We start from the raw sequence: 57671 nt of genomic DNA, 5'->3' as shown, positions 1-57671 counted from the left end.
GGTGCTGTCGATCCACATGTACGCCGTGTACGCCAACGCCGCCACGATCGTCGCCTACTTCGACGCGTTCAAGAACAAGGGCTGGCCGCTCGTCGTCGGCGAGTTCGGCTGGAAGTTCAACTCCGGCGAGGTCGACCACGAGACGATCCTGTCCGAGGCGCAGGCCCGCGGGCTGGGCTGGATCGCCTGGTCGTGGAGCGGCAACAGCGACCCGATCCTCGACATGACGGTCAACTTCAACCCGGCGCAGCTGACCACGTTCGGCGACCGGATCGTCAACGGCGCCAACGGCCTGAAGGCGACCTCCCGCGAGGCGTCGATCTACAGTGGACAGACCACGTCACCGTCCGCGTCGGTCTCCCCGTCGGGGTCGCGAAGCCCGTCCGCGTCGCCGTCGGCGTCGCGCAGCCCGTCCTCCTCGCCCCCACCGCCCGGCGGCAAGACCTGCACCGCCACCTACGCGATCGTCGGCCAGTGGCCCGGCGGGTTCCAGGCCGAGGTGAAGGTCACCGCCGGCGGCTCGGCGATCTCCGGATGGACGGTCGGCTGGTCGTACGCCAACGGCCAGACCGTCACGAACGGCTGGAGCGCGACGATCACGAGCTCCGGCGCGGCCGTGACCGCCCGCAACGTCAGCTACAACGGCTCCGTCGGCGCCGGCGCGAGCACGTCGTTCGGCTTCCTCGGCACCTGGAACGGCACGAACGCCGTCCCGTCCCCGCTCACCTGCACGGCCAGCTGACCTGTTTCGTTCACCCGCCGGCCGGACCTTCCTGGTCCGGCCGGCGTTCTCATGCGCTGAGCATCTTCTGGACGGCCTGGCGGGTGACACCCATCTCGCGGGCGATGTCGTCCTGGGAGTGTCCGTTTCTGATCAGCCGCTGGAGGATCTCGCGACGCTCTGCGTCCTGCTGCCACCACGGCCGGCCCCGGACAGCACGGCCGGCCAGGCGCGTGACCGGGTGACCACCCGCGGCGCTTGACGGGCAGAGGCGCCGTCCGTGCCCAATACTGACGGAATGGCGAATCCGGATCTTGACCCCGAGGAGTACCCGCCGATCGACCCTCGGGAACCCGTGCCCGACGACCCAGGTGAGCTGCTGCCTGGGAGGCCCGGCGGGCTGCCGGAGGCCCCGGCGGAGCCGATGCCCGGCGACGACGAGGGCGGCGCCGACCCCGGTGGCGTGCGCGAACCCGCGTAAGGGCCGGCGTGACCGGGAACACGGCTGAGCGGATCACCCGCCAGTGGGACGTACTCTCGACCGGTGAGCATCGCAACGGCCGTCACCCTCGGCAACCGCTTCGCCCGTGAGCTGCCCGAGATGGCGGTGCCGTGGCAGGCCGAGCAGTTCCCCGAGCCGCGGCTGCTCGTGCTCGACGAGGCCCTGGCCGCCGACCTGGGCCTCGACCCGGCGTGGCTGCGCTCACCCGACGGCGTCCGGCTGCTGGTCGGCGCGACCGTGCCCGACGGCGCCACGCCCGTCGCGCAGGCCTACGCCGGGCACCAGTTCGGCGGGTTCAACCCGCGGCTCGGCGACGGCCGGGCGCTGCTGCTGGGCGAGATCGACGCCGGCGGGCGGCTCCGCGACCTGCACCTGAAGGGCTCTGGCAGGACCCCGTTCGCCCGCGGCGGCGACGGGCTCGCCGTGGTCGGGCCGATGCTGCGCGAGCACGTGGTCAGCGGGGCCATGCACGCGCTCGGCATCCCCACGACCCGCTCGCTCGCCGTCACCGCGACCGGCCGCCCCGTCCGCCGGGAGGCGATGCTGCCCGGTGCCGTCCTCGCCCGGGTGGCGGCCAGTCACCTGCGGGTGGGCAGCTTCCAGTACGCCACCGTCACCGGCGACACCGGCCTGCTGCGGCGCCTCGCCGACCACGCGATCGCCCGCCATCACCCGGCCGCGGCCGGCGCCGAGCAGCCCTACCTCGCGCTGTTCGAGGCGGTCGTCGCGGCACAGGCCGACCTCGTCGCACGGTGGATGCTCGTCGGGTTCGTGCACGGCGTCATGAACACCGACAACATGACGATCTCCGGCGAGACCATCGACTACGGGCCGTGCGCGTTCATGGACGCCTACGACCCGGCGACGGTCTACAGCTCGATCGACCACGGCGGCCGGTACGCCTACGGCAACCAGCCGGTCGTCGCGGAGTGGAACCTCGCCCGGCTCGCCGAGGCGATGCTGCCGCTGTTCGACGAGGTGCAGGACCGCGCCGTCGAGCTGGCCGTGGCCGCCCTCGGGGAATTCCGCCGCCGGCACGACGCCGCCTGGTCCGCCGGCATGCGCGCCAAGCTCGGCCTGCCGGCGGGACTCGCCGACGACGTGGCCGCGCCGCTGGTCGAGGACCTGCTCACGCTGCTGCAGACCAAGGGCGTCGACTACACGTCGGCCTTCCGCGCCCTCGCCGTGGCCGCCCGCGGCGACGCCGGCCGGTTCCGCGGCCTCCTGCCCGACCCCCTCGCCGGCGCGTGGCTGGCGCGGTGGCAGGCGCTCGCCCCCGACGCCGACGCCATGGACCGCGTCAACCCGGTCTACATCCCCCGCAACCACCTCGTCGAGGCGGCGCTGGCCGCCGCGACCGGCGGGGACCTGGCGCCGCTCACCGAGCTCGTCGACGTCCTCGCCGACCCGTACACCGAGCGGCCCGGCCTGGAGCGCTACGCCGCTCCCGCGCCCGAGGGCTTCGGCGCCTCGTTCCAGACCTTCTGCGGTACCTGAGCCCTACCGGGCGTGCCAGTCGGCCCGGTGCTCGGCGAGGACGTCGGCGCCGAAGTCCGAGTCGGGGCGGCGCAGCACGGTGTGGGCGTGGTTGAGGTCGTCGGCGGTGTTGTCGTATTCGATGAGCAGGTCGGGGCCCTGCACGCGGTAGTAGTGCCGGCCGGTGCGCCCGGTCGCGCCCTCCCATGCGAACGACAGCCGGTCCCGGTCCATGGCCGGCGCGACGTCCTCCGGCAGCCGGTCCAGGTACACGGCGACGAGCTCGTCCAGCAGCAGCCGCGCCGGATCGGGCAGCTCGACCGCCGGGACGCCTTCCGGCACCGGCGGGACCGCCGCCCGCGGTCCACTGTGGATGTCCGACGGCGCCGCCGGCCGCAGCACGACGCGCGGCAGGAGATCCCGCGGGACCGCGTCCAGCACCGCCCAGCCGAGCTCCTCCTCCGGCGCGAGCGGCCGCACCACGGGCCGGCCGCGATACCAGGTGCCGAGCGGGTTCGCACCGAGGAACACCGGCGCCGGCGAGACCGTGTCGCCGTCGAGCGTCATCGTCACCGACAGGTGATGCCCCTCGAACCGCCAGCCCCAGCGCCCGGCGACGTCCGGCGTGCCGAACACGACGATCGTGTAGTCGTTGCTGTGCCGGCCACGCCGGTAGCCTTCCTCGCGGTCGAGCACCTCCTCGAGCGCGAGGATCACGGTCGCCTGCGCGAACGCGTGCGGGCGCAGCCCCGTGGCGAGCAGCCGGTGCGCCGCCTTGCGCCCCTCCGGGTCCAGCGCGCCAAGGCTCACGCCTGGCCGTGGCCGCGGCCGGTACTCGATCCAGCGCCGGTGCGCGTCGTCCTCGAACGGCAGCCCCGCCGTCGGTGCGAGTGCCAGGAGCGCGGCCGCCTCGGCCCTCATCGCCGCAGCTGTCGTCATGCTCCCGTTGTACCAGCCGCCATCCGCCACGACCTGCGGTGGTGGACACTCAGCCCGTGCGCCGCGACCCCGTCGACGTGCTCGGCCGCGCCCCCGTACCCCGCGTTGCGCTCCCACCCGTACTGCGGGAACTCGGCCGAGAGCGCCGCCATGTACAGGTCCCGGTGCGACTTCGCCAGGATCGACGCCGCCGCGACGACCGCGCACCGCGCGTCGCCCTTCACCTCGGTGCGCACCGGCGGGATGCTGCGCTCCGGGCAGAACAGCGTCTCCTCCATCGGGTCGCTGAGGTAGTCGTGCGCCCCGTCGAGAATGATCACGTCGGGGTGCTCCGGCAGCGCCGCGAGGGCCCGCCACCCCGCCTTCCGCAGTGCCGCCGTCACCCCGAGCTCGTCGACCTCCTCGGCGCTGGCCTCCCCCACCGCCCAGTGCCGCACCCACTCCCGCACGACGGGCACCATCCGCTCCCGCTGCGCCTCCGACAGGAACTTCGAGTCGGCCAGCCCCTCCGGCACGGGCGGGCAGTCCCCGGCGACCACCGCGATCCCGACGGCGATCGGCCCGGCCCACGCCCCACGCCCGACCTCGTCCATCCCGGCGACCGCCAGGTGCCCGCGCCCCCACAGCTCGCCCTCCACGTCGAGGGTCGGGGTCACCCTGCGGGTCACTCGTGCGGCCACGGCGCGGCTCCTCGTACGACGGCGATCGGGTGCCCCAGTCAACCAGACGCCACCGAGCCCGCCCCGCTCAGGACGAGACGCCGGACGGGCCGGAGCCGCGGCTCGGTGGTGCCACACGCAGCCCTTCGAGCTCGCCGGGCCGCCACACCACCGGCTCGACGACCACGCCGGTCAGCGCCGCCCACGCCCCGACGTCCGTGGCGACCCGCGCACTGCCGGCGGGACGTGCCTCGTCCTCGTACCACTCCTGCATCGCCCTCCCGGTCGCCTCCCGCCAGCCGATCCACAGGTACGGGTCCCGGCCGCGCCGCTCCTCGATCATCTTCTGCACCTGCCGGGCCGTCAGGTCACGGACGACCGCACCGCGCTCGTCGCCGTCGCCGCGCTCGACGGCGGGCAGCCAGATCAGCACCCGGCGGTGGCCGCCGTGGTCCCCGATCCGGTAGGTCCAGACGGCGCCGTCGGCGCCTGCCCGCACCGCCGCGACCCGCTCCGCCCGCGACTGCTCCTCCCGTTCCCGCTCCTCCCGCGCCCAGCGCTCCCGCCACGCCGCGATGTGGTCGGTGAGGTCGCCGGCCTCGTCCCGGAAGGCGCGGTAGGCCGCCCGCACCTCGACCTCCAGTGCCGCCTTCCGCACCTCGTAGTCCCGGTGCAACCGGTCGCGGCGGAGTTCCCACCACACTCCCTGCCAGGCCTGGTCCGGCCGGTGCAGCTGCCGCCGCGCCGCGCGGTCCCGCTCCTCCACCGACCTCAGGGCCGCGAGCGCCGCCTCCGTCGCCGCCCGCCACCGCGCCGCGTCCCCCGCCGGCGCCGGGACCCGCCCGTCGTCGGAGCCGGACGGCCGGTTCCCGGGGCTGACGCAGTAGAGCTGCCCGGCCGCCTCGATCTCGGCGTCGTGCAGGTGCAGCACGTACGTCCCGACCGCCATCCTCAGTGTCCGATACCAGACGTCGACGTCCATCGACCCATTCTCGCGGAAGGGCATCGATCGGGGCGAGCGGGTGCCGGTCCCCGCCCGGCTACCTGAGCAGCCCCTCGCCGATCCAGCCGCCGGGAGCGCAGCCGGGCGGGACGGCGAAGACCGCGGACCCGATCGGGGTGATCCACTCGTTCATCAGGTCGGCCTCGGCGAGCCTGCGCTGGATGGGGACGAACTGCTCGCCGACGTCGCGCTGGAACGAGGCGAAGACGAGCCCGCTGTCGGCGGTGCCGTCCGGGGCGGGCGGCTCGTCGTAGTTGTACGCGCGGCGGAAGATCCGCAGCCGGTCCGAGCCCACCTGGGCGCGGGCGATGTGCGAGAGCTCCGGGATGACCGGGCGCCCGTGCGCGTCCTTCGCGGTGAGGTCCGGCTCGTCCAGCTCGTGCCGCCCGGTGAGCGGCGCACCGTCGGACAGCCGCCGGCCGACGGCGGACTCCTTGCCGGCGGTGCCGGTGGCGTCCCACGCCTCCAGCTCCGCGCGGATCCGGCGCACCACCACCGTCGTCCCGCCGTGCAGCCAGGCCGGTCCGGCGTCGGTCCAGACCGCGCCCGCGAAGGCCGGGGTGCCCGGAGCCGGGTTGCCGGTGCCGTCGAGCTGGCCGAGGACGTTGCGCTGGGTCACCCCGTCGCCCTGCATGCCGCGACCGCGGCGGAACCCGCGCTGCACCCATCGTACGGTGGCAAACGACCGCGCGTCCTTCACCAGCATGCGCTGCGCGTGGGCGACGGTCAGCGGGTCGTCGGCGCAGAGCTGCAGCAGCACGTCGCCGCCGCTCCACCGCTCCTGCAGCCGGTCGATGCCGAACGCGGGCAGCTGCTCCAGCGACGCCGGCCGCCGCCCGGCGAGGCCGGCGACGTCGAACAGCCGCGGCCCGAACCCGAACGTGACGGTCAGCCGGGACGGCAGGTGCGCCAGCTCCGGCTGGCCGTCCGCGAGCGGCGCGCGGCCCTGGGTCAGCCGCGCCGCGGCGTCGGTGAGCACCAGCATCATCCGGCGCAGCGCCGCCCGGTCCACGCCCTCGGCGAGATCGAGCGCGACGAACGCGGCGTGCGCCTGCGCCGGCGTCTCCACACCCGCCTGGTGCGCGCCGTAGAACGGCACCATCAGCCCGCCCAGCTCCGCGGCCGGCGCGGGCGCCGGGCCGGGCCCGTCGCCGGTGCTGCCGCGCACGGCCGCCACGCCGGCGGCGACCACCCCTCCCGCGGCCAGCGCGCCACCGGCCAGCAGGGCACGCCTGCTGAGCGGCCCTCCGGCCGGCTCCGCCGGACGGTCGCCCGGTGTGGGCCGCTCCATCACCGGGCGGTGCAGGTGACGCCGTTGCCGGCGACGGTGCGGGAGCCGCTGGGGCCGGGCTGCGGCTGGGTGACGCCGTTGGTGACGTTGTCCTTGACGATGCGGGACAGGTCGATGCTGCGGGCGACCTTGAACGCGGTGGCGTCGTCGGGCTCGCACAGGAACCGCTGGTACTGGCCGACCTGCCCCCAGTCGACGTCGGCGACGGCGAGGGCGCCGGGCCGGCCGGGCGGCGCGTCCGACAGCTGCACGGTCGGCCCGGCACCGGACGCCGGCTTCCAGTCCTCGATGGTGACCTTCCGGCCCAGCTGCGGCGACTGGTACCCGCCGGTCATCGTGCGCTGGTAGCCGAGCTTGCCGAGCTCGGCGACGACTGGGTCGGCCGAGCCTGCGCCACCGGTGCCGGTGCCGGTGCCGGTGCCGGTGCCGGTGCCGGTGCCGGTGGGCGCCGCCGTGTTCCCCGCGGGCGACCGGCCGGCGGCAGCGTCGGGGAAGTGCACCTCAGTGCCGTAGACGGACCGCATCGCCGCCGCGGCGAGGCGCAGGAACGCCGGGCGACGCTCCGCCGGGACGTCGAGCCCGGCCTGGTGGCCGCCGGTGTCGGAGAGCCAGACGACGAGGTACGTGCTGCCCCGCTCGACGATGAGCGTCCCGGTCTCGGCCTGGCCGGTGCTGGTCTTGTCGACGCAGCGCACGCCCCCGCCCGCGGTGCACCGCTGGGGTTCGGGCGCCGCCGCGTACAGCTGCTCGAACGTGGCCGCGTGCGCGCCGCCCGCGACGCCGACGGAGACCCGCCTGCCGTCGGCGGCGGTCCACACCGCGACGCCGAGCATGCCCGCCGTGGAGTCCGCCGCGCAGGGCTGGTGCCCGGCGGGCGCCCCGCCGAGCACCTCGTCGGGCTGGAGCCGCTCGATCGGGCCGCACACGTCCTGCGGCGCGCCCGCCTCGGACCGTCCGCCCGTCGGGTCGTCGGCGCATCCGGCCGACACGGCGAGCAGCACGGCGGTGGCGATCGTCGCGAGTCGCTTCAGGGCGGGCTCCTTCGTGGTCACAGTTGATCTGTAACCAGCCGGCCCGATCCTGGTCAATACCCGTGGCGGCGATTCCACCGGCCCGCCGACACCCACCTGCCCGATCGTCGCGCGCCACCGGCCCGTTCGAGCGCGGACCGCCCGCGTCCGGCCCGGGCAGCCAAGTCCCGCCGGACGGACCTCCGTCGAGCCCGCACGGCGGCCCGGTGTCAGCCGGTGCGGCGGGAACGGGTGCGGCGCAGGGCCAGCCCGCCGAGGCCAGCGGCGGTCAGGCCGAGGACGATGGCGACGACGCCGCCGGCCAGGCCGTTGCCGGTGCCCACGCCGCCGTCGGCGGTCGCGACGACGACGGTGCCGAGGACCACCGCGAACGCGCCCAGGACGGGCGCGGCGAAGGTCCAGCGCAGCAGGTTGCCGGGGTCATCGGCGCGCGAGGTGCGGTTCAGGGTCGCGGCGCCGATGGCGATGCCGAGCAGGGCGATCACGCCGGCCAGGATCGCCGTGCCACGGCCGGCGCTCATCATGGCCACGGTGGCCGCCGTTGGGTCGACGGAAGCGAGCATTGGAGGGCTCCTCTCGAGCGCATGTGGGAGGTACATGCGTCACCGTAGGAACCACGGCGGGCCGCGGTCGTCGTGCGCAGGGCGCGACCGGCTACGACCGGCGGCGTAGTCCGCGGCGGGCGGGCTACGGCGGGCGTTGCGCTCAGTGGGCGGCGACGGTCGGCGTGCCGGCGGCCAGCAGCGCGTCGATGGCCTCCGCAGGCTGTGGCTTCGCGAAGTGGTAGCCCTGGCCGTGGGGGTAGCCGAGCTCGCGCAGCCGCTGGGCCTGCGCCGGTGTCTCGATGCCCTCGGCGACGGCGTCGAGACGCAGCGCGCGGGCCATCTGGATGACGGCGGCGGCGACCGTACGACCGTCGGGGGCCGTGCAGGTGCCGGTGAAGGCCCGGTCGAGCTTGATCTCGTCGACGGGGCAGGTCTGCAGGGTACTGAGGCTGGAGTGGCCGGTGCCGAAATCGTCGAGCGAGATGCGCACCCCGAGCGCGCGCAGGGCGTGCACGGACTGGACGCAGGAGGGGTGCAGGGTGGCGGTCTCCGTGATCTCGACGGTGAGCCGGTGCGGGGCGAGGCCGGACGCCGCCAGCAGCCGCGCCACCTCGGCGGCAAAGTCGGCCTCCTGCAGCTGGCGGGCCGAGACGTTGACGCTCATCCGTGGGGCGGCGTCGCCGTACAGCTGATGCCAGCGCACCGCCTGACGGCAGGTCTGCGCGAGAATCCACCGGCCGAGGGGCACGATGAGACCGGACGCCTCGGCCACGGGGATGAAGTCGCCCGGGGAGACCGTGCCGAGGTCCGGGTGCTCCCAGCGGACCAGCGCCTCGACCATGACCGGGACCACGGCCGGGGCCGCGCCCGGGTCAGTGCCCGGGTCCAATGCGGCGGCGACCCCGGCGAGCGCCACGATCGGCTGGTACACGACGGAGAACCGCTCCTCGTCGATACCGGTGCGCAGGTCGCGTTCGAGCGTGGCGCGGGCCTGGACCTGGACGTCCAGCGGCGCGGCGTAGTCGACGTGGCGGATGCGGGGGCCGTCGCGGTCGGCCTTCGCCGCGTACATCGCGACGTCGGCGCGGCGCAGCAGCTCCTGGGGCGTGGCGGCGACGGTGCCGAGCGCCACGCCGATGCTGGCGGCCAGCCGCAGCCGGTGGCCGTCGACGTGGACGGGCTCCTCGAACGCGGCGGCGATGCGGGCGATGACCGCGAGGGCGGCCTCGTCGTCGGCGTGCTCCAGCAGCACCGCGAACTCGTCGCCGCCCAGCCTGGCGACGGTGTCGGCGCGCCGGACCGCGCCGCGGAGGCGGTTGGCGGCGGCGATCAGCAGCGCGTCGCCGACGGCGTGGCCCAGGGTGTCGTTGACGGTCTTGAACTCGTTGAGGTCGATGAGCAGCACGCGGAGCCGCTCGGGCGGGCCGGCGGCGAGCGCCTCGGAGACCCGTTCGCCGAAGAGGCTGCGGTTGGCGAGGTCGGTGAGCGCGTCGTGGCTGGCCTGGTGGCTCAGCCGCTGCTGGAAGTCCCGGGCGTCGGTGATGTCGCGGGAGTTGCAGACGATGCCGGCGACGCCGGGGTCGTGCAGGAGGTTCGCCATCGTGATCTCGGCCCAGCGCCAGCTGCCGTCGGCGTGCGCGAGCCGGGCCTGGAAGACGGCCGGGGCCCCCGGGTCGTCGATGACGCGTTGGTACGCCGTGAGCACGAGGTCCACGTCGTCGACGTAGAGCATGTCGGCGGCGGGCCGGCCCGGCCACTGCTCGGCCGGGAGCCCGAGCAGGCGGGTCGCGCCGGGGCTGACGTAGGTCAGGACACCGTCGGCGTCGGTGACGGTGATGAGGTCGGAGGCGTTCTGCACGAGGGAGCGGAAGCGGCGCTCCCGGTCGCCGAGCTCGACCATGCCCGCGTCGAGCCGGGCGACGAGCCGGGTGTTGTCCTGGAACGTGAGCATCTGCCGGGCGATGACCAGCACGGCGAGGATCACCACGCCGACGGCGGCACCGAGCCGCTCGCCGGGGTCGTCGGAGGACATGACGAACAGCAGCAGCACGTTGCTGGCGGCGACGGCCACGTACGGCATGACGCTGAACGGCCGGCGGCGCCCTCCCGTGACCGCCGGGTCCGGCGCGGTCCGGCCGCGGCGCTCCAGGCGGGCGGCGAACACGGCGAACAGGCAGCTCAGCGGCACCGCGAGCTGGCTCGGGCTGGGTGCGCCGGGCGGCAGCAGCGCCTCCGGCGCCGACGCGAGCGCCCCGACGACGATCGCGAGGCCGAACCACTGCAGCGCGGCCTTGTCGACGGTCGACGTGCCGGTCAGCGCCACCTTCACGATCGCGAACAGTGCCAGCATCGACACGACCAGCGTGACCAGCCCCGTGACGAACGCGGCCTGGTTGCCGCTGTCGCGCTCCAGCGACGGGCGCAGCCAGAACTGCCACAGGAACAGCCCGCCGGCGACGACGACCGTGCACGCGTCGAGCAGGAACGTGACCCGCCGCCGGCCGCGCTCCAGCCCGAGCGGCAGCCGTAGCAGCGCCCACCCTTCCAGCAGCACCGCGACCAGGTAGATCGCGCCGTCCACCGGGCCGATGCTGCCCCGCGGCTCGTTGATCGCCTGGATCCCGCGGACCACGGAGCCGACACCCACGAGGAGGGTGCCGGCGCCCATGTACCGCCAGAACCGGGCCGCGGCCGGGTTCACCCGCGGGCCGGTGCCGACGGTCCAGAGCGCGGCGCCGGCCAGCGCGGCGGAGCACAGGTTCGGCACCCAGCCGAGCACCGGGGAGCCGACCGGGCCCTGGACGTTGACCGCGAACCATACCCACGCGATCAGGACAATCCCGGTCTGAAGGGCGATATCGGCGCGAGAAGCCCCGAACACCGCGTCACGGAGCCGCGCCACCGGGCTCGGCTGTCCCGATCCCGTCATCTGCCGCCCGTCCTTCTACCCGCCCCGTCCCAGATGCTCATCGACCGCGACCCGCGGGACCTGAGCGACCACCGCCTGCCGAGGCACCGTACCCGCTCCGGCGCGTGTCCGCGACTATCCGGACGTCCCCGGGAACACCGGGCCGATCAGCATGCCGTTGACGCCGTCGGTCGAGCACACCTTCACCCGCCATGGCACGAACACGGACGCCGTCTCGTCGGGCACGTACACCCGGTACCCGGCCGCCTCGACAGGATGGCACGTGTCAGGGTATGCGCCTGATTGCCCGGTTCGTACCTGGGCGTGGGCGCCCTGCCCCGGAGCGAGGTCGACCCGCACCGCAGTGGTGCCTTCCCGCACCGCCGGCTCGTTGATCTGGGTGCCGGACGCCCCCGTCACGTACGACACGCCCGGGAACCCGTACAACGAGCACGTCCGGCCGGACGTGTTGGTGAAGACGAGCCACGTGTACACGCCGCCCATCGCGCCGCCGCCGGGCGCGCCAATGGCGGTCACCCGCAGCTCGTCCGTCCGGCACCGCCCGGTCACCTGCTGCGTCGTCGCGCTGCCGGCGGGTGCGGAAGCACCGGTGCTGCCTGCCGCCGTCGGCCTGTCTGTCGGCGCTGTCGTCGGCGCCTCCGTCGGCGCCTCCGTCGGCCCTGCGGTCGGCGTCGACGCGGGCAGGTCCGGCGGCGGGGTCGCGTTCATGAACTGGTGCACGGCGCCCACGGCTACCGCGACGGCGAGGGTCGCGGCGGCCACCCCGGCGACCGCCCGGCCGGCCCGCCGGCGCCGCGCGGACCGGGCGATGCTCGGATACGCGCCCGGAGGCGGAGCGAGGAGCTCGACCTGCTGCTCGTCCAACCAGGTCTCGAAACGGTCAGTCATCATTGTCACCCAACTCCACTCGAATGCGCGCCCGCGCCTGAAACAGATCCGACTTGACCGTCCCTTCCGCCCGGCCGACGATCGCCGACACCTCCCGGATCGAGAACCCGGCGAGGTAGTGCAGCAGCACCGCGGTGCGCTGGTGCTCGGGCAGCGGCTCGAGCAGCCCCCGCAGGTCGCTGGCCCGGTCGGGCCGGCCGTCCGGGCCGTGGTCCTGCTCGGCCGCCACGAGGCTCAGCGCGCGCCGCTCCTTGCGGGTCCGCCGCCAGTGGTCCTTCAGCAGATTGACCGCCGTCTTGTACAGGTAGGCGTGCGGCTCCTGCGCCGCAGACCACCGTGACATCAGGCGGGTGAACGCCTCGGCCGCGACGTCGTGCGCCGTGTCGTCGTCGCCGACCTGCCTGCGCACCCATCCCGCGAGCCGCGGATACTCGGCCGCGAAGAACTCCTGCCGGGCGTCCGTCTCGGCCACCGCCGGGCCCGCCTCCCACATCGTCATTGACATCTGTCTCCCCACCATCCGGTCATGCACCCTAAGACGCCGCGATCGCCGTCCGGTTGGAGCGGACCGAGGCGGGAACCCGACAGCGGTGGTCCGGCCGGCACCGCAAACGCCTTTGACCGTGGTGCCGCGGGTGCGGGACCCTCACGGGCGTGCAACGAGTCCTGATCGCCCGCGACCTCATCGCCATGCCCGCACCGGCGCCGCGGACCGCCCCGGCGGCGGCGCTCGCGACCGTGACCGCGAACATCGCCCACTACGGCTTCGCGCTGTCCGCCCGCGCGTACACCATGCTGAGCGCGTCAGGCGAGGACGAGCTGCGGCGGTGGTGGGCCGGCGTCGAGCCGGTGCTCGCCGCGCTGACCGGTGACGACAAGCGCATGGCGGACTTCGTCGTCTACAAGAACTTCCCGGCCGAGGTCCTCGCCATGGACGAGGCGGAGTACTGGCTGCGGCAGATCCTCATGTACTGGGGGCTACCCAACGAGCTGGTGACGCAGGAGGAGGCGACCCGGGCGCCGCTGCGGGACCTGCCCGCGCCGCGGGTGCTGCACCCGGCCGACGACGCCACGCTGCCACGGATCCTCGCCGGGCTGCACGCGCTGCCGGCGCGCTGGACCGACGACCAGTGGCGCGACGTCACCGACCTCACCGAGGGGCCGGTCGACCTCGCCGGGGTGTCCTTCGTGGAGAATCGGGTCCGGCTCGCCGTGCGGCTGCTGGAGACCGGCGTCGAGGCGCGCGTCTCGACCGCGACCGACGTGCTGCGCCTCGCGGCCGCGCTCTCCGGCGGCGACCCCGGCCTGCGCGCCGCCCAGCGGCTGCGCCGCTTCACGCGGGCGGAGCGGCGGCACCTGCTCGGCATGATGGAGAGCGCACCTCACCTGCTCGACGACGTCGCCCGGCGCCGGGAGCCCTTCAAGCGCCTGCTCTTCGCGCTGCACCCCGGCGACTACCGGGCCGCGTTCCCGCGGGTCGTGGCGGCGTACGACGCGCTGTACACCGGCCGCCCGGTGCGCGGGTTCGCCTCCGACGTGGAGCGGCTGCTCGCCGCCCGCGACCCGGCCGTGGCGGGCCTGCTCGCCACCCGGCCGGGCGAGTACGCGCGCCGGCTGCGGCAGCTCCTCGTCACGTTCGGCGAGGCGCCCGGCGTCGGGACCGTCGTCCGGGACCTCACGACCCTGCGGCTGCTCCAGCTGCGGCGGCACCTGGAGACCGTCGACGCGCGGCAGTGGCGCATGTTCCCGCCGCGCGGCAACTGGTCGCGGGCGCAGGTCGTCGCGGCCGGCGGGGACCGGCTGCCGGCCGGCCCGCGCGACGCCGTGCTGGCCGCGATCGACGCCGAGCTGACCCGCCGCCTCGCCGGCACCGGGCCCGTGGCGCTGGACCCGGCGACGGAGAAGGTGAAGCTGCCGACGAACGACGCCGAGCTCGCACCGTACGGGCGCGGCACCGTCTTCGGCATCCCCGACGAGGTCCGGTTCGTGCGTAGCGCGTCCTACTGGGCGACGGGTCCCACGGTGGGCAACATCTGGTACGACAACAGCTGGAACTTCTTCGACGACGCCTGGCAGCCGGTCGGCGCCTGCTGCTGGGACCACAACCGGTTCGGCGACGCGGCGGTGTTCTCCGGCGACCCGACGAACTCCAAGGACCTCGACGGCCGCGCCTGCCAGCTCATCGACCTCTACCTCGACGAGCTCGCCGCCGCCGGCGTCCGCTACGCGGTGTGGAGCCTGCTGTGCTACTCCCGCCGCTCGTTCGAGTCCGCCAGCGACGTGCACGCCGCGCTGCAGTGGGGTTCGCAGCCGCAGGAGGGCAGGCTGTTCGAGCCGGGCCGCGTCCAGCTGTCGTTCCCGGTCCGCGGTGGCGGGCTGACGAAGTTCGTCGCCCACCTCGACCTGTCCCGCCGCGAGCTGGTGTACCTCGACGCGAACCTGCCCTCCCGCGTCCATTCGGCGTCACTCAACGGGGCGCTGCTGGCCGGGACGCTGCCGCCGTACGTCGAGTACCTGGCGAGCCTGCCGAGCGTGCACGACCTGTTCCGGCACGCCCCGGCCGCCGGGGACGGCATGCCGGTCCGCTACGACGACACGGACGCCGCCCTCACCGGCGGCCCCGCCTACGTCTTCCGACCGTCCAACCAGGACAGTCAATTCGATCCCGTGGATCTGGGGCAGGTGCTAGCATCGAAGGGCGAGGCCATGGTGGTCCTTCCTTCTCCTTAAGAATCGCCACGGCGATTTTTGTCAACCAGGGTCACCGCTTTCCTCGCCTAAACCAATTGCGCGCCGCCACGGTGCGTTCCTACGCTCCTGCGGATGGGACGCACCGTCGTCGTCGGCGACATCCACGGCTGTTTCACCGAGCTGCTCGAGCTCTGCGACGCCGTCGCGCTGCGCCCCGACGACCTGCTCGTCAGCGTCGGGGACCTGGTCGACCGCGGCCCGTCACCCGCCGAGGTCGTCGGCTTCTTCCGCTCCCGGCCCAACTCCGTCGTCGTCATGGGCAACCACGAGCGCAAGCACGTCCGCGGCGTCCTCTCCTACGCGCAGGAGATCACCCGCCTGCAGCTCGGCGCCGGCTACGCCGACGCGGTCGCGTGGATGCGGACCCTGCCGTACTTCTTCGAGAACGAGCACGTCCGGGTCGTGCACGCGGCGCTGGTCCCGGGCGTGCCGCTGGACGAGCAGCGGGAAGAGATCCTGTGCGGCTCGACCAGCGGCGAGAAGGCCCTCGCCGGGATCGTCCCGACCGGCCACTGGCACGAGCACTACACCGACCCGGAGCCGGTCGCCTTCGGCCACCACGTCACCGGCCGCGAGCCGCTGCTGCGCGACGGCCGCGTCTTCGGCCTGGACACCGGCGCCTGCCACGGCTGGAACCTGACCGCCCTGGTCCTGCCGGGCCGCACCGTCCACGCGGTCCCCGCCCACGCCGACCACTGGTCGGTCACCCGCCGCGAGTGGCAGCTCCCCGTCCTGCGCACCCGCCCCTGGCGCGACTACACCTGGCCCGACCTGACCGCCGCCCTGTCCCGCACTCAGGACCCGTGGCTGGACGAGGTCGCGGCGTGGGCCGAGCTGCTGCGCTCGTCGCTGCCCGCCCTCGTCGCCGCCGCCCAGGCGCTCGCCCGTGAGCTCCCCGACGCGGCCCTGCGGGCGCACCCGGCCGCCCCGGTGCTCTTCCAGGCCCGCACCGGCCGCCTCGACGAGGCCGCACTGACCCGGCGCTGCGTCACGCCGCGCCGGACCCTCGACCTGGCCACCGCCCTCGGCGTGCCCCTGCCCGACCTGCCCGGGGCTCAGTCCTCGACGCCGTAGCCGGTGAAGGCGTAGACCCCGGGAGCGTGGCGGTCGACCTCTGCCGCGACGCGGGTGGTCTCCGCGGTCCAGGCGTCGTCCTGGTCCTGCTGGATCTCCTCCGGCATCTGGCCGTACGCGTAGCCGGAGTACAGCAGCACGCCGAGGGCGAGCGGCTCGTACTCGTCGTAGTCGTAGACGCGGGGGTCGGCGGGCGCGCCCTGCTCGTCCTTCAGGCGGACGGTGGCGGCGGCGGCGCGGACCAGGTGCAGGATCGTCTCCTGTTCCTCCGGCGGGACCGCCGCGCCGTCGTTCCTGGACACGAACAGCGCTGGGCCATAGGCGGACATGCGGGGCAGCCTACCGTTCTGCTCATGCCCGCACACCGAAGGACGATCTCTCCGGGGTGGTGATCCTGCATCGAGCCTATGCGCTGGCCGTCGTCGTGACGGTGACGGCGCTGCTGGCGTTCGACGGGCCCGCCGAGGCGTTCGTCATGCTGCTCAGCGGGCTGGCCCCGGCCGCCGCGATCGGCTGGCACCTGCGCCGCCGCCGGCCGGGCGGTCCGCTGCCCTGGCACCTGGCGCTCGTCGGGCTGGGGCTGCTGACCGGCACCAACCTGCTCGGGCTCGGCGCCGACCTCGGCGTCAAGGTGCCGGGCGGCGGGCTCGTCGCGCCGGTCCTGATGGCCGCCGGGTTCCTCGGGCTGCTGTCGGCCAGCGCGGTCGTCGTGACCCGGCACACGCCCGGCGACGGCGGCGGGGTCATCGACGCGGCGCTGATCGGCGTCGGCGCCGCGGGCCCGCTGTGGGAGTTCGTGCTGCGGCCGCGGCTGGCCGCCGGGCACGCGCCCGCGGCGGTGCAGCTGCTGGCGCTGGCCAACCTCCTGGCGCTGCTGGCCACGCTCGGCTCGATGCGGCGCATCGCCCGGACGATGGGCACGGGGTCGCTGCGCTACCTCTATGTGTCGATCGCGCTGGGACTCGCCGGGGTCGTCGCGTCGGTACTGGCCGCGGACCTGCCCCACCCGGTGGCCACGCAGGTCGTGCCGGCGTTGTGGGCGGTGGCGTACCTGAGCTTCGGCGCCGCGGCGCTGCACCCGGCGGCGGTCACGCTCACCGAGCCGGTCGGGCGGCAGCCGGAGCGCCCCACGCTGCGCCTGGCGCACCTCGGCGCGGTCCTCTCGATCAACCCGGTCGTCGGCGCGCTGCCCGTCCTGTGGGGCGGCAAGGCCGACGCGCCGCTGCTCAGCGTCGGGACGCTCGTCGTCATCGGGCTCGTCCTCGCCCGGATCGGCCAGCTGCTGCGCCAGCGCGCCGAGGCCGAGTCGGCGCTGGCGCACCGCGCCAGCCACGACGAGCTCACCGGCCTGCTCAACCGGCACGGCGTCCTGGCCAGGCTGGAGGAGTCCTTCGGCGCCGGCGTCGGGGTGCTGTACTGCGACCTCGACCGCTTCAAGCCGATCAACGACACGCTCGGCCACCTCGCCGGCGACGAGGTCCTGCGGCAGGTCGCGGCCCGGCTGCGCGCCGCGGTGCGCCCCGGCGACCTGGTCGGCCGGATCGGCGGCGACGAGTTCCTGATCGTCTGCCACGGCGTCGACGCCACGCGGGCCGACGCGCTGCGGCGCCGGCTGACCGCCGCCGTCGGCGCGCCGATGACGGTCGCCGGCCACCAGGTCGACGTCGGCGTGACGATCGGCACCGCCCTCACCGGGTCGGGCCCCGCCCTCGACAAGTCGGGCCCGACCCCCGACAGGCGGGGCGCCGCGTCCGGCAGGGCGGCCACCGCCCCCGTCCAGGCAGGCACCGCGACCGGCAAGGCAGGCGGTGCACTCGACACGGCAGGCACCGCGACCGGCAAGGCAGGCGGCGCACTCGACACGGCAGGCAGTGCGTCCGACGAGGCAGGCACCGCGCTTGCCGGGCCGGGCACGGCGGAGCAGCTCGTCGCCGAGGCGGACCGGAAGATGTACGACCGCAAGCGCCGCCCGGTCACCGTCTGAGCGGGCGTCAGGCGACTTCCGGCTCGACGAAGTCGCCGAGCTCGACGCCTTCCTCGCGCAGCACGTCGGCGAGCTTGTCCACGCTCGGCACCGCCCGCGACACGCCCGGGCCGATCACCCTGTACCACGCGACGGAGCCCACCCCGCCGACCTCGACGCGCCACCGCCCGTCGGGTGTCTGCATCACGGCCGCGCTCACCACCCGACGCTACGACAGCCCCGTCACCAGCGGGAAGCAATGATCGATAAGTACACCCATGTAGTTCGGCGCCCCCTGCGGTGGCGGGTGCTGTGGCAAGATCCGGCGGTGCGCCTGTCCTTGCTCGTGTCCATGTTCGCGGTGACCGGGGTGCTGGCGGTGTCGGCGGCGGCGCTGTCGGCGACGCAGGTGTCGCTGCGGTGCACGGCGGCGGCGCTGGTCGTGCTGGCGGTGCTCGCCGTCCGGTGGAGCCGGTCGCGGTGGGCGCCGGCGGCAGGTTGCCTGCTGTTCGCGGTCGCCGCGTTGGTACGGGACGCCGCGGTCGACGACACGGGACAGGACGCCGGCTGGTTCGGGTACGGGCCGTCGCAGACGGTCGCGCTGCAGGCCATGCTGGACGCCGCGGGCCGGGCGTACCGGTCGGAGTCCATCGCGACACTGGTCCAGCTGGGCGCGGTGGTCCTGCTGGTGGCCGCCGTGCTCGGGCTGCCCCGCGCCCACCGGCGGGTGCGGGTCGTGGCCACCACGGTCGCGGCCGTCGTGGTGGGCGTGGGCGTCCTGGCCGGCCTCTGGTTCGACGTCGACCTGGACGAGATGGCCGGGGTGGCCCGCTGCGCGTGGCCCGGGCCGCTCGCCGTCGCGGCCGCTCTCGGGCTGCTGCTCCTGGCCGGCCGGCGCGAGGACCGCCGGTGGCTGGTGGCGGCGGGTGCGGGGCTCGTCGCGGTGCAGGCGGCCGTGACGCAGTCCGACCTGACCGGCGCGTGGCTCACCGTGGCCGCGCTCACCGACGCCCTGTGCGGGGACGCCTACACGGCGATCGCCTGGGGCACCGCGGTGGACGAGGGCGTTGAGTACGGGCCGGCGCTGACCGCCGCGCTCACGATCGCCGGCCCGGCGCTGATCGTGCTCGGCACCCCACGCGCCGGCACCCGCACCGCGGGCGGCGACGACACACCACCACCACCGGCCACGGGCGGCGACGACGCCGCACCGCCGCCGGCCACGGGCGGCGACGAGGGACAGCCGCCCGCGCCGGACGGGAAGGACTGAGCGGCGGCACACGCCCGGCCTGCCCGCGAGGGTGCTTCAGTTCGCGTTCCGGCGGCCGATAGAACGATGTGTCCCGACTGCGTGCGGTGGCAGACGTCTGCGTCCGCATGTTGGACGCACCGCCCGACGACGGCCACCTTCTGGAGCGTCTGGTCTCCGCCGTCGGCGCGGAGCTGCCGGACTGCTGCGTCGTGGGAGCGCTCACCACGGGCGCCGCACCCGTGGTCCGGACCGCCGGTGAGGCCGGGCCCGCCCTGGCCGGAGCGCTGCTCGACGCGGTCGCCGGCCCACCCCGTACAGACGCGGAAAACGCCATCAGTGTGGCGCACATTCTCGCCCGGGGAACGGTCATCGGCGCGCTCGGCGTGCTGGGGAGCGACGGCGACGCCGTCCAGGCCGCGGACATGGCGTTCGTCGAGGCGGCCGCGACCGTCGCCGGCGGGGTGATCGAGCACAGCCACGCGTTCGCCGCGACGCTGGAGCTGCTCGAGGACGCCCGCCGCCAGGGCGACCTGCTGGACGCGATCTCCGACGCCATCGTCTCCTGCGACGCCGACGGCGTGATCGTCAGCTGGAACTCCGGGGCCGAGCGCCTGTACGGGTACTCCTCCGGCGACGCGGTCGGCTGCGACCTGCTCGCGCTGCTCGCCACCGCGTGCGTCACCGACGACACCGAGGTCCCCGCGGCGCAGATGCTGCAGGATGTGGCCGCGTCCGGGCGGTGGGAGGGCGAGCTGCGCGAGCGGCGCTCCGACGCGGCGCCGCTCACCGTGCTGTCGTCCGTGTCGGCGCTGCACGCGTCCGACGACGGCACGCCCGCCGGGTACGTCTTCGTCAACCGGGACGTCACCGAGCAGCGGCGGCAGGAGCACGAGGCGGCGCACGACGTCCTCACCGGCCTGCCCAACCGGCGCCGGCTCGTCGGGCGGATCCGCGACGCCACCGAACGGGTCCACCGCGGCGGCGGGCCGATCGCCGTGCTGTTCCTCGACCTCAACGGCTTCAAACCCGTCAACGACAAGTACGGCCACGCCGTCGGCGACGAACTGCTCATCCGCATCGCGGGCCGGCTCGCCGGCACCGTCCGCAGCACCGACTTCGTGGCCCGCCTCGGCGGCGACGAGTTCGTGGTGGTGCTGGAGCAGTTCGGGCCGGTCGACCGGGTCACGCCCGTGCTCCAGCGCATCCTGGCCGCGGTCGAGGAGCCGCTGGTGCTGTCCCTGGCGACGATCACGGTCGCCACCAGCATCGGCGTGGCGGTCGCCGACGACCCGGAGGCCGCCGTCGACCCCGAGGAGCTGGTGCGCGCCGCGGACGAGGCGATGTACCGGGCGAAGCGCCGGCCGCGCCGGGTCGCGTTCGCCGACCCGGGGCTGGACCACTGCTGGCTGGCGCTCCCCTCGGATCCGGACGTCGCCTGACCCGGACCGCCCCACGGATCCCCACCATCGTTGACGCAACCTCCAAGTTGCGATACGTTGCTGCAACCGGACGGTTGCGACAAGGGAGCGGGCAATGCATCCGTGGCAGTACGTGGTGCTGGCCGGGCTCGGCGCATTCCATGGGCTGAACCCGGGCATGGGGTGGCTCTTCGCCCTCGCCGGCGGGGTGCGGGAGCGGCGGCGCGCGGCGATCGCGGCGACGCTCGGGCCGATCGCGCTCGGCCACGCCGCGTCGGTGTTCGTGATCGCGACGCTGGTCGCGGCGCTCATGTCGGTGACCGGCGCGCGGCTCGTCGCGACCGCGGGCGGGGTCGCGCTGACCGCGTTCGGCGTCTGGCGGCTGCTGTCCCCGAGCCACCACCGGACCGGCCCGCGCCCGGCCGACCTGCTCACGTGGTCGTTCCTGATGTCCTCCGCGCACGGCGCCGGGCTCGTCCTGCTGCCGTTGCTCGCCGCGGTGCCGGCGGCCGCCCACCACGGCCACGCCGTCGGCGCCGCCGGCCGTACCTCGGCGATGACCGGCATCCTCGCCACGACGGTCCACACGGCGGCGATGGTCGCGGCGGCGGGCCTGGTCGCGCTGGTGGCCTACGAGGTGCTGCGGCTGCGCCCGGTGCGGGTCAGGGCGAGGTTCGACGCCGACCGGGTGTGGGCGTTCGCCCTGACGGGCTCCGGCGTGGCGACGCTCGCGCTCACGCTCTGGGGCGGCTGACCGGCCGCTTCACGGAGGCGTGCCGGCCGCCGCGGCAGCTCCGGGCGGGCGGCGCGGGCCGCTTTCCGGGGTGCCTGACCGGCCGCCGCGGCAGCTCCGGGCGGGCGGTGCGGGCCGCGTCCCGGGGTGCCTGACCGGCCGCCGCGGCAGGGCCGGGCGGGCGGCCGTGGAGCCGGATGCGTCGAGCGGGTGCGGCGGTCCAGGTACGGTAGATCGCCACGCCGCGACCGCAGGAGCCGACCATGCCGACGACCTCGAGCCATGCCGTCTGAACCAGAGGAAACGGCGGTCGCCGTCTTCACCGCCCTCGCCGACCCCAACCGCCGGGCGATCCTCGCCTCGCTCGCCGAGCACGGCCCGAGCACGGCCACCGACCTGTCCGGCCGCCTGTCGATCACCCGCCAGGGTGTCGCCAAGCACCTCGCCCTCCTCGCCGACGCCGGCCTGGTCACCAGCGACGCCGGCACCGGCCGCCGGGTCCTGTTCCGCCACCGCTCCGAGCCGATCAAGCTCGCCCAGGGCTACCTGGCCGCCCTCGCCGCCGACTGGGACGACCGTCTCGGCCGCCTCTCGTCCTTCCTGGCCGACCCGCCCGGCTGACAGGCGGCGGCGCGAAACCGGACGGGACCGCGACGGCACCCGGGCCGCAACCCTGGTCGGGGACGCTACCGGTTCCGGCACACCATCAGGAGGCGGAACCTTGTCACGACGTCATCACCGCACCGCGGGTCTGATCGCTGCCGTGGTCGCCGGAAGCCAGTTCATGACGCCGGGGGAAGCCCGGGCTGCGGGGGTGACACCGGCACCGGGTGCGGTGTCCGTGGTCGGGACCGTCGCGTCGGTCCGCACCGCCGACGCGTCGCTGGTGGTGACCCGCGCCTACAAGTTCCGCGACAGCCGGCCCAGGACGGTCAGGTTCACGCTGACGTCCGGCACCGCCGTCGTGATCAACGGCGTCCCGGCCGGGTCCGGTGGGCTTGGAGGGCTCAGGGGGCTCAGTGGGGTGAAGACCGGCATGCAGGTCACCGTCACCGGCACCGTGAGCGGCGGCAACAACCTGGCCACGAGGGTGGTGGCGGGCACCGCCCGGAGGTGAAAGGCGCTGAAAGCCCGTGAAACCGCGGTGAAGGTCGCGGCCCGCACGATCGTCGCAGTCGTGGCGCACCAGCGTCACAGCGGCGGTTGGGAGGGAGGGACGTGGCTACCACCCCGTCCCCGTCGGCGATCGTGGCTACCGGGTTGCGCAAGTCGTTCGGTGACCACGTCGTGCTCGACGGAATCGACCTGGAGGTCCCGCGTGGGACGGTCTTCTCGTTGCTGGGGCCGAACGGGTCCGGCAAGACGACGACGGTGCGCATCCTGTCGACGCTCATCGGCGCCGACGGCGGGCAGGCGTCCGTCGCCGGGCACGACGTGGTCCGCGAGGCCGGCGCGGTGCGCGCCGCGATCGGGGTCACCGGGCAGTTCTCGGCGGTCGACGGGCTGCTCACCGGCGAGGAGAACCTCGCGCTCATGGCGGCCCTGCACCACCTCGGCCGGGCCGGCGGCCGGCGGCGGGTCGCCGACCTGCTGGAGCGGTTCGACCTGGTCGACGCGGCGAAGAAGGCCGCCGCGACCTACTCCGGCGGCATGCGGCGCCGGCTCGACCTGGCGATGACGCTGGTCGGCGACCCGAGCGTCATCTTCCTCGACGAGCCCACCACCGGGCTCGACCCGCGCAGCCGCCGGACCATGTGGCAGATCATCCGCAGGCTCGTCGCCGACGGGGTCACGGTGTTCCTGACCACGCAGTACCTCGACGAGGCCGACCAGCTCGCCGACCGCATCGCGGTGCTCGACGGCGGGCGGATCGTGGCCACCGGCACCGCCGAGCAGCTCAAGCGGCAGATCCCCGGCGGGCACATCCGGGTGCGGTTCGACACCGCCGAGGACCTGGACACCGCCGCGCGGCTGTTCGCGGGCTCGGCGCGGGACGACGAGGAGCTGGCGCTGCGCGTGCCGGGCGACGGCGGCGTCTCCTCGCTGCGGGTGCTGCTGGACCGGCTCGACGCCGCCTCCGTGCCCGTCGCCGACCTGTCCGTGCACACGCCGGACCTCGACGACGTGTTCTTCGCCCTGACCGGCCACCAGAGCAGCCGGACCGGGGACCAGCCCACCGCAACCACCGCCGCGAAGGAAGGCGCCCGATGAGCACCATGACCACCGCCGTCACCGACTCCGCCACGATGCTGCGCCGCAGCCTGCTGCACACGATGCGGTACCCCGCCTCGATGGTCACGTCCCTGCTCGTGCCGGTGCTGCTCCTGCTGCTGTTCGTCGGGGTCTTCGGCGGCGCGATCAACGCGGGCATCGCCGGTGGCAGCACCTACATCAACTACATCGTGCCGGGCATCCTGCTGGTGACCGCCGGGTACGGCGCCTCGACCACGGCGCTGGCGGTCAACAAGGACATGACCGAGGGCATCATCGACCGGTTCCGCACCATGCCGATCTCCCGGCAGTCGGTGCTGACCGGGCACGTCCTGGCCGCCACGATCCGCACGTTCCTGAGCCTGGCGCTCGTCGTCGGGGTGGCGCTGTTGATGGGGTTCCGGCCCACCACCGACCCGCTGCGGTGGCTCGGCGCGGCCGGTCTCGTGCTGCTGCTGGTCCTCGCGCTGACCTGGCTGGCGGTCGCGATCGGGCTGGTCTCCCCCACCCCCGAGGGCACCACGGGCTTCCTGCTGCTCGTGCAGGTGCTGCCGTTCGTCAGCAGCGCGTTCGTCACGACCGAGTCGATGTCGGGGGCGGTGCGCTGGTTCGCCGCCAACGAGCCCTTCACGCCGATCATCGACACGCTGCGGGCGCTGCTGATGGACACGCCCGTCGGCGACAGCGGCGGCATCGCGGTCGCCTGGTGTGTCGGGCTCTCCGCCGTCGGCTACCTGTGGGCGCGGTCCGTGTTCAACCGCGCTCCGCGCCGATGAGCGCGCGGCGCGCCAGCAGGACCGCCGACGCGGCCTCCCGCAGCGCGTCCCGCTCCAGCGCCGCGTAGTCCGACGCCGCCGAGACGTACTCGGCGGCGTCGGCCTGTTCCGCGAGGTCGCGGGCGTAGCCGGCGTGCATCGTCGGCTGGAAGCCCATCGTGAACCGGAACGCCTCCGCCAGGGCGATCATCCGCGCCGCGCACGAGGCGACCCTGGTGTCGCCGGTGCGCCGCCCGCGGTCCAGGTCGGCGACGGCCAGGGCGAGCAGCAGCGCGCCGTACACGGGGCCGCCGACCGCGTTGACGGTGCCGGAGCTCGCGAGCAGGCGCGCCAGGAGGTCCGGCAGGCCGTCGACGATGGCCGGGACGAGGTCGAGCCGGCCGTGCTGGGCGTGCGCGATCACCGTGGTGGCCCGCACCTCCATCGCCCAGCCCGCCGAGCCCGGCAGCTCCTGACCCTCGGCGGCGTCGAGCCGGGCCACGACCTCGCGCCACAGCGCGAGGCCGGCGTCGACGTCGCCGCGGGCGATCAGGATCTCCGCGCGGACCCCGGAGCCGAACATCATCGGGTCGTCGCCCGGGTCGTGGGCGCTCTGCACCGCCTGCTCGAGCAGGTCCTCCGCCTCGTCCAGGGCGCCGCGCTGCAGGCTCGCGAGGGCCATCGCACCGCGGACCCGCGACGCGCTGGACGGCACGCCGGGCCGGCGCAGCTGGTCCAGCACCGCCAGCGTCTCCGCGAGGTGCGCCGCCGCCTCCTCGCCGCGGCCGACCTCCACGAGCAGCTCACCGATGCGGGAGTGCGCGACGGCCCGCATCAGCGGGGTCGTGCGGGTGCCGAGCACCGCGAGCATCCTTCTGGCCGCCCGCAGCGCGCCATCGGTGTCCTGCCGCTGCTCGCACAGGTAGCTGGCGGCGCCGTACGCGATCCCGGCCAGCAGCGGCTCGTCGCTGTCGCAGAGCGCCCACAGCGCGGCCTCGTCGCGCGTCATGGCGCGCCGGACCGCGTCGGCCGCGCCGATCAGCGTGTCCGGCGTCGTGGGCGGCAGCCGGCGCAGGGCGACGAGGAACCGGCCCGGCATCGGCCCTCGCATGAGGAAGTCGTTCATCGCGCACAGCAGCGCCGCGGTGCGGGCCACCTCGACCAGCGCGGGTGCGGGCCGCACGTGCGACATGACCCATTCGACGTCGCGGGCCAGGGCCGTCATCCGCACGAAACTGCCCTCGACGGTCCACAGCGCCGCCAGTACACCTGCCGCGGCGGCGACGGCGGGACCATCGGCTCGGTCGACGGCGTGGCGCAGGGCGAGGACGAGATTGTCCTGCTCGGCGCGGACCCGCTCGACCTCCCTGACGAGGTCCGTGCCGAAGACCGCTCCGGCGTGCGCGACGCCGAACTCCCCCGCCCACGCGAGCAGCCCGTCGACGGCGCGACCGGTCCCGCCCGCCCGCTCCCGGTGCGCGGTGCTGAACTCCCGCACCGTCTCCAGCATCCGGAACCTGGTGCCGAACGGCGTGTCGGTGACCTTCAGCAGCGACTGGTCGGCGAGCTGCGTGAGCGCCAGCAGGACGTCGTCGCCGCCTTCGGATTCGCCTTCGGCTTCGCCTTCGGCTTCGGCTTCGGCTTCGGCGAGGACGTGCCGGGCCGCGCCGGCGGTGAACCCGCCGGGGAACACGGACAGGGCGCGCATCGCCGCCCGGTCGGGCTCGGTGAGCAGGTTCCAGCTCCAGTCGATGACGGCGTGCAGCGTGTGGTGCCGCGGCGGCGCGTCCCTCGCCCCGCCGCGCAGCAGGGCCAGCCGGTCGTCGAGGCGGCGGGCCATCTCGGTCACCGACATGACCCGCACGCGGGCGGCGGCGAGCTCGACCGCGAGCGGCAGCCCGTCCAGGCGCGCGCACAGCTGCCGCACCACGTCGCCGGGCACGTCCGCGCCGGGCCGGGCGGCCCTCGCCCGCTGCCCGAACAGCTCGACGGTGGTGGCCAGATCGAGCTCCGGCAGCGGGTACACCACCTCCGAGGACAACCCGAGCGGCGCCCGGCTGGTGGTCAGCACCCGCAGGTCGCCCGTCGCGGCCACGAGGTCCCGGACGAGGTCGGCGGCGCCGCGGATCACGTGCTCGCAGTTGTCCAGCACCAGCAGCGCCGGCCCGGTGCCGAGGGCGGCGGCGATCGCGGCGGCCGCACCGGGACCGTCGGCGGGTGCGGCAACGCCGAACGCCGACGCGACCGCCGGGGCGACGTCCGCGTCGGCGGCGACGCCCGCGAGCGCGACGAGCTGCACGACCGGCTGGCGGGCCTGGCGGCTGACCGCGTACGCGAGCCGGGTCTTGCCGAGCCCGCCGGTCCCGACGACCGACGCGACCCGGGACGTGGCGAGCAGCTCCGTGACCGCGGCGATGTCGTCGTCGCGGCCGAGCAGCGGGTTGGGGTCGTGCGGGACGCCGCGCCGCACCGCGGGTGCCTCGTCGCGCAGCAGCCCCCGGTGCACGTCCTGCAGGGCTGGGCCCGGGTCGGCGCCGAGCTCGTCGCGCAGCGTGGCCCGGTAGGTCTCGTACCGCTCCAGCGCCGCCGCGGTGCCGGCCGTCGCCGCCTCGGCGCGCAGCAGTTCGAGCAGGACCGCCTCGTCCTTCGGGCGCAGCGCGGCCGCCTCGGTCAGCGGGCCGACGGCCTCGGCGTGCCGGCCGAGCCGGGACAGCGCGACCGCCCGCGCGGCGAGCAGCGCGTGGCGCGTCCGGTCCCGCTCCGCACGCAGGACGGACAGCGGGTCGGCCAGGCCCGGGTCGGCCGGCTCGGCGCCGTCCCACAGCGCGAGCCCTTCCTCCGCGCGGGCGAGCGCCCCGGCGTGGTCCCCGCCCCGGGCCAGGTCCGCCGCGGCGGCCGCGTGCAGCAGCACCGCCTCGGTGTCCAGCAGCGGCGCCGGCACCGCGAGCCGGTATCCGCCCGCGGTCCTGGCCACGATGTCGGCGCCGGCCTGCGCCCGCACCCGCGACACGACGACCTGCAGCGCCTTCGCCGGGTGCTCCGGCTGCTCGTCGGGCCACAGCCCGTCGACGAGCCTGGCGGTGCCGCAGCCGGTCCGCGGCTCCCCCGCCAGCAGCGCGAGCAGCCCGCACTGCCGCGGCCCGACGATGTCCCGGCCACGGTAGGCGACCCGCGACAGCAGGCGCAGCTCGACGCTCACGGCCCCAGGCTAGTGCCCGCCCCACCCGGCGTTTCCGCCGTGCCCGGGGCCGCGACGCGGGACAGGCGCGGGTCACTGGACGTAGCAGGTTTTCTGGGTGCCGGGGACCGGGTCGCCGAAGACCGCGTTGGTGCACGGGGTGCCGCCGGTGACGGTGCGGTACGCGTACCGTCCCGCGGCGCCGTACGCGACCTGGCGGGTCCCGGTGAACGCGCACGTCGTCGACTCGGCCGCGCACGGGTTCCACGTGGTGGCCGACGGCGGTGGGGCGATCAGGAAGCACGCCTTCTGCACACCGGGCGCCGGGTCGCCGAAGACCGCGTTCGTGCAGGCCGTCCCGCCGGTGACGGTCAGGTGGCGGAACTGCCCCTGCGCCCCGAACGCCACCGTCGAGGTCCCCGCGAACGAGCACGTCCCGGTCTCTGCCGCGCACTGCTGCCAGCCGTTCCCGGCGGCCGGCAGGCCCAGCGTGAAGCAGGCCTTCGACACGTTCGGGACCGGGTCGCCGAACACGGTGTTCGTGCACGGCGTCGAGCCGGTGACGGTCAGGTACCGGAACTGCCCCTGCGCGCCGAACGCGACGGTCGCGGTGCCCGTGACCTGGCACGTCCCGGTCTCGGCGGCGCACTGCGTCCACGTCCCGGGCAGCGTCGGACCGGCGGCCGGGCCGAGGCTTCCGGTGAACTGCCACCGTCCCGAACCGACCGAGTACACCGTCTCCGTGCCCGTGGTGGTGACGACCGTCCCGCCGCCGGTGGTCGCGCCGCGGCCGAAGTTCGGGACGTGCACCGTCGCCGCCGACCCGACCGGCACGGTCACGTCCATCGTGATCTGCTGGCCCGACACCGTCCACGACGAGGCGACGACGCCACGCACCGTGTCGATGGACGCGCTGACCGCCTGCAGCCCGGCCGGGACCCGCGGGTCGATGACGACGGTGCGGTAGGCCGGTGACCCCGGGCGGATGCCGGCGAGGACGGTGTAGAGCGACGCGTTGATGCCCGCGAACATCGCGTGGTCGTGGGTCTCCATCGACGACCGGTACATCCACTGCTCCCAGGGGCTCGTCGCCCCCATCCCGATCTCGAAGCCGAAGCCCGGGTAGGTCGTCTGGTTCAGGATCGTCATCGCCACGTCGGTGCGGCCGATGCCGGCGAGGGCGTCCATGAGGTACCGCGTGCCGAAGATCCCCGTGGCGAGGTGCCCCCCGTTGCGGTTGAGGACCGTGTCGGCGAGCCGGGCCCCGACCGCGGTGACGTTCGCGTCCGGGACCAGCCCGAAGGCGAGCGGCAGCACGCTGGTCGTCTGCCGGCCGCTGCTGTAGGAGGCGCCGTCGGCGTTGAGGAACCGTGCGTTGAAGGCCGCTTTGATGTCGCCGGCGAGCTGGGTGTAGCGGGTCGCGTCGCCGGCCTGCCCGAGCGCGGTCGCCGCCTTCGCGACGGTGAGCGCCTGCCGGTACGCCAGCGCCGTGTTCACCAGCGAGACCTCGCTGGTGCAGGCGCCGGCGCCGGGGCTGCCCAGGCCGCCGTTGGCGTTGGCGCTGAGATCGGGCGGGCACCAGTCGCCGAAGCCGGTCGTCCAGACGTGGCCGGGCAGGTTGCGGGCGTTCGTGTCGACGAACGTCTTCATCAACGGATAGTTGGCGGCCAGGACGGCCCGGTTGCCGTACTGCTCGTACAGCGTCCACGCCAGGGTGATCTGGTTGCCGCCCATGTCGGGCTGCTGCGCGTTGTGGGCGTCGCTGGGCAGCGCGGTGCCCGGCGGCATGTCGGCGAGGTACTTGGCGTAGAAGGCGTCCATCCCGAACTCCCGGGTCGACGCGTCGGAGTACGCCTGGACGTCCATGCCTGGCGGGGTCCGTTCGTCGCGGACGGGGGTGTCGGTCGGGACGCTCATCGAGTTGTTGAGGATGCCCCACCGGTTGTTCTGCCAGATGCGGTTCAGCAGCGCGTTCGACGACGAGAACGTGCCGGTGGACGCGACGTCCGCGTGCACGACCCGCCCGTCGAGGCTGTCCAGGGCCGGGGTCCCCGGGAATCCGGTCACCTCGACGTACCGGAAACCGTGGTAGGTGAACCTCGGCTCGTAGGTCTCGACGCCACCGGTGCCGGCCAGGACGAACGTGTCCGTGCTCGCGGCGTTGCGGTTGGTCGCGGTGTCGAGGGTCCCGTCGGCGTTCACCTCCTCGGCCGTTCGCATCCGGACGGTCGCGCCGGCCTCGCCCCGCACCCGCAGGCGTTGCCAGCCGGCGATGTTCTGCCCGAGGTCGTAGACGTACACGCCGGGCTGCGGCTGGGTGAGCCGCACCGGCTGGACGGTGCCCACGACCCGGACCGGCGGCAGGGTCGCGGCGGCCAGACGGCTCGACGGCGCGGCGACCGTCCGCACCGGCCGCCAGCCCGCGTCCTGGTAGCCGGCCCGGTCCCAGCCGGGCTTCTCCAGCCGGGCGTCGTAGGTCTCGCCGGCGTACAGGTCGTCGGCGGTGATCGGCCCGGTCGACCACTTCCACGCCGGGTCGCTGGTGACGGCCTGCCGGGTCCCGTCGGCGAACGTGACGTCGAGCAGCACGATCGCCTGCTTCGGCCCGGTCCAGCGGAAACCGTACTGGCTGAACCGCGGGCCGTAGCCGTTGCCGAGCCACACGCCGACGGCGTTGGCACCGGCCTGCACGGATCCCGTGACGTCGAAGGTCGTGTAGAGGTTGCGCTGGGTGTACGGCGTGCTGGCGGGGCTCAGCACGTGGTCGCCGACCTTGCCGCCGTTGAGCCGCAGCTCGAAGAAGCCGAGGCCGTAGACGTGCGCCCGGGCCTTGGCGACGGTCTTCGCCGGAAGGGTGAAGCCGGTCCTGAGGATCGGCGCGTCCGGTGTACCGGTGTCCGGGCTGATCCACTGCGCCCCCTGCCAGTCCGCGGCGGTGAGCAGGCCCATCTCCCATCGCGCGGGGGCGCTCCACGCCGACGGTGATCCCGCCGCGTCCCAGACCTGCACGCTCCAGTGGTAGGTCTGCGTGGACCGCAGCGCCGGTCCGCCGTAGGGGATCGCGACCGACTCGCCGCTGCTGACCGTGCCGCTGTCCCAGACGTCGGCGGCGCCCGGGGTCAGCCTGCCCGCGGCGGTGGCCACGAGGATGCGGTAGGCGGTCTGCCGTTCGCCGTTGACGGCGGAGGTGAGCTTCCAGCTGAGGCTCGGCTGGGGGTTGTCGATGCCGAGCGGGTCGGTGGTGTTGTCCACGCGCAGGTCGCTGGCGGAGATCCCGGCCGCGGCGGCGGCCGGCCGGGCGGTGCTGAGGGCGGCGGCCAGGGCGGCGAGCAGGACGGCTGGGACGAGGGCGCCGGCGAGCAGGCCGCGCGGGAACCGGCGGCGGGCAGGGTGCAGCGAACCGTGCACGATGCTGTGCCCCTTTCTGGGAACCGTGTCATGGCGGTGACACGGGGTCGATCGAAGTCGTTAAAACGTTTCAATCATTCGATGACTCTCACTGTATCGGCGCACAGCGCTCCCACTCAAGGGGGCGGACGCCTGTACGCGGTGAGGGGTGCCGGGGCACCCCTCACGGGCGTTCAGACGAGCAGCTCCAGCGGGCCACGGAGGAAGTAGACGATGAACATGACCGCGACGCCGTAGAGCAGCGGGTGGACGTCGCGGGCCTTGCCGGCGGCGAGCTTGATGACGACGAAGGAGACGACGCCGGCGCCGATGCCGTTGGAGATGGAGTACGTGAACGGCATGAGGATGATGGTGAGGAACGCCGGCAGGGCGATCTCGTAGTCCGACCAGTCGATGGAGCGGACCGTGGTCATCATGAGGAAGCCGACGACGACGAGGGCGACCGACGCCGCCTCGAAGGGCACCACCGTCACCAGCGGCGCGAAGAACATCGCGACGAGGAACAGCCCACCGGTGACCAGGCTCGCCACGCCGGTGCGGGCGCCCTCGGCGACGCCGGCGGCGCTCTCGATGTAGGTGGTGTTGCTGGACGTGCTCGCCGCGCCGCCCGCGGCGGCGGCGACGGAGTCCACGAGCAGGATCTCGCGGGTGCGCGGCGGCATGCCCTGCTCGTCGAGCATGTCACCCTCCTGGGCGACCGCGACCATCGTGCCCATCGTGTCGAAGAAGTCGGTGATCAGCAGGGTGAACACGAACATGATCACGATCAGGACGCCGGCGGTCTGCCAGGAGTGCAGGACGTTGAAGTGGCCCAGCAGGGACAGGTCGGGCTTGTCGATGATCTTGTCCGGCACGACGGGGACGTTGAGGCTCCAGCCCTTCGGGTTGGGCTTGTCGTCCACGAACGACGGGCCGGCCTTCGCGATCGCCTCGATGACGATGGCGAGGACCGTGGAGGCGAGGATGCCGATGAGGATCGCGCCGCGCACCTTGCGCACCACAAGCACGACGGTGAGCAGCAGACCGACGCCGAACGCGAGCGCGGGCCAGCTGATCAGCTTGCCGCCGATGCCGAGGCCGACCGGGACGGTGGTGTTGGCCATGTCCGGCACGCGCCGCACGAAGCCCGCGTCGACGAAGCCGATGAGCGCCAGGAACAGCCCGATGCCGACGCCGATGGCGGTCTTCAGCTGCGTCGGTACGGCCCGGAACACCGCCTCCCGGAGCCCGGTCAGCACCAGGATACCGATGAGCACGCCCTCGATCACGACCAGGCCCATCGCGTCGGCCCAGGTCATGTGGGGTGCGATCTCGAAGGCCACGAGCGCGTTGACGCCCAGGCCGGCGGCGAGCGCGAGGGGGAAGCGGGCGACGACGCCCATCAGGATCGTCACGACCCCGGCGACGAGCGCCGTCGCCGAGGCGACCGCGGCGATGGCGAGCTTGCCGCCGGTGCTGTCGACACCGCTGCCGAGGATGAGGGGGTTGAGCACGACGATGTAGGCCATCGTGAAGAACGTCGCGAGACCGCCGCGGATCTCGCGGCTCATCGTCGAGCCTCGCGCACTGATCTCGAAGAACCGGTCGAAGCCGTTGCGCGGCTCCGCGCGGGTCGTGTCCATGTATTGCCTCCCTGGAACTGGTCCTGACCCCCCGACGCGCGATGATCCCATCTGTACGGCCGGAATCAAGGTCAGGCATGTTTCGTGCGTGCGACGGCGGTCAGATGCGCGCGTGCGCACTTCTCTGAACCGCTCCGCCCTGGTCCTGCCGCCGTTCGCCCTCGCGGTCCTCGTCGCGGTGTGGGGGCGCGACATACCGATCCCCGTCGAGGTCGTCGTGGTGGCGCTCCTGGCAGGGTCCGTACTGGCCGCGGTGCATCACGCGGAGGTCGTCGCCCACCGGGTCGGGGAGCCGTTCGGCGCGCTCATCCTCGCCGTCGCGGTGACCGTCATCGAGGTCGGCCTGATCATCACCCTGATGGTGACCGGCGGTTCCGGCACGGAGACCCTGGCCCGCGACACCGTCTTCGCCGCCGTGATGATCACCTGCAACGGCATCGTTGGGCTGTCACTGCTGGTCGCGGCGCTGCGCACCCGCATCGCGGTGTTCAACGCCGAGGGGACGGGCGCCGCGCTCGCCGCGGTCATCACCCTCGCGACCCTCAGCCTGGTCCTGCCGACGTTCACCACCAGCGCGCCGGCGCCGCAGTTCACCGGTCCGCAGCTGGCGTTCGCGGCGGTCGCGTCGCTCGCCCTGTACGCGCTGTTCGTGCTCGTCCAGAACGTGCGGCACCGCGAGAGCTTCCTGCCGGTCAACGACGCCGAGGACGAGCACGCGGCGGCTCCTGCGCCGCGTCAGGCGCTCACCAGCCTCGTGCTGCTGGTCGTCGCGCTGGTGTCGGTGGTCGGCCTGGCGAAGGTGGAGTCGGGCACGATCGAGGCCGGCGTCGCGCGGGCCGGGCTCCCCCAGTCGTTCGTCGGGGTCGTCATAGCCGTGCTGATCCTGCTGCCGGAGACCCTCGCGGCGGTCCGCAACGCTCGCCGCGACCTGGTGCAGATCAGCCTCAACCTGGCCCTCGGGTCGGCGATCGCCAGCATCGGGCTGACGATCCCGTCGATCGCGCTCGCCTCGATCTGGCTCAGCGGCCCGCTGGTCCTCGGCCTCGGCGCCACCCAGATCGTGCTGCTCACCCTCACCGCGGGTGTCGGTATCCTCACCGTCATGCCGGGCCGCGCGACCCTGCTGCAGGCGGCGGTGCACCTGTCGATCTGTGCCGCCTTCCTCTTCCTCGCCGCCAGCCCATGACGACCGGCGAGGGGCCGGTGCACGGGCGGTGGGGCGGACGCGGATACCCTCTTGTCTGACATTGTCAGTAATCGAGGAAGGTCGGGAATGATCGAACCAGTGCGGCTGCCGTCTCCGTGGTGTGACGAGCCCCTGACCGTCGTCGTCCCGACCTACAACGAGGCGGGCAACCTGCCACGGCTGGTCGAGCGGCTGCTCGCCCTGCCGCTGCCGGGGCTGAGCATCCTCGTCGCCGACGACAACTCCCCGGACGGCACCGGCGAGGTCGCGGAGAAGCTCGCCGTCGAGCACCCCGGGCGGATCCGGGTGCTGCACCGGCCCGGCAAGGAGGGCCTCGGCAGGGCGTACGTCGACGGCATCGGCCACGCGATCGCGGACGGCGCCAAGTTCGTCGCGCAGATGGACGCCGACCTGTCGCACCCGCCGGAGGCGCTGCCCGGCATGCTCGGGGCACTGCTGTCCACCAACGCCGGTGTGGTCATCGGCTCACGCTACGTGCCCGGCGGGCAGCTCGACGAGAAGTGGCCGCTGTACCGGCGGGCGCTCAGCGGCTGGGCCAACCTGTACGTGCACACCCTGCTGCAGGTGCGGATCCGGGACCTGACCGCCGGGTTCAAGATCTGGCGGGTGGACGCGCTGGAGGCGATCGGCCTGGACCGGGTCCAGTCCAACGGCTACAGCTTCCAGGTCGAGATGCACTTCCTGGCGACCAAGCTCGGGCAGACCATCATCGAGGTGCCGATCCGCTTCGAGGAGCGCACCGACGGCGTGTCGAAGATGACCACGGCCACGAAGATCGAGAGCGCGACGATGCCGTTCAAGCTGCGCCTGCGGCACCGCAAGATCCAGCGCCGCCGGCCGGCCGGCTGACTTAGGACCTGTTTCATAAGGGATGGCCGGGCTGCGGCGGGCCCAGACGCCGCCTGGAACCACGTCGGTCACACCCGGATACAACACCGGTATCCGGGCGCGCCCGTCGCGGCCCCAGATCGACGCCTGGACCTCGCCTCGCCTCGACCCCCCTTATGAAACAGGCCCTAAGCGGACACCGGGAGCGAGCTGGTCTTCAGCCAGGCGGTCAGCTCGCCCGGTGGCATCGGGCGGGCGTAGTGGTAGCCCTGCGCGACGTCGCAGCCGAGCTCCTGCAGCGCGGCGACGTGCGCGGCGCCCTCGACGCCCTCCGCGACGACCGACATGCCCAGGTTGTGGCCGAGCTCGATCGCGCCGCGGACCAGCACCGCGTCCTCCGGGTCGTCGTCCATGTGCATGACGAACGTGCGGTCGACCTTCAGCTCGTCGACGGGCAGGCTCTTGAGGTACGCCATCGAGGAGTACCCGGTGCCGTAGTCGTCGATCGACAGCCGCACGCCGAGGCGGTGCAGGGCGACGAGCGTCTCGGTGGCGAGGGCCGGGTTCGCCATGACGGCGGTCTCGGTCACCTCGAGGCGCAGCAGGCCGGCGGGCAGGTCGTGCTCGTCCAGCAGCCGCGTCACGTGGCCGACCAGGTCGGGGTCCAGCAGGCAGCGCGGCGACAGGTTGACGGCGATCGGCACGACGAGACCGTCGTCGAGCCAGGCGCGGGCCTGCGCGACGGCGAGGCGCAGCACGTACAGGGTGAGCCGGGTGATGAGACCGGTGCTCTCCGCGACCGGGATGAACTCCGCGGGCGGGATCTGCCCGCGTGTCGGGTGCGCCCACCGCACGAGCGCCTCCGCACCCGACGGGCGGCCGTCGTCCAGCCGGATCTTCGGCTGGTAGTGCAGGGTGAGCTGGTCGGTGACGTCGAGGGCGCGGCGCAGGTCGCCGAGCAGCAGCAGCCGGTTGCCGTCCTCGATGTGCATGTTCGGCCGGTACAGGGTGGCACCGGTCTTGCTGTCCTTCGCCGCGTACATGGCGATGTCGGCGCAGCGCAGCAGCGCGTCGGTGTCGCTCGCGTGCTCGGGCGCCACGGCGATGCCGATGCTGACCTCCACGTCGACGGCGACGTCGTCGAGCGTGAAGGTGCGGTGCAGCTCGCCCTGCAACCGGGTGGCCAGCGCCGCGGCGTCGGCGGCGGACGCGCCGGGCAGCAGCACCGCGAACTCGTCGCCGGACAGCCGCGCGACGACGTCCCCGGCGCGCAACGCCCCGGTGGTGCGGACCGCGACCTGCCGCAGCAGCTCGTCGCCGTACTGGTGACCGAGGGTGTCGTTGACCTCCTTGAACCGGTCGAGGTCCAGCAGCAGGACGGCGAGCGCCGAGTCGGGCGAGCGCAGCGCGTCGCCGGTGCGTTCGGTGAAGAGCGTCCGGTTGGGCAGGCCGGTCAGCGCGTCGTGCGACGCGTGGTACTTGTGCTCGGCGGCGTGCCGCACGAGGCGGCGCTGGTAGCCGCCGGCGATGACGCCGAACACGACCAGCAGCGCCAGCCCGACGCCGAACGTGCCGGTCGTGGCGGTGAAGACGACGCCCTCGACGCGGTGCAGGTCGCGCATCGCCTGGGCCGCCTCGGCCGCGCTGGCGGTGGTGGCGGTGTGGACGAGGGCACCGATCTGGTCCGCGACCGGGTCGACGTCCGCCTCGTCGATGCGGGCCGCACCCGCGGTGTCGCCACGGTCGGCGGCCTCGAACACCCGCGCGACCGCGGTCAGGTAGGTCGCGTGCAGCTCCCGCACCCGGGCGGCGAGCGCCCGGTCCTCGGCCCCGCCGCGCTGCTCGACGTCGTGCAGCGCCACGTCGAGCGCGCCGGCCGCGCCGCGGTGCAGCTCCCGGGCCGCCACGCCGGGTTCGAGGCGGTACTGCTGGTCGGCGATCTTCTCCAGGGCGACGGCGTCGTCGGCCAGGTCGTACGCGGCGGCGAGCGCCGTCGCGTGGACGGCGGCGTTCGCGGAGGCGCGGGTGCGGTTCGTGCCGACGACGCTGACGCCGGTCAGGCCGAGCAGGACGGCGGCGAGGCCGACCACGGCACCGCGCCGGAGCAGTCCGGTTGGTCGTCGCACGCCACGCTCCCCCTGTCCAACGGTCCGGCTGCTCCATCGCCCGAAGCGCCGATCCTGCCATCGGCACCCGGTGCCCGCACCTGATCCATAGGGCCAGGAGCAAACCGGTTGCGTGGAGGGGGATGCCCTACTGCATCGAGAGGTGCACGTGGTTGTAGTGGTCGCCGGCGGGGGTGCCGTCGCCGCCGTAGGACTTCCAGCCGCTGCTCGGCTGCCAGATCCGCTTGTACCAGATGACGTACTTGACGCCGAGGTTCTTCGCGTTGGCGACGCACCAGGCGGCCAGGGCGTCGCCGTACTGCTGGTCGGCGCCGGTGGCGCGGGCGTTGACGAAGGTCTTGGCGTTGGCGGAGAAGTCGCAGGCCTTGCCGGCCGGGTGGTCACCGCCCCCGCCGCTGCGGAAGCAGGACGTGTAGTGGGTGTAGCCCGCTTTGCGCGCCTCGTTGTAGGCGTTGAGCATCCGCGGGCTGATGCACCCGGTCGTGGTCGGGTCGTCCTGGGTGCAGCCCTGGCTGGAGTAGGAGCCGTCGCCGTTGCGGCCGACCGGGTTGGTGGTGACCTTGCCGCCGCCCGGCGCGCCGGTCACGGTGCCCCCGCCGCCCGCCTTCTTCAGGGCGTCCTCGGCGGCCTTCTTGTTCGTCTCCATGATCTTCAGCTGGGCCTGCTGGTTGGCGATCGCCGCGGCGATGTCCGCCTTCTGCTGCTCCAGCTTCTTGCGCGTCTCGGCCAGCTCGCGCAGTGACTTGTCGTCGCGGTACAGCATGTACTGCACCGTGGTCATGCCGTGGATGGTGGCCTCCGGCGAGTCGCCGGCGAGGACCACGTTGGTCAGGCTGATCCGGCGCCCGCGGTAGGCGGCGTTGGCCACCGATCCGGCCGCCGCCTCCAGCTCGCCGACCTGGGTCTGCGTCGCCGCCAGCTGCCCGTTGACGGCGGCCTCGTCGGCGACGGACTTGTCGAGGCGGCCCTTGGCGTCGTTGTACTCGGCGTTGGCCTTGTCGAGCGCCTGGCGGACGGTGAGATTCTGCCCGCCGTCCTCGCCCGGCTCCGCGGAAGCGGGGTCGGCGACCCAGACCACCCCCACGATCACGGTGGCCAGCAGCAGCATCAGAAACCTGGGCAGGCGCCCGGTCGGAAGCGTCAGCATCGTCGCCAGCATAGCCATCCGCCCGGACGGCGCCACTCGGCGCAAAAACACCGAAATGTCGGTCATACAGCGGTTTTACGTCCGCCGCCCGGGGGTCGTACGGGTGGACGCGCCAGGGTAACCTGCCCCTCGATGACGCACACCACACTCCCGCGCCTGCGGTCGGCCGCGGCGCTGGTCGCCGCGGCGGCGCTGCTGTTGACCGCCTGCACCGACAAGGCGTCCCCGAGCAAGACGCAGCAGCAGGCCTCGGCGAGCCCGAAGGCGCCTGCGCTGCCGGTGGAGCTCGCGATCAGCGGCCCGGCCGACGGCGCCGCCAACGTGCCCACCGCCGTCGACCTGGCGTACACCGCCACCAACGCGGCGGACGTCACCGTGAAGCTCACCGACGCGGGCGGGGCGGAGGTCGCCGGTGCGCTCCGCGCCGACGGCAAGGCGTGGCAGCCGGCCGCGCAGCTCAAGTACGGCACCAAGTACACCGCGACGGTCACCGCCACCTCGACGGACGGCAAGCCGACGACGGCGACGACGGCGTTCACGACCATGGCGAAGCCGTCGAAGCTGGGTAAGGTCACCAGCATCATCAACGACAAGCAGGTCGTCGGCGTCGGGATGCCGGTCATCATCACGTTCGGTGTCGACGTCGCGCCGGCCCAGCGCGCCGCCGTGCAGCAGCGCATCCAGGTGATCAGCGACCCGCCGCAGGAGGGCGCCTTCAACTGGTTCACCGGCAAGGAGCTGCACTTCCGCCCGAAGGAGTACTGGCAGACCGGCACGAAGCTCCAGGTCAACGCGCGCACCGGCGGCACGAACCTGGACGGCAAGTGGTGGGGCGAGCGCGACGTGTCGTTCACCGCGACGGTCGGGCCGAAGTTCGTCATGGAGGTCGACAACGCCACCAAGCAGATGACCGTCACGCAGGACGGCCAGCTGCTGCGGACCATCCCGGTGAGCCTCGGCCGCCCGAAGAACCCGTCGGCCAGCGGCAACTTCATCGTCATGATCAAGAACGAGTGGGAGTGGTTCGACTCCTCCACCTACGGCGTCCCGGCCGACTCCGCCGCGGGCTACCGCACCAAGGTGTACTGGCCGCAGCGGCTCACCTGGGACGGCGAGTACATCCACTCGGCCCCGTGGTCCGAGGGCGACCAGGGCAAGCGCAACGTGTCCCACGGCTGCACCAACATCTCCGCCGCGCACGCGGAGTGGCTGTGGAAGCAGACCCGCATCGGCGACCCGGTGATCATCAAGGGCACCGAGGAGCAGGTGAAGTGGGGCAACGGCTGGACGGACTGGTCGACGAGCTGGGACCAGTACGTCAAGGGCAGCGCCGTGCCGTACGTCGCCCCGTCGGCCTCCGCATCGGCATCGGCTTCGGCGTCACCGTCGCCCTCGGCCGGCTGAGGTCAGCGGGCGATCTCGACGCCCTGGACGCCGTCCAGCAGGCGCAGGGACTCCGCGATCGCCGGTAGTGACGTGTTGTTGTCGCCCTGCGCGGTGAGCACGATCGACTGGTCGTGGCCGGCGTAGTCGACGCGCAGCACGTGGGCGCCCGGCAGCGCCTCCAGGGCTTCCCGCTCCACCACGTCGAGCGGGAAGTCCGGGGCGAGCGTCAGCGTCACCTGGACGCGGTGCCGGTCCGGCAGCCAGTTGGCCTCCGCGACCTTGAACAGCCACAGGGCGGCGAGCGCCGCTGCGGTGACCGTGCCCGCCGCCCAGAACAGCTCCAGGCCGGTCGCGAGCCCGATCGCGGCGGTCACCCACAGCGACGCCGCGGTCGTCAGCCCGCTGATGTTGACGCCCTCCTTGAAGATGGCGCCGGCGCCGAGGAAGCCGATGCCCGTGACGACCTGCGCGGCGATGCGGGTCGGGTCACTGCCGGCCTCCTTGCCGGCGATGGTGAACAGGGCCGCGCCGGCGGCGACGAGCATGTGGGTGCGCAGTCCGGCGGGCTGGGCACCCAGCTCCCGCTCCAGGCCCACGGCGGCGCCGAGCGCGATGGCGACCAGCAGCGTGAGGATGACGGTCCAGTCCATCCGACACTCTTACCCTCCGCGGGGCGTTCCCGCCACCGCTGTCCAACGCTGTCCGACGGTGTCCAGGATCGGGGGTGGGCGGTGGGGCCGGGCGCCGAGCATGGATGCGGCGTGATCGACGCCCATCACCGAAAGGCTCACGATGCGACTGTCCCGGTTCCTCGCCCTGCTCACCGCCGGGCTCCTGGCGCTCGCCCCGGCGCCCGCCTTCGCCGCAACGGTCCTCACCGCGCCGGTCGACGTGCAGGCGCTGCACGTCGCCGACACGAGCGCCGACCTGCAGTGGTCGCACGACCTGCTCGCCGAGCAGGACGTGGTCGAGCGCAAGGTCGGCGGCACCTGGACCGAGTACGCCCGCGGCCTGTTCAACGGCATCACCCTGACCGGCCTGCAGCGGGGCACCACGTACACGTTCCGGGTGTACTCGCTGCCGACGGCGTCGTCCGGGTACGTCGCGAGCCCGCCGTCGGCGCCGGTCACGTTCACGACGCTGGCCGCGCCGGACAGCACCCCGCCGACGGCGCCGAGCGCCCCGCTCTTCAGCAGCATCACCACCAACGGGGTGTCGATGGTCTGGGGCGAGTCGACCGACAACGTCCAGGTCGGCGGGTACCACCTGCAGCAGCTGATCGGTGGCGTCTGGACGACGATCCGCACCGCCGACTGGTCCAGCCGCTTCTACCGGGTCACGGGCCTGACGGGAGGCACCGCGTACACGTTCGCGGTCGTCGCGTTCGACACGAACGGCAACCTGTCCGCCCGCTCGCCCGCGGCCACCGTCACCACCCTCGCGTACACGGCCGCGCCGACCTGCAAGGTCCAGGTCGTGCTGTTCAGTCCCGGGTTCCTCGTCAACGTCACGATCACCAACACGACCGCCGCGCCGGTCACCGGCTGGACGATCGGCTTCACGCTCGCCTCGACGGCGGTCACGTACAACACGTTCGGCGCGATCCTCACCCGCTCCGGGAACACCGGCACGCTCACCCCGAACGCGTGGAGCACCACGATCAGCCCCGGCGGCCAGGCGATGCCCGGGTTCACCGGCGGGGCCACCCCCTTCACCCCGCCGGCAAGTTTCACGCTCAACGGTGCCCCGTGCACCATGGCGTGACGCCGTGACCTGGTGCGCGGGGTCCGCCGCCCGGCGACCCCGCGCACCGCGGCCGCGCCGCGGCCTACGCTGCCGGCATCGACACCCGCGCCGCCCTTCTCGCGCCGGACGCGGTCGCGGCGGTGCGCGCGACCGCCGACCTGGCGCGGCTGCTGCGGGAGCTGCGCCGCCGCGACGCCCGCCGCCGCGGCGGCACCGAGCTGACCTACCGCGACCTGGCGGCAGCAACCGGCTGGTCACACGGGATCATCGGCGGCTACCTGTCGGGGCGGGTGCTGCCGCCGACCGACCGCTTCGACGTGCTGGTCCGCCTGCTGGGCGCGTCACCGGCCGAGCAGGGCGCGCTCGCCACCGCCCGCGACCGGGTCGAGGAGGGCCGCCGTCCCGTGCCTTCCCCCGCCCCTGCCGCCCCAGCCGCCCCAGCCGGCCCAGTCGGCCCGGGGCACCCAGTGCCCCGGCAGCTGCCGGCCGACGTGCCCGCGTTCACCGGCCGGGCGGCGCGCCTCGCCGACCTCGACGCCGTCCTCGCGGGCGCCGGGCCCCGGGTCGTGCTGATCGCCGGCACCGCCGGCGTGGGTAAGACCGCCCTCGCCGTGCACTGGGCGCACCGCGTCGCCGACCGGTTCCCCGACGGCCAGCTCTACGTCGACCTGCGCGGGTACGACCCCCGCCAGCCCGTCGACCCCGGCGACGCCCTCGCCGGGTTCCTCCGCGGGCTCGGCGTGCCGGCGTCGGGCATTCCCGCCGCGACCGACGAACGCGCCGCCCGCTACCGGACCGAGGTCGCCGGCCGGCGGCTGCTCGTGGTGCTGGACAACGCCGCCGACGCCGGCCAGGTCCGCCCGCTGCTGCCCGGCACCTCCACCGGCGCGGTCGTCGTCACCAGCCGTGACACGCTCGGCGGCCTCGTCGCCCGCGACGGCGCCCACCCGGTCCGCCTCGGCCGGCTCGACCGGGCCGACTCCCGCGTCCTGCTGCGGCGGCTCCTCGGCCCCGGGGCCGGCCCGGGCACCGTGGACCTCCTCGCCGACCGCTGCGCCGGCCTGCCGCTCGCGCTGCGCATCGCCGCGGCCGGCCCGTCACCGCACTGCTCCGGGGTCCCCGCCGACCTGGCCGCGTTCGACGCCGACGGCGACCCGCACACCGCGCTGCGGTCGGTGTTCTCCTGGTCGCTGCGCCGCCTCGACCCGCCCGCCGCGCGCGCCTTCCAGCTGCTCGGCCTGCACCCCGGCCGGGTCTTCGACGACGCCGCCGCCACCGCCCTCGCCGGCGGGCCCGCCGGGGCGCCGCTCGACGAGCTGGCCCGCGCGCACCTCGTCGAGCCGGCCGACGGCGGCTACACCATGCACGACCTGTTGCGGGCCTACAGCGCGGAGCTCGCCGCGCTCCTGCCGCCCGACGAGGCGGGGGCCGCGCTGGACCGGCTCGCCGCGCACCTGCTGGACACCGCGACCGCCGCGACCGCGACCCTGTTCCCCCACGACCGCGCCGGCGCAGAGCCCACCGCCATGGACGGTCCCGAGGCGGCGGCGCGATGGCTGGACCGGCACCGCGCCGCGCTCGTCACCCTCGCCGGGTCGCGGGCCGCCGTCGCCCTGTCGCGGGTGCTGTGGCGATACCTGGAGGTCGGCGGCCACTACCGGGAGGCGCTCGCGCTGCACGCCGCCGCCGCGGCGCACGGCGATGCCGGCGCGCACACCGACCTCGGCGCCGTCCACTGGCTGCTCGGCGACCACGACCTGGCGAAGGTCCACTTCGGGCGGTCGCTGGACGGTCACCGCGCCGCCGGTGACGCGGCCGGCGAGGCGCGCGCCACCGCCCGGCTGGCCCTCGTGCACGAGCGGCTCGGCGACCACGACGAGGCGCTCACCCGGCTGCGGGACGCCCTGGCCGCCTACCGGGCGCTCGGCGACCGCCACGGCGAGGGCGCCCAGCTGCTCAACCTCGGCTTCACGCTGCACCGCATCGGCCGGCACCCGGAGGCCCTCGACCATCTGCACCGGGCGGCGGCGCTGTTCGCCGACCTCGGCGACCGGCGCCTCGAGGGTTACGCGCTGGGCAACCTCGGCGCCGTCTTCAGCGCCACGGGCCGCCACGACGCGGCGCTCGCACACCTGCACCTGGCCCTGGAGCGGTGCGTCGAGGCCCGTGACCGCGGCGGCGAGGGCACCGCGCGGGGCACGCTCGGGGTGGCGTACCACCGCCGCGGCGACCACACGAAGGCCCTCGGCCACCTGCGGCGCGCGCTCACCGTCGCCCGCGCCACGGGCGAGTGCGGCCTGGAGGTCGAGACCCTCAACGCCCTCGGCGACGTGCTGCTGGCCACGGACCGCCCGGACGCGGCGGTGCACCGGTTCGCGGCGGCCCGCGCCCTCGCCGAACGCACCGGCGACCGGCACGGGCTGGCTCGCGCCGTCGACGGGCTCAGCAGGGCAGGCCGTTGACGGTCAGGTCGTGCGGCGCCTCCGTCGCGGCGGCCGACGCGGTCCAGCCGAACCGCACCGACCGGCCCGTGTCGATGACGGCGTTGTACGGCATGTTCGTCGCCGTGACCGCGAACGGGTTCGGCTGCTCCATCCTGGCCTGCCAGACGCCGAGGTTGCCGGTCGCGGTGCTGAAGGTCCACCTGGCCGTCCAGCCGTCGATGGCCGGGCCGTGGTTGGTGATCGTGAGGTCCGCGACGAACCCCCCGTCCCACGCGAAGAAGCGGTAGTCACAGCTGAAGTCCCCAGCTGGGGCGGCCGACGCGGGCGAGGCCAACGGGAGCGGCAGGAGCGCGGCGACGGCAAGGATGGCGGAGCGGAACACGGTGCCTCCGGGGCGGGGTGTGACGGGCACGGACACGCGCCGGACCCGCGGCTCACACGCCGCGTCCGGCCGCTCGGCTCCCACCGCGGCTCGCGGCCGGAATCTACCGAGCCCGAGCCGGGCGGGTCAACAGGCCCGGATCCCGCCCGATCGGACGACGCGACGTCGGTGGCGGAAATGCTCAGACGATCGCCGGTCGGGGCCGATGAGGAGAGGGCAGACCCAACTCCAGAGGAGGGCCGGGAATGGCCGAGGCTACCGGCGAACGACGCCGCTCCGGATTCCGTGACCTGTCCGTCGCCTGGAAGCTGGGCACCCTGGCGGGCGTGGTGTCCGTGCTGCTGCTGGCGATCGGGGTGTTCGGCCTGATCCAGCTCGGCGACGCCCAGGATCGCCTGGACCTGATGTACAACAACAACCTGCGCACGGTGCAGAACGTCGACGAGGTCAGCTCGGACTACCGCGATATCCGGTTCCGGCTCCGGGACGTCGCCCTCGCGCAGACCCCGGCCGAGAAGGACGCCGCCGATCAGGCGCTGCGGACGGCCGTGGAGGGGCTCGACACAGCTGGCAGACGTTCGCCGCCGGCGGCGGGCAGGGCGGCGCGGCCGACCGGGAAGCGTTCGAGTCCTCCTGGAAGGCGTACCAGGACCTGCTCACGACGCAGCTGATCCCGCTGGCGAAGGCCAGCGACTACGACGGCTTCAACAAGGTGACCAAGGGGCAGGGCGCGTCGATCGCGGCCACGATCGACACCGCGCTCACCAATCTGGTGGAGCTGGAAAACAAGGCTGCCCAGACGACGCTCGCCGAGTCGAAGTCCGCATACGACTCCTCGCGGGTGCTGTCGATCGGGCTGATCGTGGTGGCACTGGTGCTCGCGTTCACGATCGTGCTGATGATCAGCCGGGCGATCTCCAGGCCGCTGCAGGAGACGGTCGCGGTCCTGTCCGCCATGGCCGAGGGGCACCTCGACCGGCGGGTCACGGTGGTGAGCCGCGACGAGGTCGGCCGGATGGGCACCGCTCTCAACAGCGCGCTGGAGCGGCTCGCCGACACGGTGAGCACGGTCGTCGACTCCGCCACCCAGCTGACCAACGCGTCGAGCCAGATCAGCGGCGCCTCCCAGAGCCTGTCGCAGGCCGCGACCGAGCAGGCCGCCAGCGTGCAGGAGACGACCGCCAGCATCGAGCAGATGACCGCCGGCATCGCCCAGAACAGCGACAACGCCCGCACCACCGAGAGCATCGCGGCCAGCGCCGCGACCGAGGCCCAGGACGGCGGTGGCGCGGTGCAGAAGACGCTCGACGCGATGAAGCAGATCACCAGCAAGATCGGCATCATCGACGACATCGCCTTCCAGACCAACATGCTGGCCCTGAACGCGACCATCGAGGCGGCCCGGGCCGGGGAGCACGGCAAGGGCTTCGCCGTGGTGGCGACGGAGGTCGGCAAGCTCGCCGAGCGCAGCCAGATCGCGGCGCAGGAGATCAGCGAGCTGGCCGCGGGCAGCGTGACGACCGCGGAGCACGCCGGCACCCTCCTCGACAAGATCATCCCGAGCATCACCAGGACCTCGGACCTGGTCCAGGAGATCGCCGCCGCCAGCGGCGAGCAGTCCACCGGCGTGCACCAGATCAACATCGCGATGACCCAGATCGGCAAGGTCACCCAGCAGACCGCGTCGTCGAGCGAGGAGCTCGCGGCCACCGCCGAGGAGATGGCGGCGCAGACGCATCAGCTGCAGAACATGATGGCGTTCTTCACGACCGGCACGGGCGGCGGGCGCCGCGCCACGAACAGCGGCCGTTCGCCGCGGGAGACGGCGAAGCCACAGGCGAAGAGCCTGAACTACGGCACCTCGCAGTACTCGCCTCGGGCCGACCTCCCGGTCGCCGAGATCGACGAGAGCAAGTTCGACCGCTTCTGACCGGGTCCGGCGGGCCGGCCTTCAGACGAGCAGCTGCTCGCGGCTCACGTTCTCCGCGACGAGGGGTCCGACGTCCAGGATCAGCGCCACCTCGCCGTTGCCGAGGATCGTCGAGCCGCTGATGCAGCGGGCCTCGCTGAACAGCACCCCCAGCGGTTTGATGACGGTCTGGAACTGCCCGAGCAGGGTGTCCACGACCAACCCCGCCCGCTGCCCGGACTGCTCGATGACGACCACGTTCTGCCGCCGCGGCGGCTGCCCCGCGATGTCGAAGATCGTCCGGAGCCGGACGAAGGGCAGCACCTCACCCCGCAGGTACATGCAGTCGCGGCCGGAGGCGTTCGGCGGCAGCTCCACGCACTCGGTGACCCGGTCCAGCGGCACGATGAACGCGCTGGTCCCGACGCCGACCAGGAACCCGTCGATGATGGCGAGCGTCAGCGGCAGCCGGATCCGGAAGGTGGTGCCCGCCCCGGCGGCCGTGTCGACCTCGATGGTGCCGCGCAGCTCGGCGATGTTGCGGCGCACGACGTCCATCCCGACGCCGCGGCCCGAGAGGTTCGACACCGTCTCCACGGTCGAGAAGCCGGGCTCGAAGATGAGGTCGAACACCTCGTGGTCGCTCATGACGGTGCCCGCCTGGACCATGCCGCGGTCGACGGCTTTGGCGAGGATGCGCTCGCGGTTGAGCCCACGGCCGTCGTCGGCGACCTCGATGACGATGGACCCGGCGTCGTGGAAGGCGTTGAGCCGCAGCTTCCCGCGCACCGGCTTGCCCTCGCGCTCCCGCTCCGCCCGGGGCTCGACGCCGTGGTCGAGGGCGTTGCGGACCAGGTGCAGCAGCGGGTCGCCGATCCGCTCGACAAGCGCCTTGTCCATCTCCGCCTCGCCGCCGGTGATGATCAGGTCGACGTCCTTGTCCAGGTCGACGCAGACGTCGCGGACGACCCGCTCGAAGCGGCGCAGCGTGGTGCCGATGGGCACCATCCGCAGCGACAGCGCGCTGTGCCGGACCTCCTCGACGAGTCTCATGACCTCGCCCTGCGCCTCCTCGTCGCCGTCGCCGTCGCGGCGGTGGATCCCCACGCTCGACTGGGCGATGACGAGCTCGCCGACGAGGTCGATGAGCTTGTCGAGGCGGTTGGCGTACACCCGGATGGTCTGGGTCTCCTGCGACCGGCTGTCGGCCGTCTTGCGCTGCTTGCCCAGCGCCGCCTCGACCACGGGCTTCGGCACGGCCTGCGTCTCGATCAGGATCTCGCCGAGCGGCGGCAGCGTGTCGCCGGACCGGTTGCGCTCCTGCTGGATCCGCAGCGCCCTGGCGATCTCCAGGTCGGTGGCGGCGCCGCTGCGGACCAGCAGGTCACCGAGCCGGTCCTGGTCGGGCAGCTCCTCGATCACCGTGACGTAGTCGTCGGCGGGCACGATCGCGATCTGGCTGTCCTCGCGGACGAAGTCGAAGACCCCCTCGATCTCCGTCTTCGGCGCGCCGCTGACGAACTCGGCCTCGAAGCCGAGGTAGCAGGTCTCCGGGTCCATCAGGTCGGGCTCGGGCAGGGCGTCGGTCAGCGTGGTGACCCGGGTGACGGTGCCCATGCTGCCGAGATAGCGCAGGAACGACAAGGGGTCCATGCCGTTGCGCAGGCTGTCGGGCCCGAACCACAGCGTGAGCCGCCACGTCCTGAGCCCGTCATTGCTCTGTTCCTCGGCGGCGGCGGGTGTACGAGCCGGCGCCTCCCCCTCGGTGAGGAACGGCTGGAGCGCGGCGAGCAGCCTGTCGCCGTCGACGGTCTCGGCCGGTGTCGCCTCGGTCCGGCCGGAGGCCACGCCCTCGACCATCGAGGAGACGTGGTCGCCGCACGGCAGCAGCGCGCTGACCAGCTCCGGGGTCACCGCCAGCTCGCCCTCGCGGAGCGAGTCCAGCACGGTCTCCACCACATGCGTGAACGCCACCAGATGGGCCAGGCCGAACAGCCCCGCCGACCCTTTGAGGGTGTGCATCGTGCGGAAGAGTGCGTTGACGGTCTCCTCGGCGCTCGGGTCGTCCTCGAGGCCGAGCAGGCCCTCCTCGAAGTCCTGCAGCAGCTCCCGTGCCTCGGTGATGAAGGTGTCGAGGGCGTCGTTGAGGTCGTCGCTCACCATCGTGCTCCCGTCAGTCCAGCTCCGCGCTGAGGTGGGCGGTCTCGAACACCGACCGGACGGGGCCGCTCGGGTCGTGGAAGGTCAGGGCGGTGCCCCGCTGCTCCGCCTCCCGCCGGGCGGCGAGCAGGATCTGCAGGCCGGCGGTGTCCAGCTCGGTCACGCCCGAGAGGTCGAGCTCGGCCGGCACGGGACTCTCCGCGAGGAACGCCCGCACCCGGGCCTGCTGCTCGGCCGCCGCGACGATGGTCAGCTCGCCGTCGAGCTCCAGGCGCCGGGCCGGCACGGTCACGGCATGACCAGCTTCGACACCGCCGCCAGCATCTGGTCCGGCTGGAACGGCTTGGTGACCCACGCCTTCGCCCCGGCCGCCTGCGCCTGCCGCTTCTTGTCCTCCTGCGACTCCGTCGTCAGCATGATGATCGGGGTGAACCGGTAGGACGGCAGCTTCTTGACCTCGCCGACGAGCGTGATGCCGTCCATGTTCGGCATGTTCACGTCCGAGATGATCAGGTGGATCCGCCGGCCGTCGAGCTGCTTCAGCGCGTCCTTGCCGTCGGTCGCGGCCACCACCTCGTAGCCCGCGCCGCGCAGCGCGATGGTGACGACCTGCCGTACCGACGCCGAGTCATCGACGATCAGAATGGTCTTCGACATCAGGTGCCCCCTCTAGAAGAACGTGATCTCTGATTCGGGCACCGCGGCGGTCTTGGCGCCGGTGAGGTGCGCCTCCCGCTCCTGGTGCATCGTGTACGTGGCGGCGAGCTCGTCGAGCAGCCGCTGGGCGTTCAGGGACCGGTCCTCGGCGACGACGACCGGCATCCGGTCGATGTTCTCCCGCAGGTGCTCCAGGACCTGGCCGATCCGGTCCTGGAACTGCAGGTTGACGATGGCACCGGCGACCCCCGACCGGATCCCGACGGCGGCGCGTTCGAGCTGGTCGGAGGAGTCGCGCAGGCCGGCGAGCACGGCGCCGAGGTCGTCGAGGACCTCGCTCACCTCGCTGTTGGCCCGGGTGACCGCCACGCCCTCGCGCTCGGCGTCGCCCTCGGCCTTGCTCAGCGCGGAGGCGATCGCGCCGGCGATGCCCTCGACGCGGCGCGCCATCCGCTCGCTGGTCTGGAACGACCGCTCCGCCAGCTGGCGGACCTCCAGGGCGACGATGCCGAACCCGGCGCCGGCCTCGCCGGCCCGCGCGGCCTCGATCGACGCGTTGAGCGCCAGGAGGTTGGTCTGCGCCGCGATCTGGGCGACCTCGGCGGTCATCTGCTTCAGGTCGTCGTTGAGGCCGAGCAGCGCCTCGAGGTCCCGCAGCGCCTCACGTTTCGAGGTCAGGGCGGCGTCGAGGGTGTGCACGACGCTGCCGAGGCGCTGCCGGCCGCGCTCCAGCGCGCCGCCGCCGTGGCTGTCCTCCAGCGCCGCGCTCGACGAGGCGAGCACCGCGTCGAGGTTGTCGACGATCTGGCTGAACTCGGTGGTCACCGCGCCGACCGCGGCCTCCATCTGCGTCCGCGACGACTCGATCTGGCTCGACCAGACGGGGGCGACCGCGCCGGCGAACTCGGTGACGCTGCGCGCGTAGTCGGCGGTCGCGGCGCGCGCCGCCGCCTCCTCCCGCCCGGCGCGGACGGCGCGCAGCGCCCCGGCCTTGTAGCCGGCGGCCAGGCCGGCGGCGAGGGCGACGACGACGATCAGGAACTCAACCATGGGTACGGATCACCTCGGCGATGGCGGTCAGCGGCACTTCCCGGTCGACGGCACCCAGCCGGACCGCTTCCTTCGGCATACCGTGCACGACACAGGTCGCCTCGTCCTGCGCGACGGTGAGCGCGCCGGCGGTCCGCATCTCCAGCAGCCCGCGGGCGCCGTCGTCGCCCATCCCGGTCATGATCACGCCGAGCGCGTGCCGGCCCGCGACCTTCGCGACGGACCGGAAGAGCACGTCGACGGAGGGCCGGTGCCGGTTGACCGGAGGGCCGTCGCTCACCTTGACCCGGAAGCGGGCGCCGTCGGAGAGGACCTGCATGTGCCGGCCGCCCGGCGCGACGAGGGCCAGCCCGTCGGCGACGAGGTCGCCGTCGGCGGCCTCGCGGACCTCGATCGCGGACAGCACGTCCATCCGCTCGGCGAACGCGGCGGTGAACTTCTCCGGCATGTGCTGCACGATCACGATGCCCGGGCTGTCGCGGGGCAGCGCCGTCAGCACGGTCTCGAGGGCCTGCGTGCCGCCGGTGGAGGTGCCGATGGCGATGATCCGGCCGGCCGACACCACGGGCGGGGCCACCGCGGCAGGTCGCGGCGCGGCAGCGGCGGGGGCCGTCCCGGCCCGGTTCAGGCGGGCGACCTTGCCGGCCGCCGCCGCCCGGACCGCCGCCACGATGTCGCCGCTGTCGTCGGCCATGAACTGCTTCAGGCCGGTGCTGGGCTTGGGCACGACGCCGGCCGCCCCGGCCGCCAGGGCGTCCATCGTGGCGCGGGCGCCGCGCTGGCTCAGCGTCGAGCAGATGATCACCGGCGTCGGCCGGGTCGCCATGATCTTCTTGAGGAACGTGATGCCGTCCATCCTGGGCATCTCGATGTCGAGCACGACGACGTCCGGCCAGGCCCGGTTCATCAGGTTCATCGCGAAGATCGGATCCGAGGCGCATCCGAGCACCTCGATGCCGGGGCTGTCCGCCAGCCGCTTGGACAGCACCTGGCGCACCACCGCGGAGTCGTCGACGATGACGACGCTGATCCCCTTACCGGTCATGACCCGCTCCGGCCAGCCGGCGCTCCTGATGCTGCACCCACACGTCGCCCGTGCCGAGGTCGAACACCAGCTGCCGGGATCCGGTGCCGCCCAGATGCTTCGCGGCCAGGTGGAAGCCGTGCTCGCGCAGCAGCAGCAGGCCGGTCTCGATGTTGTCCCGCGGGACGCGCGGCACCGGGCCGGGCGATCCGCCGGGGAACTGGTCGCCGCCGCCGAAGATCTTCGCCTGGTAGTCCGTGGGACGGGTGCCGTTGCGCCCGAGCTCGCGCAGGAACAGCTGGACCGCCTCGTCGGCGTAGCGACCGCTCAGCGTGGGGTGCTCCCCTGGCGGGGCGGCGCGGTGGGACAGCAGGTAGTGGCACATCCCGCCGACCAGCAGCCGCGGGTGCCACAGCGTGATGGCGACGCAGGAGCCGAGGACGGTGCGGATGCGGGTGCCGGCCCCGGCGAAGTGGAAGTCGCCCGGGTTGAGGAAGACCTCGGTCACGCTACCCACGGTCGTCTCCGAGGCGGTAGATCGACGGCTGGACCGCCCGCAGCCGCGACGGGATGCCGTTGAGCGTCTCGGACAGGCTGACGATGAGGTAGCCGCCCGGGTGCAGCATCTCCTGCAGCCGCCCGATCACCCGCGCCTTCGTCTCGGGCTCGAAGTAGATCATCACGTTGCGCAGCATGATCACGTCGAACCGGCCGAGGCGGGTCAGATCCTCCAGGAGGTTCGCGCCGAGGAACGTCGTGCGCGCCCGCAGCTCCCGGTCGACGGCCATCAGGCCCTCGTACTCGGCTCGGCCCTTGCGGCAGTACCGACGCAGCATCACCTTCGGGATCCGCTCCGCGGCCGAGATCGGGTAGATGCCGGCCGCCGCGCCGGCCACCACCCGCGACGAGATGTCGGTGCCGACGATCTCCCACGGCCGGTCCGGCAGTGCCTCGGCGAGCACCATCGCCGCGCTGTACGCCTCCTCGCCGCTGGAGCTGGCGGCGCTCCACAGCCGGAACGGCCGGTGCACGCGCTGGGCGCGGTACGCCGGCGCGACGACCTCGCCGAGGAAGTCGAAGTGCCGCGGCTCGCGGAAGAAGAACGTCTCGTTCGTGGTCAGCAGGTCGATCGCCTGCCGGGTCTCCGTGGCGTGCTGCGGGGACCGGATCAGCCGGAGGTACTCCGTGTAGCTGGACAGGCCGAGCTTGCGCAGGCGCTTGTCCAGCCGCCCCATCACCAGCGTCTCCTTGCCCGGCGCGAGCCGGATCCCGGTGCACTGGTGGAGGAACTCGCTGACGGCCTGGAACTCCGCGGCGCTGATCTCCGTGGGGCCGGCGAGTGACCGCGTCATGACGACCGGATCGCCCGGTCGGCGCCGCCGTTCCCTTCCGCTCCGGCCGGCAGCGCCGTCACGAGGTCCGCCATGTCGCTCAGCGACAGCACGTGGTCGATGTCGAGCACGATGATGAAGTCGTTGTCGCGCTTCGCCATGCCGCTGATGAAGTCGGCCCGGATGCCGGCGCCGAACGCCGGTGCCGGCTCGATGTCCTCCGCCGTGAAGGACTCGACCTTGCTGACCGCGTCGACGAGGACGCCGATGTCCTGGCCGTCGCGGCCGTCCCCGGTGACAGTGCCCGCGCCGGTGTCGCCGGACCCGGGCATCCCGCGGATGTGCACGATGATGATGCTGGTGCGCCTGGCGATGCTCGTGGCGCCCTTGGCGAAGCGGATCGCGAGGTCGATGACCGGGACCGCCCGGCCGCGCAGGTTGATGACGCCGCGGACGAAGTCGGGCGTCATCGGCACGACCGTGAGATTCCGGTATTCCAGGATCTCGGTGATGTGGAAGATGTCCAGCGCGTAGGGCTCGCCGTTCAACGTGAAGGTCAGGTATCGCTTCGCGTCGCCGGCGGTGCTGTCGCCAGGACCGCCGCCACGGGGCGCCGCCTCAACGCTCACTGGTCTCCCCTCCCGGGCGGACGGGGCGCTCGGGACACGCCCACCAGGAGACCTATCGGCCCCGCCGCCGGCGCCTGAAGGGGAACAGAGCACAAGATCAGACAAATCCTCCCCGGGGCGCGGCGGCCGGACAGCGCCGTGAAGGAACCGTGAAATGCTCGGCCCCGTGCGGACATGTACAGGCGACACGAACGCCGCATGACGGGAGCCACCCTTGGCACGAGCCCCTAGCGCCGCCCGCTTCGAAGCCCTGTACCGGTCCTGCTACCAGGACCTGCTCGGCTACGCGCTGCGGCGCGTCGACCGGCCGGAGTCGGCCGCCGACGTGGTCGCCGACACGTTCCTGACCGCCTGGCGCCGCATCGACGAGATCCCCGACGAGCAGGCCAGACCCTGGCTGTTCGGGGTCGCCCGCAACGTCATGGCCAACCACCAGCGCGCCGACCGGCGCCGCGCCGACCTCGGGGCGCGGCTGCGGCAGGAGCTCGCCGGCGCCACCACGATCGAGCCTTCGGTGCCGCCGGAGATCGCGCACGCGTTCCGCGCGCTGCCCGAGGGCGACCGGGAGGTGCTGCGGCTGGTGGCCTGGGAGGGGCTGAGCGCCGACGAGATCGCCGTCGCGTTCGGCTGCACGGTCAACGCCGCCCGGATCCGCCTGCACCGAGCGCGCCGCCGCTTCGCGGAGGCGCTGCGCACACCCACCTTCACCAGCCGTGAGAGGAGCCACCGTGACTGACGTCGACGAGGAGCAGGATCACCTGATCCGGCTGCTCTCCCCCACCGTGCACGTCCCGGAGCCCGCCCGGGCGGCCGGCGAGGACCTGCTGCACGCCATCCTGGACACCGGCGCGCCGGCGACGAACTGGCGGCGCCGCCTGTTCGTCGGGGTGCCGGTCGCGGCCGGGCTCACCGTCGCGGCGCTCGTCGCCGGGTCGCTGCTCACCGCGCCGAAGCCGGCCAACGCGGCGCTCACCTTCACCGAGGGCGACGGGTTCCTGACCGTCACGATCAAGGACCCCGCCGCCGACCCCCAGCGGTACCGTGACGAGCTCGCGAGACGCGGGCTCAACATCAAGATCGAGCTGGTGCCGGCGAACCCCGAGAACGTCGGCAAGGTGGTCTTCGAGGAGTCGGGCGCCCCGGGGCTGGAGGCGATCGAGGATCCCGGCCGGTGCACCGCCAACGGGTCGTGCCAGGTCGGGTTCAAGGTGCCGCTGAACTTCTCGTCCTACGCGGTCGTGGCGTTCGGCCGGACCCCGCTGCCGGGCGAGTTCATCGAGGGCGGCTCCGCGGAGGAGAACGCCGTCGGCGGGTCCCTGATCGGCAAGCGGGTCTCCGAGGCGCGCCAGATCCTCGCCTCGAAGGGCATGACGGCCGAATACCGCGTCGGCCCGAAGTCCATGGCCGCCCCGGCCGATCAGGTGCCCGGCGACTGGATCGTGTTCGACACCGCGCCGATCCCCGGGAACATCATCGTGCTGTGGTCGTCGGCGGACGGCAAGCCGCCGGCCCCGACCGGCGACGACACCCCGCGCCCGCCCGCGTCGACCAGGCCCGGCGCACCCGCGTCGGCCAGCGCCGGCCCGGGCGCCTCCTCGATGCCCGTGACCAGCTCCAAGGCCGGCTGACCAACGGGCGGGTCATCGCCCGGGCGGCGGGATCTCCCCCGACCCCCGGGCGATGTACCGCGTCGGCAGCGTCACCGCCGCCGCGGGTCCGGTGTCGCCGTCGAGCCGGGACAGCAGGAGCAACGCCGCCCGCCGCCCCAGCTCCGCCGGGTCCTGCGCGATCACCGACACCGGCGGGTCGAGCATGTCGGCGAGGGGGAAGTCGTCGAAGCCGACGTGCGCGACGGTGCGGTGCAGCCCCAGCTCCACCAGCGCCCGCCGGGCGCCGACGGTCAACCAGTTCTGCGCGGTCACCAGCGCGGTGGGCGCGGGCGCGGCGGCGAACATCTCCGTCACCGCCTGCCGGGCCGCCTCCGCGGTGTGCACGTCCCGGCGCACCCACGCCGGCCGGGTCGCCCCCGCCGCCTGGACGAACCCCGCGTGCCGCTCGCGGGCCGTCCACAGCGACGAGTGGTCGGCGACGAACCCGATGTCGCGGTGCCCCAGGTCGTGCAGCGCCCGCACGGCCCCCGCGACGCCGCCGCGGTTGTCGGCGGTGACGGTGTCCAGGCCGGGCACCGGCGAGGCGCGGTCGACGCAGACGATCGGCGTCCCGTCGCGGTGCGCCGCCGCCAGCTCCCCGTCGGGCGCGCCGGTCGGCACCACGATGAGCCCGTCGACGCGCCTGGTGCGCAGCACCCCGAGCAGCTCCCGCTCCCGGTCGGGCTCCTCGTCGCTGCTGCCGGCGAGGACCAGCAGCCCGCGCTGCACGCCGACGTCCTCGACGGCCCGGTGCAGCGCGGAGGAGAACGGGTTGGCCACGTCCTGCAGCACGAGCCCGATCGTGTTGGTGCGCCGGTCGGCGCGGCGCAGGCTGGTGGCGGCGGTGTCCTTGCGGTAGCCGAGCTGCCGCGCGGCGTCCAGGACCCGGCCGGTGAGGTGCGGGTCGACCGGCACGCCGTTGATGACCCGGGAGACCGTCGCCAGCCCGACGCCCGCGAGCGCCGCGACGTCCTTCATCGTGGCCCGCCCACGGTCACTCATGTATGGACATCTTTCTCTATGAAGCGCACACTGTCGAACACTCGCCAGGAAACGTTTCCTCAACCCTACCGGTCACCCCGCCGAAGGGACCACCGCCATGCGTACCGTTCGGTTCCTGCTCGTCGCCGCCCTCGTCGCCGGCGCCCTGTCCGCCGCCGCTCCGGCCGCCGCGAGCCCGTCCAGCGACTACCCGGAGTTCCCGTACCCGGCCACCGCCGCCTACGACGAGCCGTTCCGCGGCCAGTTCCACTTCAGCTCGCGCAGCGGCTGGATGAACGACGTCAACGCCCCGCTGTACTACAACGGCCAGTACCACCTCTTCTACCAGCACAACCCGCACGGCCTCGGCTGGGACACCATGCACTGGGGACACGCGACCAGCCCCGATCTCGTGCACTGGACGCAGAAGCCGGTCGCCCTCGAGCCGGGCGCGCACCCCGGCGATCTGTTCTCCGGCGCCGGCGTCGTCGACACCACCAACGCCTCGGGGCTGAAGACCGGCGCCGACGCCCCGATCGTCGTGTTCACCGGCACCAACGGCGTCTCGATCGCCTACAGCACCGACGGCGCCCGCACCTTCCAGAGCTACGACCGCGGCCGGAAGGTCGTGACCCCGACCGGCACCAGCCGCGATCCGAAGGTGCTGTGGGACGCCGCCCGCGGCCGGTGGGTCATGGTCGTCTGGTCCGACGGCGGCGGCAACGGCGTCAACGTCTACACGTCGGCAAACCTCCTCGACTGGACCTATCGCAGCCGGTACGCCGCGGGCTGGCTCTTCGAGTGCCCCGACTTCTTCCCGCTGCCCGTCGACGGGAACGCGGCGAACGTCCGCTGGGTGATGACCGACGCCTCCGGTGAGTACGTCACCGGCACGTTCGACGGCGCCGTGTTCACCCCCGACTGGACCGCGCCGCAGCGCATGGACCAGGGCCGCAACAGCTTCGACGGCACGTTCTACGCGGGCCTCACGTTCAGCAACATGCCCGACGGCCGGACCGTGCAGATGGCCTGGCAGCCCGGCAACCGCGGCGGCACCTGGACCGGCAACGCGTCGTTCCCCGTCCAGCTGGGGCTCATCAGCACGCCCGCCGGGCCGCGCGTCACCCGGTTCCCCGTCGCCGAGATCGCCTCCCTGCGCCAGGGCACCACGACCTGGTCGAACCGCACGATCACCACCGACCCGGCCACGGACCCGTTCGCCGGCATCACCGCCGACACCTACGAGATCCTCGCCGAGTTCGACGTCGGCACCGCCACCGCCACCCAGTTCGGGTTCCAGCTGCACCGCCGCGCGGACGGCGGCCACGACCGGGCCGTGGTCTACGACCGGACCGCGCAGACGCTGTACGGGGCGCCGCTGGCACCCCTGAACGGGCGGGTCAAGGTGCGGCTGCTCGTGGACCGCGGCCAGCTGGAGGTGTTCGGCAACGACGGCCGGCTCTCCTTCACCGACAACGTGAACTTCAACTCCGCGGCGGGCAGCCAGGGCATCCGGCTGTTCGCCACCGGCGGCTCCGTGCGGCTGGTCTCCGCCGAGCTCCACCGGCTGGGCTCCGCGTGGGGGCAGGGTCAGTCCACATTGGAGTCGAACCTCGCCGGTCCGTGGCGCGCCGCGGGCGGGTCCTGGGGCGACGCCGCGACCGGCAAGCGCGGCACCGCGAGCGGTGACGCGTTCTACCTGAGCAACACGACCGCCGCCGACCTCACCTACGAGGGCGACGTCACGATCGCCTCCGGCACCGCCGCCGCCCTCACCTTCCGGGCCAACGCCGACGCCACCCAGCACTACACCGCCAACGTCGACGCGTCCGGGGTGGTGAAGCTGTGGCGGCCCGGCCGGGTCATCGCCACCGCGCCCGCGGCGGTCGTCCCGGGCCGGACCTACCACCTGAAGGTCGTCGCCGCCGGCGCGAGCATCAAGGTGTACCTCGACCACGGCACGACCCCGGTCATCGACGCCACCGACACCGCCTACAGCAGCGGCTACCTGGGCGCCAACGTCTTCAACGGCACCGCCACCGTGCAGAACCTGACGCTGAACGGGCCCGGGTTCGCGACGAACCTCGCCGGCCCGTGGCAGCCCGTCGGCGGCACCTGGACGACGACCACCGCCCGGGCCGGCGCCCGCGGCACCAGCGCCGGCGACACGTTCTACCTGAGCCGGACCGTCGCCGCCGACTTCACCTACGAGGGCGATCTGACGATCGTCAACGGCACCGCCGCCGCCCTCACCTTCCGGGCCAACGCCGACGCCACCCAGCACTACACCGCGAACATCGACGCGTCCGGGGTGGTGAAGCTGTGGCGACCCGGCCGCGACATCGCCACCTACCCGACGGCGATCGTCCCGGGCCGCACCTACCACCTGAAGGTCGTCGCCTCGGGCGCGAGCATCAAGCTGTACCTGGGCGGCGGCACCACGCCGGTCATCGACGCCACCGACACCGCCTACAGCAGCGGCTACCTGGGCGCCAACGTCTACGACGGCACGGGGGTGGTGCAGCGCCTCACCCGCGGTTAGTACTGCAACGGCGGGTCGCTACCTCGTCTGGTTCTGGGTCGTTTGCCGGGTGTGGTGACGGTTGAGCAGGTCGAGGGCTGGGACGAAGATTTTCGGGAGTACTTCCTGGGGTTCTCGCACTGGT

At 73.6% G+C, this 57671-nt stretch carries 51 protein-coding genes (1 of these 51 running past the window's edge); 23 read left to right on the top strand and 28 right to left on the bottom strand.

Annotated features, from left to right (window positions below; genetic code table 11):
- Positions 1-742 carry the 3' portion of a cellulase family glycosylhydrolase gene (locus tag ABD332_RS50785; RefSeq protein WP_344512706.1) on the top strand. The gene continues 647 nt to the left of window position 1, outside the view, so only the last 742 of its 1389 coding nucleotides appear in the window; its start codon lies beyond the left edge, outside the window; its stop codon occupies positions 740-742.
- Between the two features lie 49 nt (positions 743-791).
- Here the strand turns inward: ABD332_RS50785 and ABD332_RS60290 are convergent, their stop codons facing one another.
- Positions 792-890, bottom strand: coding sequence for a helix-turn-helix domain-containing protein (locus tag ABD332_RS60290; protein ID WP_425552416.1), 99 nt, complete (start codon positions 888-890; stop codon positions 792-794).
- Positions 891-1019: 129 nt separating this feature from the next.
- Here ABD332_RS60290 and ABD332_RS50780 point away from each other — a divergent pair, with 129 nt between their 5' ends.
- The gene (locus ABD332_RS50780) at positions 1020-1202 is read left to right on the top strand and encodes a hypothetical protein (RefSeq protein WP_344512704.1); all 183 of its coding nucleotides are present in this window, start codon (positions 1020-1022) and stop codon (positions 1200-1202) included.
- A 63-nt stretch (positions 1203-1265) separates the two neighbouring features.
- Positions 1266-2720 carry a protein adenylyltransferase SelO gene (locus ABD332_RS50775; RefSeq protein ID WP_344512702.1) on the top strand — a complete coding sequence of 485 codons (1455 nt, stop codon included), beginning with the start codon at positions 1266-1268 and terminating at the stop codon, positions 2718-2720.
- 3 nt (positions 2721-2723) lie between these two features.
- On the opposite strand, the gene ABD332_RS50770 is transcribed toward ABD332_RS50775, so the two are convergent.
- From ABD332_RS50770 to ABD332_RS50730, 9 genes are all read right to left on the bottom strand, one after another.
- Positions 2724-3638 (bottom strand): DUF3500 domain-containing protein, encoded by a 915-nt coding sequence (locus tag ABD332_RS50770; protein WP_425552415.1) that lies wholly within the window; start codon positions 3636-3638, stop codon positions 2724-2726.
- The gene (locus tag ABD332_RS50765) at positions 3635-4318 is read right to left on the bottom strand and encodes a ribonuclease HII (protein WP_344512700.1); all 684 of its coding nucleotides are present in this window, start codon (positions 4316-4318) and stop codon (positions 3635-3637) included. Before ABD332_RS50765 ends, ABD332_RS50770 begins: the two co-directional genes overlap by 4 nt.
- A gap of 67 nt (positions 4319-4385) precedes the next feature.
- A complete protein-coding gene (locus tag ABD332_RS50760; RefSeq protein WP_344512699.1) occupies positions 4386-5279 on the bottom strand; it encodes a hypothetical protein in 894 nt (297 codons plus the stop codon).
- 58 nt (positions 5280-5337) lie between these two features.
- Positions 5338-6591 (bottom strand): Dyp-type peroxidase, encoded by a 1254-nt coding sequence (locus ABD332_RS50755; RefSeq protein ID WP_344512698.1) that lies wholly within the window; start codon positions 6589-6591, stop codon positions 5338-5340.
- Positions 6591-7643 carry a hypothetical protein gene (locus tag ABD332_RS50750; RefSeq protein WP_344512696.1) on the bottom strand — a complete coding sequence of 351 codons (1053 nt, stop codon included), beginning with the start codon at positions 7641-7643 and terminating at the stop codon, positions 6591-6593. Before ABD332_RS50750 ends, ABD332_RS50755 begins: the two co-directional genes overlap by 1 nt.
- 188 nt (positions 7644-7831) lie before the next feature.
- On the bottom strand, positions 7832-8185 hold the full coding sequence (locus tag ABD332_RS50745) for a DUF6223 family protein (RefSeq protein WP_344512694.1): 354 nt from the start codon (positions 8183-8185) through the stop codon (positions 7832-7834).
- Positions 8186-8327: 142 nt separating this feature from the next.
- Complete coding sequence (locus ABD332_RS50740; protein WP_344512692.1) at positions 8328-11096, bottom strand: putative bifunctional diguanylate cyclase/phosphodiesterase; 2769 nt, start codon at positions 11094-11096, stop codon at positions 8328-8330.
- Positions 11097-11210: 114 nt separating this feature from the next.
- Positions 11211-11984, bottom strand: coding sequence for a DUF4232 domain-containing protein (locus ABD332_RS50735; RefSeq protein WP_344512690.1), 774 nt, complete (start codon positions 11982-11984; stop codon positions 11211-11213).
- Positions 11977-12483, bottom strand: a complete 507-nt coding sequence (locus ABD332_RS50730) for an RNA polymerase sigma factor (RefSeq protein WP_344512688.1) — start codon at positions 12481-12483, stop codon at positions 11977-11979. The genes ABD332_RS50735 and ABD332_RS50730 overlap by 8 nt, the downstream gene beginning before the upstream one ends.
- A gap of 155 nt (positions 12484-12638) precedes the next feature.
- Here ABD332_RS50730 and ABD332_RS50725 point away from each other — a divergent pair, with 155 nt between their 5' ends.
- On the top strand, positions 12639-14714 hold the full coding sequence (locus ABD332_RS50725; protein ID WP_344512686.1) for a hypothetical protein: 2076 nt from the start codon (positions 12639-12641) through the stop codon (positions 14712-14714).
- 93 nt (positions 14715-14807) lie between these two features.
- Positions 14808-15809: a metallophosphoesterase family protein gene (locus tag ABD332_RS50720; protein ID WP_344512685.1), complete on the top strand. Its 1002-nt coding sequence runs from the start codon at positions 14808-14810 to the stop codon at positions 15807-15809.
- Here the strand turns inward: ABD332_RS50720 and ABD332_RS50715 are convergent.
- On the bottom strand, positions 15791-16138 hold the full coding sequence (locus tag ABD332_RS50715) for a hypothetical protein (protein WP_344512683.1): 348 nt from the start codon (positions 16136-16138) through the stop codon (positions 15791-15793). The genes ABD332_RS50720 and ABD332_RS50715 overlap by 19 nt on opposite strands.
- A 59-nt stretch (positions 16139-16197) precedes the next feature.
- Between ABD332_RS50715 and ABD332_RS50710 the strand changes: the two genes are divergently transcribed.
- Positions 16198-17793: a diguanylate cyclase domain-containing protein gene (locus ABD332_RS50710; RefSeq protein WP_344512681.1), complete on the top strand. Its 1596-nt coding sequence runs from the start codon at positions 16198-16200 to the stop codon at positions 17791-17793.
- A gap of 7 nt (positions 17794-17800) precedes the next feature.
- On the opposite strand, the gene ABD332_RS50705 is transcribed toward ABD332_RS50710, so the two are convergent.
- Positions 17801-17992, bottom strand: coding sequence for a hypothetical protein (locus tag ABD332_RS50705; protein WP_344512679.1), 192 nt, complete (start codon positions 17990-17992; stop codon positions 17801-17803).
- Positions 17993-18100: 108 nt separating this feature from the next.
- Here ABD332_RS50705 and ABD332_RS50700 point away from each other — a divergent pair, with 108 nt between their 5' ends.
- The 7 genes from ABD332_RS50700 to ABD332_RS50670 all read left to right on the top strand — a co-directional run bounded on the left by ABD332_RS50700 (position 18101) and on the right by ABD332_RS50670 (position 24162).
- Positions 18101-19042 carry a hypothetical protein gene (locus tag ABD332_RS50700; protein WP_344512677.1) on the top strand — a complete coding sequence of 314 codons (942 nt, stop codon included), beginning with the start codon at positions 18101-18103 and terminating at the stop codon, positions 19040-19042.
- 107 nt (positions 19043-19149) lie between these two features.
- Complete coding sequence (locus ABD332_RS50695) at positions 19150-20463, top strand: diguanylate cyclase domain-containing protein (RefSeq protein ID WP_344512676.1); 1314 nt, start codon at positions 19150-19152, stop codon at positions 20461-20463.
- A 94-nt stretch (positions 20464-20557) separates the two neighbouring features.
- Positions 20558-21196 (top strand): hypothetical protein, encoded by a 639-nt coding sequence (locus ABD332_RS50690; RefSeq protein ID WP_344512674.1) that lies wholly within the window; start codon positions 20558-20560, stop codon positions 21194-21196.
- Positions 21197-21457: 261 nt separating this feature from the next.
- Positions 21458-21796 carry an ArsR/SmtB family transcription factor gene (locus ABD332_RS50685; protein ID WP_344512672.1) on the top strand — a complete coding sequence of 113 codons (339 nt, stop codon included), beginning with the start codon at positions 21458-21460 and terminating at the stop codon, positions 21794-21796.
- Between the two features lie 220 nt (positions 21797-22016).
- Positions 22017-22292 (top strand): hypothetical protein, encoded by a 276-nt coding sequence (locus ABD332_RS50680; protein ID WP_344512670.1) that lies wholly within the window; start codon positions 22017-22019, stop codon positions 22290-22292.
- 101 nt (positions 22293-22393) lie between these two features.
- Entirely contained in the window at positions 22394-23386 is a 993-nt protein-coding gene (locus ABD332_RS50675) for an ATP-binding cassette domain-containing protein (protein ID WP_344512668.1), read from the top strand.
- A complete protein-coding gene (locus ABD332_RS50670; protein WP_344512666.1) occupies positions 23383-24162 on the top strand; it encodes an ABC transporter permease in 780 nt (259 codons plus the stop codon). The genes ABD332_RS50675 and ABD332_RS50670 overlap by 4 nt, the downstream gene beginning before the upstream one ends.
- Here the strand turns inward: ABD332_RS50670 and ABD332_RS50665 are convergent.
- The 3 genes from ABD332_RS50665 to ABD332_RS50655 form a co-directional block, all read right to left on the bottom strand.
- Positions 24140-27340: an ATP-binding protein gene (locus tag ABD332_RS50665; protein ID WP_344512665.1), complete on the bottom strand. Its 3201-nt coding sequence runs from the start codon at positions 27338-27340 to the stop codon at positions 24140-24142. The two genes, ABD332_RS50670 and ABD332_RS50665, sit on opposite strands and share 23 nt — an antisense overlap.
- A 72-nt stretch (positions 27341-27412) precedes the next feature.
- Complete coding sequence (locus ABD332_RS50660; protein ID WP_344512663.1) at positions 27413-30727, bottom strand: family 78 glycoside hydrolase catalytic domain; 3315 nt, start codon at positions 30725-30727, stop codon at positions 27413-27415.
- A gap of 173 nt (positions 30728-30900) precedes the next feature.
- A complete protein-coding gene (locus ABD332_RS50655) occupies positions 30901-32349 on the bottom strand; it encodes an NCS2 family permease (protein ID WP_344512661.1) in 1449 nt (482 codons plus the stop codon).
- A gap of 112 nt (positions 32350-32461) precedes the next feature.
- Here ABD332_RS50655 and ABD332_RS50650 point away from each other — a divergent pair, with 112 nt between their 5' ends.
- Both ABD332_RS50650 and ABD332_RS50645 read left to right on the top strand, forming a co-directional pair.
- Entirely contained in the window at positions 32462-33535 is a 1074-nt protein-coding gene (locus tag ABD332_RS50650) for a calcium:cation antiporter (RefSeq protein ID WP_344512659.1), read from the top strand.
- A gap of 87 nt (positions 33536-33622) precedes the next feature.
- The gene (locus ABD332_RS50645) at positions 33623-34405 is read left to right on the top strand and encodes a polyprenol monophosphomannose synthase (protein ID WP_344512657.1); all 783 of its coding nucleotides are present in this window, start codon (positions 33623-33625) and stop codon (positions 34403-34405) included.
- A gap of 167 nt (positions 34406-34572) precedes the next feature.
- On the opposite strand, the gene ABD332_RS50640 is transcribed toward ABD332_RS50645, so the two are convergent.
- Together ABD332_RS50640 and ABD332_RS50635 are read right to left on the bottom strand one after the other, a co-directional pair.
- Entirely contained in the window at positions 34573-36510 is a 1938-nt protein-coding gene (locus ABD332_RS50640) for a putative bifunctional diguanylate cyclase/phosphodiesterase (RefSeq protein ID WP_344512655.1), read from the bottom strand.
- Positions 36511-36637: 127 nt separating this feature from the next.
- Positions 36638-37657 carry a coiled-coil domain-containing protein gene (locus ABD332_RS50635; RefSeq protein ID WP_344512653.1) on the bottom strand — a complete coding sequence of 340 codons (1020 nt, stop codon included), beginning with the start codon at positions 37655-37657 and terminating at the stop codon, positions 36638-36640.
- A 132-nt stretch (positions 37658-37789) separates the two neighbouring features.
- Between ABD332_RS50635 and ABD332_RS50630 the strand changes: the two genes are divergently transcribed.
- The gene (locus ABD332_RS50630; RefSeq protein ID WP_344512652.1) at positions 37790-39061 is read left to right on the top strand and encodes a L,D-transpeptidase; all 1272 of its coding nucleotides are present in this window, start codon (positions 37790-37792) and stop codon (positions 39059-39061) included.
- 2 nt (positions 39062-39063) lie between these two features.
- On the opposite strand, the gene ABD332_RS50625 is transcribed toward ABD332_RS50630, so the two are convergent.
- Complete coding sequence (locus tag ABD332_RS50625; protein WP_344512651.1) at positions 39064-39693, bottom strand: MgtC/SapB family protein; 630 nt, start codon at positions 39691-39693, stop codon at positions 39064-39066.
- A 142-nt stretch (positions 39694-39835) separates the two neighbouring features.
- Between ABD332_RS50625 and ABD332_RS50620 the strand changes: the two genes are divergently transcribed.
- Together ABD332_RS50620 and ABD332_RS50615 are read left to right on the top strand one after the other, a co-directional pair.
- Positions 39836-40807 (top strand): cellulose binding domain-containing protein, encoded by a 972-nt coding sequence (locus tag ABD332_RS50620; protein WP_344512649.1) that lies wholly within the window; start codon positions 39836-39838, stop codon positions 40805-40807.
- A gap of 122 nt (positions 40808-40929) precedes the next feature.
- On the top strand, positions 40930-43251 hold the full coding sequence (locus ABD332_RS50615) for an ATP-binding protein (RefSeq protein WP_344512647.1): 2322 nt from the start codon (positions 40930-40932) through the stop codon (positions 43249-43251).
- Here ABD332_RS50615 and ABD332_RS50610 read toward each other — a convergent pair.
- Positions 43232-43615: a cellulose binding domain-containing protein gene (locus ABD332_RS50610; protein ID WP_344512646.1), complete on the bottom strand. Its 384-nt coding sequence runs from the start codon at positions 43613-43615 to the stop codon at positions 43232-43234. The genes ABD332_RS50615 and ABD332_RS50610 overlap by 20 nt on opposite strands.
- 245 nt (positions 43616-43860) lie before the next feature.
- On the opposite strand from ABD332_RS50610, the gene ABD332_RS50605 reads away from it, so the two are divergent.
- On the top strand, positions 43861-44286 hold the full coding sequence (locus ABD332_RS50605; RefSeq protein WP_344512644.1) for an MCP four helix bundle domain-containing protein: 426 nt from the start codon (positions 43861-43863) through the stop codon (positions 44284-44286).
- 41 nt (positions 44287-44327) lie between these two features.
- Positions 44328-45545 carry a methyl-accepting chemotaxis protein gene (locus ABD332_RS50600; RefSeq protein WP_344512642.1) on the top strand — a complete coding sequence of 406 codons (1218 nt, stop codon included), beginning with the start codon at positions 44328-44330 and terminating at the stop codon, positions 45543-45545.
- A gap of 21 nt (positions 45546-45566) precedes the next feature.
- On the opposite strand, the gene ABD332_RS50595 is transcribed toward ABD332_RS50600, so the two are convergent.
- From ABD332_RS50595 to ABD332_RS50560, 8 genes are read right to left on the bottom strand one after another with little or no spacing between them, the layout of a single operon-like run.
- Positions 45567-47684: a chemotaxis protein CheA gene (locus ABD332_RS50595; protein WP_344512640.1), complete on the bottom strand. Its 2118-nt coding sequence runs from the start codon at positions 47682-47684 to the stop codon at positions 45567-45569.
- A gap of 13 nt (positions 47685-47697) precedes the next feature.
- Positions 47698-47976 (bottom strand): STAS domain-containing protein, encoded by a 279-nt coding sequence (locus tag ABD332_RS50590; RefSeq protein ID WP_344512638.1) that lies wholly within the window; start codon positions 47974-47976, stop codon positions 47698-47700.
- Complete coding sequence (locus tag ABD332_RS50585; RefSeq protein WP_344512636.1) at positions 47973-48341, bottom strand: response regulator; 369 nt, start codon at positions 48339-48341, stop codon at positions 47973-47975. The genes ABD332_RS50590 and ABD332_RS50585 overlap by 4 nt, the downstream gene beginning before the upstream one ends.
- A gap of 12 nt (positions 48342-48353) precedes the next feature.
- Positions 48354-49391 (bottom strand): methyl-accepting chemotaxis protein, encoded by a 1038-nt coding sequence (locus ABD332_RS50580; RefSeq protein WP_344512634.1) that lies wholly within the window; start codon positions 49389-49391, stop codon positions 48354-48356.
- Positions 49384-50436, bottom strand: coding sequence for a protein-glutamate methylesterase/protein-glutamine glutaminase (locus ABD332_RS50575; protein ID WP_344512632.1), 1053 nt, complete (start codon positions 50434-50436; stop codon positions 49384-49386). Before ABD332_RS50575 ends, ABD332_RS50580 begins: the two co-directional genes overlap by 8 nt.
- Positions 50426-50923: a chemotaxis protein CheD gene (locus ABD332_RS50570; protein ID WP_344512630.1), complete on the bottom strand. Its 498-nt coding sequence runs from the start codon at positions 50921-50923 to the stop codon at positions 50426-50428. The genes ABD332_RS50575 and ABD332_RS50570 overlap by 11 nt, the downstream gene beginning before the upstream one ends.
- A gap of 1 nt (position 50924) precedes the next feature.
- The gene (locus ABD332_RS50565; RefSeq protein ID WP_344512628.1) at positions 50925-51767 is read right to left on the bottom strand and encodes a CheR family methyltransferase; all 843 of its coding nucleotides are present in this window, start codon (positions 51765-51767) and stop codon (positions 50925-50927) included.
- Positions 51764-52375, bottom strand: a complete 612-nt coding sequence (locus ABD332_RS50560) for a chemotaxis protein CheW (RefSeq protein WP_344512627.1) — start codon at positions 52373-52375, stop codon at positions 51764-51766. Before ABD332_RS50560 ends, ABD332_RS50565 begins: the two co-directional genes overlap by 4 nt.
- A gap of 214 nt (positions 52376-52589) precedes the next feature.
- Here ABD332_RS50560 and ABD332_RS50555 point away from each other — a divergent pair, with 214 nt between their 5' ends.
- The gene (locus ABD332_RS50555) at positions 52590-53111 is read left to right on the top strand and encodes an RNA polymerase sigma factor (protein ID WP_344512625.1); all 522 of its coding nucleotides are present in this window, start codon (positions 52590-52592) and stop codon (positions 53109-53111) included.
- Complete coding sequence (locus ABD332_RS50550; protein WP_344512624.1) at positions 53104-54003, top strand: hypothetical protein; 900 nt, start codon at positions 53104-53106, stop codon at positions 54001-54003. Before ABD332_RS50555 ends, ABD332_RS50550 begins: the two co-directional genes overlap by 8 nt.
- Positions 54004-54015: 12 nt before the next feature.
- Here the strand turns inward: ABD332_RS50550 and ABD332_RS50545 are convergent, their stop codons facing one another.
- Positions 54016-55026 (bottom strand): LacI family DNA-binding transcriptional regulator, encoded by a 1011-nt coding sequence (locus tag ABD332_RS50545; RefSeq protein ID WP_344512623.1) that lies wholly within the window; start codon positions 55024-55026, stop codon positions 54016-54018.
- 97 nt (positions 55027-55123) lie between these two features.
- Between ABD332_RS50545 and ABD332_RS50540 the strand changes: the two genes are divergently transcribed.
- A complete protein-coding gene (locus tag ABD332_RS50540) occupies positions 55124-57547 on the top strand; it encodes a GH32 C-terminal domain-containing protein (protein WP_344512621.1) in 2424 nt (807 codons plus the stop codon).
- Positions 57548-57671: the final 124 nt, after the last annotated feature.

Source organism: Dactylosporangium maewongense, assembly GCF_039531485.1.
GTDB lineage: Bacteria > Actinomycetota > Actinomycetes > Mycobacteriales > Micromonosporaceae > Dactylosporangium > Dactylosporangium maewongense.
The sequence above is the reverse complement of the archived record's forward strand: the minus strand, read 5'-3'. Positions and strand labels throughout refer to the sequence as shown.

What these genes read in the sequence shown, in the direction of transcription:
- ABD332_RS50780 (WP_344512704.1), top strand. Translation starts at nt 1,020, where the DNA reads ATGGCGAATCCGGATCTTGACCCCGAGGAGTACCCGCCGATCGACCCT.
- ABD332_RS50770 (WP_425552415.1), bottom strand. Translation starts at nt 3,638, where the DNA reads ATGACGACAGCTGCGGCGATGAGGGCCGAGGCGGCCGCGCTCCTGGCA.
- ABD332_RS50760 (WP_344512699.1), bottom strand. Translation starts at nt 5,279, where the DNA reads ATGGACGTCGACGTCTGGTATCGGACACTGAGGATGGCGGTCGGGACG.
- ABD332_RS50755 (WP_344512698.1), bottom strand. Translation starts at nt 6,591, where the DNA reads ATGGAGCGGCCCACACCGGGCGACCGTCCGGCGGAGCCGGCCGGAGGG.
- ABD332_RS50745 (WP_344512694.1), bottom strand. Translation starts at nt 8,185, where the DNA reads ATGCTCGCTTCCGTCGACCCAACGGCGGCCACCGTGGCCATGATGAGC.
- ABD332_RS50740 (WP_344512692.1), bottom strand. Translation starts at nt 11,096, where the DNA reads ATGACGGGATCGGGACAGCCGAGCCCGGTGGCGCGGCTCCGTGACGCG.
- ABD332_RS50735 (WP_344512690.1), bottom strand. Translation starts at nt 11,984, where the DNA reads ATGACTGACCGTTTCGAGACCTGGTTGGACGAGCAGCAGGTCGAGCTC.
- ABD332_RS50730 (WP_344512688.1), bottom strand. Translation starts at nt 12,483, where the DNA reads ATGACGATGTGGGAGGCGGGCCCGGCGGTGGCCGAGACGGACGCCCGG.
- ABD332_RS50720 (WP_344512685.1), top strand. Translation starts at nt 14,808, where the DNA reads ATGGGACGCACCGTCGTCGTCGGCGACATCCACGGCTGTTTCACCGAG.
- ABD332_RS50715 (WP_344512683.1), bottom strand. Translation starts at nt 16,138, where the DNA reads ATGTCCGCCTATGGCCCAGCGCTGTTCGTGTCCAGGAACGACGGCGCG.
- ABD332_RS50695 (WP_344512676.1), top strand. Translation starts at nt 19,150, where the DNA reads ATGTTGGACGCACCGCCCGACGACGGCCACCTTCTGGAGCGTCTGGTC.
- ABD332_RS50690 (WP_344512674.1), top strand. Translation starts at nt 20,558, where the DNA reads ATGCATCCGTGGCAGTACGTGGTGCTGGCCGGGCTCGGCGCATTCCAT.
- ABD332_RS50685 (WP_344512672.1), top strand. Translation starts at nt 21,458, where the DNA reads ATGCCGTCTGAACCAGAGGAAACGGCGGTCGCCGTCTTCACCGCCCTC.
- ABD332_RS50670 (WP_344512666.1), top strand. Translation starts at nt 23,383, where the DNA reads ATGAGCACCATGACCACCGCCGTCACCGACTCCGCCACGATGCTGCGC.
- ABD332_RS50655 (WP_344512661.1), bottom strand. Translation starts at nt 32,349, where the DNA reads ATGGACACGACCCGCGCGGAGCCGCGCAACGGCTTCGACCGGTTCTTC.
- ABD332_RS50645 (WP_344512657.1), top strand. Translation starts at nt 33,623, where the DNA reads ATGATCGAACCAGTGCGGCTGCCGTCTCCGTGGTGTGACGAGCCCCTG.
- ABD332_RS50635 (WP_344512653.1), bottom strand. Translation starts at nt 37,657, where the DNA reads ATGCTGACGCTTCCGACCGGGCGCCTGCCCAGGTTTCTGATGCTGCTG.
- ABD332_RS50630 (WP_344512652.1), top strand. Translation starts at nt 37,790, where the DNA reads ATGACGCACACCACACTCCCGCGCCTGCGGTCGGCCGCGGCGCTGGTC.
- ABD332_RS50625 (WP_344512651.1), bottom strand. Translation starts at nt 39,693, where the DNA reads ATGGACTGGACCGTCATCCTCACGCTGCTGGTCGCCATCGCGCTCGGC.
- ABD332_RS50620 (WP_344512649.1), top strand. Translation starts at nt 39,836, where the DNA reads ATGCGACTGTCCCGGTTCCTCGCCCTGCTCACCGCCGGGCTCCTGGCG.
- ABD332_RS50605 (WP_344512644.1), top strand. Translation starts at nt 43,861, where the DNA reads ATGGCCGAGGCTACCGGCGAACGACGCCGCTCCGGATTCCGTGACCTG.
- ABD332_RS50585 (WP_344512636.1), bottom strand. Translation starts at nt 48,341, where the DNA reads ATGTCGAAGACCATTCTGATCGTCGATGACTCGGCGTCGGTACGGCAG.
- ABD332_RS50580 (WP_344512634.1), bottom strand. Translation starts at nt 49,391, where the DNA reads ATGGTTGAGTTCCTGATCGTCGTCGTCGCCCTCGCCGCCGGCCTGGCC.
- ABD332_RS50575 (WP_344512632.1), bottom strand. Translation starts at nt 50,436, where the DNA reads ATGACCGGTAAGGGGATCAGCGTCGTCATCGTCGACGACTCCGCGGTG.
- ABD332_RS50565 (WP_344512628.1), bottom strand. Translation starts at nt 51,767, where the DNA reads ATGACGCGGTCACTCGCCGGCCCCACGGAGATCAGCGCCGCGGAGTTC.
- ABD332_RS50545 (WP_344512623.1), bottom strand. Translation starts at nt 55,026, where the DNA reads ATGAGTGACCGTGGGCGGGCCACGATGAAGGACGTCGCGGCGCTCGCG.
- ABD332_RS50540 (WP_344512621.1), top strand. Translation starts at nt 55,124, where the DNA reads ATGCGTACCGTTCGGTTCCTGCTCGTCGCCGCCCTCGTCGCCGGCGCC.